General features: G+C 32.9%; 77 protein-coding genes, 2 tRNA genes and 11 pseudogenes (1 of these 90 cut by a window edge). 71 read left to right on the plus strand and 19 right to left on the minus strand.

Translation table 11 applies throughout. The features are described from left to right. Positions 1–96: 96 nt before the first annotated feature. A complete protein-coding gene (locus tag AAHN00_RS11070) occupies positions 97–252 on the plus strand; it encodes a hypothetical protein (protein ID WP_342271296.1) in 156 nt (51 codons plus the stop codon). 2 nt (positions 253–254) lie between these two features. Here AAHN00_RS11070 and rlmB read toward each other — a convergent pair whose 3' ends face one another. After that, entirely contained in the window at positions 255–986 is a 732-nt protein-coding gene (gene rlmB, locus AAHN00_RS11075) for a 23S rRNA (guanosine(2251)-2'-O)-methyltransferase RlmB (RefSeq protein ID WP_342271297.1), read from the minus strand. A 590-nt stretch (positions 987–1576) separates the two neighbouring features. Here rlmB and AAHN00_RS11080 point away from each other — a divergent pair. The 37 genes and pseudogenes from AAHN00_RS11080 to tnpB (AAHN00_RS11260) all read left to right on the plus strand — a co-directional run bounded on the left by AAHN00_RS11080 (position 1577) and on the right by tnpB (AAHN00_RS11260) (position 21638). Then, positions 1577–1662 (plus strand) — tRNA-Tyr (locus tag AAHN00_RS11080). Positions 1663–1682: 20 nt separating this feature from the next. After that, positions 1683–1756 (plus strand) — tRNA-Gly (locus AAHN00_RS11085). Positions 1757–1840: 84 nt separating this feature from the next. After that, the gene (tuf, locus tag AAHN00_RS11090; protein ID WP_342271298.1) at positions 1841–3025 is read left to right on the plus strand and encodes an elongation factor Tu; all 1185 of its coding nucleotides are present in this window, start codon (positions 1841–1843) and stop codon (positions 3023–3025) included. 131 nt (positions 3026–3156) lie between these two features. Beyond that, the gene (gene rpsJ / locus AAHN00_RS11095) at positions 3157–3480 is read left to right on the plus strand and encodes a 30S ribosomal protein S10 (protein WP_341748171.1); all 324 of its coding nucleotides are present in this window, start codon (positions 3157–3159) and stop codon (positions 3478–3480) included. Beyond that, positions 3480–4130, plus strand: a complete 651-nt coding sequence (gene rplC / locus AAHN00_RS11100; protein ID WP_342271299.1) for a 50S ribosomal protein L3 — start codon at positions 3480–3482, stop codon at positions 4128–4130. The genes rpsJ and rplC overlap by 1 nt, the downstream gene beginning before the upstream one ends. A gap of 5 nt (positions 4131–4135) precedes the next feature. After that, entirely contained in the window at positions 4136–4759 is a 624-nt protein-coding gene (gene rplD / locus AAHN00_RS11105; protein WP_342271300.1) for a 50S ribosomal protein L4, read from the plus strand. Beyond that, positions 4756–5055, plus strand: a complete 300-nt coding sequence (gene rplW / locus AAHN00_RS11110) for a 50S ribosomal protein L23 (RefSeq protein ID WP_342271301.1) — start codon at positions 4756–4758, stop codon at positions 5053–5055. The genes rplD and rplW overlap by 4 nt, the downstream gene beginning before the upstream one ends. Next, complete coding sequence (gene rplB, locus AAHN00_RS11115; protein ID WP_341748175.1) at positions 5056–5877, plus strand: 50S ribosomal protein L2; 822 nt, start codon at positions 5056–5058, stop codon at positions 5875–5877. A 13-nt stretch (positions 5878–5890) separates the two neighbouring features. After that, the gene (gene rpsS, locus AAHN00_RS11120) at positions 5891–6169 is read left to right on the plus strand and encodes a 30S ribosomal protein S19 (protein ID WP_341748176.1); all 279 of its coding nucleotides are present in this window, start codon (positions 5891–5893) and stop codon (positions 6167–6169) included. A gap of 2 nt (positions 6170–6171) precedes the next feature. Beyond that, positions 6172–6531 carry a 50S ribosomal protein L22 gene (rplV, locus tag AAHN00_RS11125; RefSeq protein ID WP_341751360.1) on the plus strand — a complete coding sequence of 120 codons (360 nt, stop codon included), beginning with the start codon at positions 6172–6174 and terminating at the stop codon, positions 6529–6531. A 3-nt stretch (positions 6532–6534) separates the two neighbouring features. Next, on the plus strand, positions 6535–7194 hold the full coding sequence (rpsC, locus tag AAHN00_RS11130) for a 30S ribosomal protein S3 (RefSeq protein WP_342271302.1): 660 nt from the start codon (positions 6535–6537) through the stop codon (positions 7192–7194). Between the two features lie 15 nt (positions 7195–7209). Beyond that, positions 7210–7620: a 50S ribosomal protein L16 gene (rplP, locus tag AAHN00_RS11135; protein WP_342271303.1), complete on the plus strand. Its 411-nt coding sequence runs from the start codon at positions 7210–7212 to the stop codon at positions 7618–7620. After that, positions 7613–7825 carry a 50S ribosomal protein L29 gene (rpmC, locus tag AAHN00_RS11140; protein ID WP_341751358.1) on the plus strand — a complete coding sequence of 71 codons (213 nt, stop codon included), beginning with the start codon at positions 7613–7615 and terminating at the stop codon, positions 7823–7825. The genes rplP and rpmC overlap by 8 nt, the downstream gene beginning before the upstream one ends. A gap of 4 nt (positions 7826–7829) precedes the next feature. Beyond that, entirely contained in the window at positions 7830–8075 is a 246-nt protein-coding gene (gene rpsQ / locus AAHN00_RS11145) for a 30S ribosomal protein S17 (protein WP_341751357.1), read from the plus strand. Between the two features lie 102 nt (positions 8076–8177). Next, the gene (gene rplN / locus AAHN00_RS11150) at positions 8178–8546 is read left to right on the plus strand and encodes a 50S ribosomal protein L14 (RefSeq protein ID WP_341748182.1); all 369 of its coding nucleotides are present in this window, start codon (positions 8178–8180) and stop codon (positions 8544–8546) included. Further along, positions 8546–8878 (plus strand): 50S ribosomal protein L24, encoded by a 333-nt coding sequence (gene rplX / locus AAHN00_RS11155; RefSeq protein ID WP_342271304.1) that lies wholly within the window; start codon positions 8546–8548, stop codon positions 8876–8878. Before rplN ends, rplX begins: the two co-directional genes overlap by 1 nt. A 2-nt stretch (positions 8879–8880) precedes the next feature. Then, positions 8881–9420 carry a 50S ribosomal protein L5 gene (gene rplE, locus AAHN00_RS11160; RefSeq protein ID WP_410521449.1) on the plus strand — a complete coding sequence of 180 codons (540 nt, stop codon included), beginning with the start codon at positions 8881–8883 and terminating at the stop codon, positions 9418–9420. An 18-nt stretch (positions 9421–9438) separates the two neighbouring features. Then, positions 9439–9744: a 30S ribosomal protein S14 gene (rpsN, locus tag AAHN00_RS11165; protein ID WP_341748185.1), complete on the plus strand. Its 306-nt coding sequence runs from the start codon at positions 9439–9441 to the stop codon at positions 9742–9744. Positions 9745–10011: 267 nt separating this feature from the next. Next, complete coding sequence (gene rpsH / locus AAHN00_RS11170; RefSeq protein ID WP_341748186.1) at positions 10012–10410, plus strand: 30S ribosomal protein S8; 399 nt, start codon at positions 10012–10014, stop codon at positions 10408–10410. A gap of 9 nt (positions 10411–10419) precedes the next feature. Beyond that, positions 10420–10953, plus strand: a complete 534-nt coding sequence (gene rplF / locus AAHN00_RS11175; RefSeq protein WP_342271306.1) for a 50S ribosomal protein L6 — start codon at positions 10420–10422, stop codon at positions 10951–10953. Positions 10954–10969: 16 nt separating this feature from the next. Further along, complete coding sequence (gene rplR, locus AAHN00_RS11180; RefSeq protein WP_341751354.1) at positions 10970–11326, plus strand: 50S ribosomal protein L18; 357 nt, start codon at positions 10970–10972, stop codon at positions 11324–11326. 15 nt (positions 11327–11341) lie between these two features. After that, a complete protein-coding gene (rpsE, locus tag AAHN00_RS11185) occupies positions 11342–11866 on the plus strand; it encodes a 30S ribosomal protein S5 (RefSeq protein ID WP_342271307.1) in 525 nt (174 codons plus the stop codon). Between the two features lie 360 nt (positions 11867–12226). Then, a complete protein-coding gene (gene rpmD, locus AAHN00_RS11190; RefSeq protein WP_342271308.1) occupies positions 12227–12436 on the plus strand; it encodes a 50S ribosomal protein L30 in 210 nt (69 codons plus the stop codon). Between the two features lie 10 nt (positions 12437–12446). Continuing rightward, complete coding sequence (gene rplO / locus AAHN00_RS11195; RefSeq protein WP_342271309.1) at positions 12447–12902, plus strand: 50S ribosomal protein L15; 456 nt, start codon at positions 12447–12449, stop codon at positions 12900–12902. 3 nt (positions 12903–12905) lie between these two features. Further along, positions 12906–14207 carry a preprotein translocase subunit SecY gene (gene secY / locus AAHN00_RS11200; protein WP_342271310.1) on the plus strand — a complete coding sequence of 434 codons (1302 nt, stop codon included), beginning with the start codon at positions 12906–12908 and terminating at the stop codon, positions 14205–14207. Positions 14208–14303: 96 nt separating this feature from the next. Next, the gene (locus tag AAHN00_RS11205; RefSeq protein ID WP_342272661.1) at positions 14304–14942 is read left to right on the plus strand and encodes an adenylate kinase; all 639 of its coding nucleotides are present in this window, start codon (positions 14304–14306) and stop codon (positions 14940–14942) included. 61 nt (positions 14943–15003) lie between these two features. Beyond that, positions 15004–15381, plus strand: a complete 378-nt coding sequence (gene rpsM / locus AAHN00_RS11210) for a 30S ribosomal protein S13 (protein WP_341748193.1) — start codon at positions 15004–15006, stop codon at positions 15379–15381. Positions 15382–15393: 12 nt separating this feature from the next. Then, positions 15394–15780, plus strand: a complete 387-nt coding sequence (gene rpsK, locus AAHN00_RS11215; protein ID WP_341748194.1) for a 30S ribosomal protein S11 — start codon at positions 15394–15396, stop codon at positions 15778–15780. Positions 15781–15795: 15 nt separating this feature from the next. Beyond that, the gene (locus AAHN00_RS11220) at positions 15796–16815 is read left to right on the plus strand and encodes a DNA-directed RNA polymerase subunit alpha (RefSeq protein WP_342271311.1); all 1020 of its coding nucleotides are present in this window, start codon (positions 15796–15798) and stop codon (positions 16813–16815) included. Between the two features lie 272 nt (positions 16816–17087). Beyond that, positions 17088–17507: a 50S ribosomal protein L17 gene (gene rplQ, locus AAHN00_RS11225; RefSeq protein WP_341755293.1), complete on the plus strand. Its 420-nt coding sequence runs from the start codon at positions 17088–17090 to the stop codon at positions 17505–17507. 24 nt (positions 17508–17531) lie between these two features. Further along, positions 17532–17795, plus strand: coding sequence for a 30S ribosomal protein S20 (rpsT, locus tag AAHN00_RS11230; protein ID WP_341748197.1), 264 nt, complete (start codon positions 17532–17534; stop codon positions 17793–17795). A gap of 126 nt (positions 17796–17921) precedes the next feature. After that, complete coding sequence (locus AAHN00_RS11235; RefSeq protein ID WP_342271312.1) at positions 17922–18206, plus strand: hypothetical protein; 285 nt, start codon at positions 17922–17924, stop codon at positions 18204–18206. A 32-nt stretch (positions 18207–18238) separates the two neighbouring features. Next, positions 18239–18721: pseudogene (locus AAHN00_RS11240) on the plus strand (glycosyltransferase family 2 protein); the annotation flags it as partial. A gap of 312 nt (positions 18722–19033) precedes the next feature. Further along, entirely contained in the window at positions 19034–19267 is a 234-nt protein-coding gene (locus tag AAHN00_RS11245) for a hypothetical protein (RefSeq protein WP_250310741.1), read from the plus strand. Between the two features lie 331 nt (positions 19268–19598). Continuing rightward, a complete protein-coding gene (locus AAHN00_RS11250; RefSeq protein WP_342270912.1) occupies positions 19599–20783 on the plus strand; it encodes an IS3 family transposase in 1185 nt (394 codons plus the stop codon). Between the two features lie 88 nt (positions 20784–20871). Next, positions 20872–21297, plus strand: a complete 426-nt coding sequence (locus AAHN00_RS11255; RefSeq protein WP_342271098.1) for a hypothetical protein — start codon at positions 20872–20874, stop codon at positions 21295–21297. Continuing rightward, complete coding sequence (gene tnpB / locus AAHN00_RS11260; protein WP_341752109.1) at positions 21285–21638, plus strand: IS66 family insertion sequence element accessory protein TnpB; 354 nt, start codon at positions 21285–21287, stop codon at positions 21636–21638. Before AAHN00_RS11255 ends, tnpB (AAHN00_RS11260) begins: the two co-directional genes overlap by 13 nt. On the opposite strand, the gene AAHN00_RS11265 is transcribed toward tnpB (AAHN00_RS11260), so the two are convergent. The 3 genes from AAHN00_RS11265 to AAHN00_RS11275 form a co-directional block, all read right to left on the minus strand. Continuing rightward, on the minus strand, positions 21635–22831 hold the full coding sequence (locus AAHN00_RS11265) for an IS66 family transposase (RefSeq protein ID WP_342270935.1): 1197 nt from the start codon (positions 22829–22831) through the stop codon (positions 21635–21637). The genes tnpB (AAHN00_RS11260) and AAHN00_RS11265 overlap by 4 nt on opposite strands. Before the next feature lie 215 nt (positions 22832–23046). Next, entirely contained in the window at positions 23047–23280 is a 234-nt protein-coding gene (locus AAHN00_RS11270) for a hypothetical protein (RefSeq protein WP_342271086.1), read from the minus strand. A gap of 304 nt (positions 23281–23584) precedes the next feature. Further along, positions 23585–24124 carry a transposase gene (locus AAHN00_RS11275; RefSeq protein ID WP_342271313.1) on the minus strand — a complete coding sequence of 180 codons (540 nt, stop codon included), beginning with the start codon at positions 24122–24124 and terminating at the stop codon, positions 23585–23587. 297 nt (positions 24125–24421) lie between these two features. Here AAHN00_RS11275 and AAHN00_RS11280 point away from each other — a divergent pair, with 297 nt between their 5' ends. The 3 genes from AAHN00_RS11280 (at position 24422) to AAHN00_RS11290 (ending at position 26391) form a co-directional block, all read left to right on the plus strand. After that, positions 24422–24601: a hypothetical protein gene (locus tag AAHN00_RS11280; RefSeq protein WP_342271314.1), complete on the plus strand. Its 180-nt coding sequence runs from the start codon at positions 24422–24424 to the stop codon at positions 24599–24601. Positions 24602–24676: 75 nt separating this feature from the next. Further along, entirely contained in the window at positions 24677–25861 is a 1185-nt protein-coding gene (locus AAHN00_RS11285; RefSeq protein ID WP_342270912.1) for an IS3 family transposase, read from the plus strand. Positions 25862–25896: 35 nt separating this feature from the next. Next, positions 25897–26391 carry an IS66 family transposase gene (locus AAHN00_RS11290; protein WP_342272662.1) on the plus strand — a complete coding sequence of 165 codons (495 nt, stop codon included), beginning with the start codon at positions 25897–25899 and terminating at the stop codon, positions 26389–26391. Positions 26392–26486: 95 nt separating this feature from the next. Here AAHN00_RS11290 and tnpB (AAHN00_RS11295) read toward each other — a convergent pair whose 3' ends face one another. Next, a complete protein-coding gene (gene tnpB / locus AAHN00_RS11295) occupies positions 26487–26840 on the minus strand; it encodes an IS66 family insertion sequence element accessory protein TnpB (protein WP_341752109.1) in 354 nt (117 codons plus the stop codon). After that, a complete protein-coding gene (locus AAHN00_RS11300; protein WP_342271013.1) occupies positions 26828–27253 on the minus strand; it encodes a hypothetical protein in 426 nt (141 codons plus the stop codon). The genes tnpB (AAHN00_RS11295) and AAHN00_RS11300 overlap by 13 nt, the downstream gene beginning before the upstream one ends. 144 nt (positions 27254–27397) lie before the next feature. On the opposite strand from AAHN00_RS11300, the pseudogene AAHN00_RS11305 reads away from it, so the two are divergent. The 3 genes and pseudogenes from AAHN00_RS11305 to tnpB (AAHN00_RS11315) all read left to right on the plus strand — a co-directional run. Beyond that, positions 27398–27535: pseudogene (locus AAHN00_RS11305) on the plus strand (IS6 family transposase); the annotation flags it as partial. Between the two features lie 79 nt (positions 27536–27614). Beyond that, positions 27615–28040 (plus strand): hypothetical protein, encoded by a 426-nt coding sequence (locus AAHN00_RS11310; RefSeq protein WP_342271013.1) that lies wholly within the window; start codon positions 27615–27617, stop codon positions 28038–28040. Beyond that, positions 28028–28381, plus strand: a complete 354-nt coding sequence (gene tnpB / locus AAHN00_RS11315) for an IS66 family insertion sequence element accessory protein TnpB (protein ID WP_341752109.1) — start codon at positions 28028–28030, stop codon at positions 28379–28381. The genes AAHN00_RS11310 and tnpB (AAHN00_RS11315) overlap by 13 nt, the downstream gene beginning before the upstream one ends. On the opposite strand, the gene AAHN00_RS11320 is transcribed toward tnpB (AAHN00_RS11315), so the two are convergent. The 4 genes from AAHN00_RS11320 to AAHN00_RS11335 all read right to left on the minus strand — a co-directional run bounded on the left by AAHN00_RS11320 (position 28378) and on the right by AAHN00_RS11335 (position 32246). Next, on the minus strand, positions 28378–29574 hold the full coding sequence (locus AAHN00_RS11320; protein WP_342270935.1) for an IS66 family transposase: 1197 nt from the start codon (positions 29572–29574) through the stop codon (positions 28378–28380). The genes tnpB (AAHN00_RS11315) and AAHN00_RS11320 overlap by 4 nt on opposite strands. A gap of 215 nt (positions 29575–29789) precedes the next feature. Continuing rightward, positions 29790–30023: a hypothetical protein gene (locus AAHN00_RS11325; protein ID WP_250310741.1), complete on the minus strand. Its 234-nt coding sequence runs from the start codon at positions 30021–30023 to the stop codon at positions 29790–29792. 267 nt (positions 30024–30290) lie between these two features. Then, positions 30291–30734, minus strand: coding sequence for a transposase (locus AAHN00_RS15160; RefSeq protein ID WP_410521384.1), 444 nt, complete (start codon positions 30732–30734; stop codon positions 30291–30293). Positions 30735–31307: 573 nt separating this feature from the next. Beyond that, positions 31308–32246, minus strand: a complete 939-nt coding sequence (locus AAHN00_RS11335; protein ID WP_342271315.1) for a hypothetical protein — start codon at positions 32244–32246, stop codon at positions 31308–31310. A gap of 410 nt (positions 32247–32656) precedes the next feature. Between AAHN00_RS11335 and AAHN00_RS11340 the strand changes: the two are divergent. Continuing rightward, positions 32657–32825: pseudogene (locus AAHN00_RS11340) on the plus strand (IS6 family transposase); the annotation flags it as partial. 69 nt (positions 32826–32894) lie between these two features. Here AAHN00_RS11340 and AAHN00_RS11345 read toward each other — a convergent pair. From AAHN00_RS11345 to AAHN00_RS11360, 4 genes are all read right to left on the minus strand, one after another. Next, positions 32895–34118, minus strand: coding sequence for a mechanosensitive ion channel family protein (locus AAHN00_RS11345; RefSeq protein ID WP_342271316.1), 1224 nt, complete (start codon positions 34116–34118; stop codon positions 32895–32897). A gap of 205 nt (positions 34119–34323) precedes the next feature. Beyond that, positions 34324–34590, minus strand: a complete 267-nt coding sequence (locus AAHN00_RS11350; protein WP_342271317.1) for a hypothetical protein — start codon at positions 34588–34590, stop codon at positions 34324–34326. Positions 34591–34665: 75 nt separating this feature from the next. Next, complete coding sequence (locus AAHN00_RS11355; protein WP_342271318.1) at positions 34666–35400, minus strand: hypothetical protein; 735 nt, start codon at positions 35398–35400, stop codon at positions 34666–34668. A 487-nt stretch (positions 35401–35887) separates the two neighbouring features. Continuing rightward, entirely contained in the window at positions 35888–36058 is a 171-nt protein-coding gene (locus AAHN00_RS11360; protein WP_342271319.1) for a hypothetical protein, read from the minus strand. Positions 36059–36572: 514 nt separating this feature from the next. On the opposite strand from AAHN00_RS11360, the pseudogene AAHN00_RS11365 reads away from it, so the two are divergent. From AAHN00_RS11365 to AAHN00_RS11380, 4 genes and pseudogenes are all read left to right on the plus strand, one after another. Beyond that, positions 36573–36737, plus strand: a pseudogene (locus AAHN00_RS11365) (IS6 family transposase); the annotation flags it as partial. 81 nt (positions 36738–36818) lie between these two features. Next, entirely contained in the window at positions 36819–38003 is a 1185-nt protein-coding gene (locus AAHN00_RS11370) for an IS3 family transposase (RefSeq protein ID WP_342270912.1), read from the plus strand. Positions 38004–38067: 64 nt separating this feature from the next. Continuing rightward, positions 38068–38619 (plus strand): annotated as a pseudogene (locus AAHN00_RS11375) (IS6 family transposase); the annotation flags it as partial. A gap of 165 nt (positions 38620–38784) precedes the next feature. Further along, positions 38785–38856: pseudogene (locus AAHN00_RS11380) on the plus strand (hypothetical protein); the annotation flags it as partial. Between the two features lie 14 nt (positions 38857–38870). On the opposite strand, the gene AAHN00_RS11385 reads toward AAHN00_RS11380, so the two are convergent. Continuing rightward, the gene (locus AAHN00_RS11385) at positions 38871–39032 is read right to left on the minus strand and encodes a hypothetical protein (RefSeq protein ID WP_342271320.1); all 162 of its coding nucleotides are present in this window, start codon (positions 39030–39032) and stop codon (positions 38871–38873) included. A gap of 36 nt (positions 39033–39068) precedes the next feature. Beyond that, positions 39069–39200 (minus strand): hypothetical protein, encoded by a 132-nt coding sequence (locus tag AAHN00_RS11390; RefSeq protein WP_342271321.1) that lies wholly within the window; start codon positions 39198–39200, stop codon positions 39069–39071. Between AAHN00_RS11390 and AAHN00_RS11395 the strand changes: the two genes are divergently transcribed. The 22 genes and pseudogenes from AAHN00_RS11395 to AAHN00_RS11500 all read left to right on the plus strand — a co-directional run bounded on the left by AAHN00_RS11395 (position 39193) and on the right by AAHN00_RS11500 (position 52690). Beyond that, positions 39193–39501, plus strand: a complete 309-nt coding sequence (locus AAHN00_RS11395; protein WP_410521385.1) for a PD-(D/E)XK nuclease family transposase — start codon at positions 39193–39195, stop codon at positions 39499–39501. The genes AAHN00_RS11390 and AAHN00_RS11395 overlap by 8 nt on opposite strands. A 236-nt stretch (positions 39502–39737) precedes the next feature. Then, the gene (locus AAHN00_RS11400; protein ID WP_410521386.1) at positions 39738–40187 is read left to right on the plus strand and encodes an Rpn family recombination-promoting nuclease/putative transposase; all 450 of its coding nucleotides are present in this window, start codon (positions 39738–39740) and stop codon (positions 40185–40187) included. A gap of 409 nt (positions 40188–40596) precedes the next feature. Further along, positions 40597–41232: a hypothetical protein gene (locus AAHN00_RS11405; RefSeq protein WP_342271322.1), complete on the plus strand. Its 636-nt coding sequence runs from the start codon at positions 40597–40599 to the stop codon at positions 41230–41232. Positions 41233–41728: 496 nt separating this feature from the next. Then, positions 41729–41992, plus strand: coding sequence for a hypothetical protein (locus AAHN00_RS11410; protein ID WP_410521387.1), 264 nt, complete (start codon positions 41729–41731; stop codon positions 41990–41992). Between the two features lie 195 nt (positions 41993–42187). Next, a pseudogene (locus AAHN00_RS11415) lies at positions 42188–42355 on the plus strand (IS110 family transposase); the annotation flags it as partial. Between the two features lie 261 nt (positions 42356–42616). Then, positions 42617–42874: a hypothetical protein gene (locus AAHN00_RS11420; RefSeq protein WP_342271323.1), complete on the plus strand. Its 258-nt coding sequence runs from the start codon at positions 42617–42619 to the stop codon at positions 42872–42874. 2 nt (positions 42875–42876) lie between these two features. Continuing rightward, positions 42877–43857, plus strand: a complete 981-nt coding sequence (locus AAHN00_RS11425) for a transposase (protein ID WP_342271324.1) — start codon at positions 42877–42879, stop codon at positions 43855–43857. Between the two features lie 345 nt (positions 43858–44202). Then, positions 44203–44490 (plus strand): annotated as a pseudogene (locus AAHN00_RS11430) (IS6 family transposase); the annotation flags it as partial. A gap of 239 nt (positions 44491–44729) precedes the next feature. Beyond that, a complete protein-coding gene (locus tag AAHN00_RS11435; protein WP_410521382.1) occupies positions 44730–45158 on the plus strand; it encodes an IS6 family transposase in 429 nt (142 codons plus the stop codon). A gap of 62 nt (positions 45159–45220) precedes the next feature. After that, positions 45221–45667, plus strand: a pseudogene (locus AAHN00_RS11440) (DNA adenine methylase); the annotation flags it as partial. A gap of 9 nt (positions 45668–45676) precedes the next feature. Next, positions 45677–46111: an IS200/IS605 family transposase gene (gene tnpA, locus AAHN00_RS11445; RefSeq protein ID WP_342271325.1), complete on the plus strand. Its 435-nt coding sequence runs from the start codon at positions 45677–45679 to the stop codon at positions 46109–46111. A 269-nt stretch (positions 46112–46380) separates the two neighbouring features. Continuing rightward, positions 46381–46734, plus strand: a complete 354-nt coding sequence (locus AAHN00_RS11450; protein ID WP_342271326.1) for a transposase — start codon at positions 46381–46383, stop codon at positions 46732–46734. Further along, a complete protein-coding gene (gene tnpB / locus AAHN00_RS11455) occupies positions 46728–47078 on the plus strand; it encodes an IS66 family insertion sequence element accessory protein TnpB (protein ID WP_342271327.1) in 351 nt (116 codons plus the stop codon). Before AAHN00_RS11450 ends, tnpB (AAHN00_RS11455) begins: the two co-directional genes overlap by 7 nt. 37 nt (positions 47079–47115) lie before the next feature. Next, the gene (tnpC, locus tag AAHN00_RS11460) at positions 47116–48234 is read left to right on the plus strand and encodes an IS66 family transposase (RefSeq protein WP_342271328.1); all 1119 of its coding nucleotides are present in this window, start codon (positions 47116–47118) and stop codon (positions 48232–48234) included. A 2-nt stretch (positions 48235–48236) separates the two neighbouring features. Continuing rightward, positions 48237–49217 carry a transposase gene (locus tag AAHN00_RS11465; RefSeq protein ID WP_342271025.1) on the plus strand — a complete coding sequence of 327 codons (981 nt, stop codon included), beginning with the start codon at positions 48237–48239 and terminating at the stop codon, positions 49215–49217. A gap of 59 nt (positions 49218–49276) precedes the next feature. Continuing rightward, a pseudogene (locus AAHN00_RS15165) lies at positions 49277–49677 on the plus strand (IS66 family transposase); the annotation flags it as partial. A gap of 160 nt (positions 49678–49837) precedes the next feature. Continuing rightward, positions 49838–49999 carry a hypothetical protein gene (locus AAHN00_RS11475; RefSeq protein WP_342271266.1) on the plus strand — a complete coding sequence of 54 codons (162 nt, stop codon included), beginning with the start codon at positions 49838–49840 and terminating at the stop codon, positions 49997–49999. A 170-nt stretch (positions 50000–50169) separates the two neighbouring features. Further along, entirely contained in the window at positions 50170–50358 is a 189-nt protein-coding gene (locus AAHN00_RS15170) for a transposase (RefSeq protein ID WP_410521450.1), read from the plus strand. 228 nt (positions 50359–50586) lie between these two features. Beyond that, a complete protein-coding gene (locus tag AAHN00_RS11485) occupies positions 50587–51075 on the plus strand; it encodes a hypothetical protein (RefSeq protein ID WP_342271331.1) in 489 nt (162 codons plus the stop codon). Continuing rightward, positions 51048–51521: a transposase gene (locus AAHN00_RS11490; protein ID WP_342271332.1), complete on the plus strand. Its 474-nt coding sequence runs from the start codon at positions 51048–51050 to the stop codon at positions 51519–51521. Before AAHN00_RS11485 ends, AAHN00_RS11490 begins: the two co-directional genes overlap by 28 nt. Positions 51522–51688: 167 nt before the next feature. Then, a pseudogene (locus tag AAHN00_RS11495) lies at positions 51689–51976 on the plus strand (IS6 family transposase); the annotation flags it as partial. 336 nt (positions 51977–52312) lie between these two features. After that, positions 52313–52690, plus strand: coding sequence for a DDE-type integrase/transposase/recombinase (locus AAHN00_RS11500; RefSeq protein WP_410521451.1), 378 nt, complete (start codon positions 52313–52315; stop codon positions 52688–52690). Here AAHN00_RS11500 and AAHN00_RS11505 read toward each other — a convergent pair. The 3 genes from AAHN00_RS11505 to AAHN00_RS11515 all read right to left on the minus strand — a co-directional run. Beyond that, positions 52685–53287 carry a hypothetical protein gene (locus tag AAHN00_RS11505; RefSeq protein ID WP_342271333.1) on the minus strand — a complete coding sequence of 201 codons (603 nt, stop codon included), beginning with the start codon at positions 53285–53287 and terminating at the stop codon, positions 52685–52687. The genes AAHN00_RS11500 and AAHN00_RS11505 overlap by 6 nt on opposite strands. A 188-nt stretch (positions 53288–53475) precedes the next feature. Then, positions 53476–53643, minus strand: a complete 168-nt coding sequence (locus tag AAHN00_RS11510) for a hypothetical protein (RefSeq protein WP_342271334.1) — start codon at positions 53641–53643, stop codon at positions 53476–53478. A gap of 20 nt (positions 53644–53663) precedes the next feature. Further along, positions 53664–53785, minus strand: the final stretch of a protein-coding gene (locus tag AAHN00_RS11515) for a type II toxin-antitoxin system VapC family toxin (protein WP_342271335.1). It continues 286 nt past the right edge of the window; only the last 122 of its 408 coding nucleotides appear in the window; its start codon lies off the right edge, out of view; the stop codon is at positions 53664–53666.

A 53785-nucleotide genomic window follows, 5' to 3' on the forward strand; every position in this document is an offset into this window, starting at 1 on the left:
CAAAGACCCATCCTGTTTTGGATAAAGACTACGAATGGATGTCATAAGGTTTAAACCTTGCATATCCTATTATTAATATAAATCATGAGGCTCTATATGACAACAACTTATATTGGTGTGGACATTAGTAAAAAAACTTTAAATAGTCAAATTATAATAGCCCTAGCGGATCATTTTCAAATATCACTAGATGAAATGATTGGTAGAATTCCTCCTACTAAAAATATGGATTCCTTACCGAAGAGGGAATGACATCAAGAGTCTAATGAAATTAAATAAAACGCTATTGCAGCAGCATTTGAGACATTTAAGCTTTCTACTTTACTTGAAATGGGTATTTTAACTAAGTGATCACATGCTTCTTTAACTAGACGTCTGATTCCTGTATCTTCAGAACCAAGTACTATTGCCATTTTATCTGAAAATATTTTTGTACTTAAAGATTGTTTTGCATTGCCATCAAGGCCAATAATCCAAAACCCATGTTTTTTTAGATATTCTATTGACCACCTTAAATTAGTGACTTTAACTATTTGTACTAGTTCTAAAGCTCCAGAAGCTGTTTTTGCTATGGTAGCATTTTCATCAGGTGCATTATCTAGAGGTAATATTATGGTCGTGATGTCAAAAGAAGCTGCACTACGAATAATAGCACCAATATTTTGTGGATCGGTTATTTGATCCAAAATAGCAACTTTACAATTAGGAATAGTTATGTCAATATCTTCAATACGATTAGAGAAGATACTTTTAACGTTAGCGGCTATTCCCTGATGATTATGATTTGAACCAAAAAGACGGGTTAAGTAATCTATGTTGGTAATCTCATATGGGTGGTTAGAGATTAAATTTTTGTGCAAATTGAAAATATCTTCTGTACATAAAACATTTTGAATATAACGTTTTGGGTTGCTTAATGCTGCAAATACTGGATGTTTGCCGTATATATAGTGCAAATCTTTAGAAATTTTAGCTTTATTTCTCATCTTATTAGAACCTAGAGTAATTTATTCTTGACACAAACTACTATTTATTATAGAAAGTTACAACTGATAAACGTTCTGAAGTAATATAAGTTTAATATTAGCTTATTTAGGTTCTGTGAACGTTTCTATCTAATGGTCGATTTCGTCGTTATTTTCGTTCTCGAATCCTCACGTACATTTAGTACGCTAGGGTTCTGCGAGCGAAAATGCCTATAAATCTACTCATTACATAGAAACGTTCACAGAACCTAGGATAGTTCAAGAAAAAAGAGCCGGGGTCATTTGAGTTTCAGCTTTATAACAAAAAATATGTTCTTCCCGTGTAGGCAAGTCCATGATACCTAACAGCCATTTGGGTTGTTTTTTGGATTGCTGCCACGGGAAGGATATCGAGACTCTTAAGTTGATACCCATGCGATGTGCAGGAATAATACTGATGTATTAAAGGGTTGTATCCTTATTTATAAAGGCTTGTAGCCCGAAGTTCAAATGTCCTTGGAAAAGAGCAAAAAAGATTTGTTGGTACTTATACTAAGTTATATATATGCTTTACGTTTAATTAGACCATTTAATACTTGCGTAAATTCTTTGGAGGAATGGCCGAGTGGTCAATGGCAGCAGACTGTAAATCTGCCCGCGTGAGCGTACGAAGGTTCGAATCCTTCTTCCTCCACCACAAGTTGGTTAGGTAGATACGCGGGTGTAGCTCAATGGTAGAGCTCCAGCCTTCCAAGCTGGTCACGTGGGTTCGATTCCCATCACCCGCTCCAAGAGTATTGGTGATAATTGGAAATTGGATAAATTTGTATTTTTATGTTAAATTGTATTAAATCTTAAATTGTGGAGAATGAATTATGGCAAAGGTAAAATTTGAAAGGGATCTACCCCATTGTAATATAGGTACTATAGGACACGTAGATCATGGTAAGACTTCTTTAACAGCTGCAATAACTTTAGTGTTATCAAAAGAAGGTGGAGCACAGGCTACTAATTATGATGACATTGATAAAGCTCCTGAAGAGAGGGAAAGGGGTATAACTATTGCTACTGCTCACGTTGAATATAGAACTAAAAAAAGGCATTATGCTCACATTGATTGTCCTGGTCACGCAGATTATATAAAGAATATGATAAGTGGTGCAGCTCAAATGGATGCTGCTATATTGGTAGTATCTGCTGCTGATGGTCCAATGCCCCAAACAAGGGAACATATATTGCTTGCTAAGCAAGTTGGCGTACCTGCAATAGTTGTATTTTTGAATAAAGTTGATATGGTTGATGATCCAGAATTGCTTGACTTAGTAGAAATGGAAGTCAGAGAACTTTTATCAATGTATGATTTTCCTGGAGATGATATACCAGTTATCAGAGGTTCAGCTTTACAGGTTCTAGAAGGAAAACCTGAAGGTGAAGCTGTGATTAAAGAGTTGATGAATGTTATTGATGAATATATACCTCAACCTGAGAGAGATACAGATAAACCTTTCTTAATGTCGATAGAAGATGTATTTTCTATTTCTGGAAGAGGTACGGTTGTTACTGGTAGAATCGAAAAAGGTATAGTAAAAGTTGGTGAAGAGGTAGAGATTGTTGGTATAAGAGATACTCAAAAAACTACTTGTACTGGTGTGGAAATGTTTAAGAAGCTATTAGATCAAGGTGAAGCCGGTGATAATGTTGGTATATTACTGCGTGGAACTAAAAGGGAAGATGTATGCAGAGGTCAAGTGTTAGCTAAGCCTGGAAGTATAACTCCGCATACTGAGTTTGAAGCTGAAGTTTATGTACTTACCACGAAAGAAGGTGGTCGTCATACAGCATTTACAGATAAATATCGACCACAGTTTTATTTTAGAACAACTGACGTAACTGGAGAAATCACTTTGAAAGATGGTAAAACAATGGTGATGCCTGGTGATAATGCGAATCTGAAAATTGCATTGATCGCTCCGATAGCTATGGAAGAGGGCGTACGTTTTGCTATACGTGAAGGTGGTAGGACAGTAGGAGCTGGTGTAGTATCAAAGATTATAAAATAATAAGAAATAGTCATCCTGAAAAAGTTCAGGATGACTATTTTTTTAGGGTTAGGCAAAATATGTTTAATTAGAGTAAGTCTATTAAAGAATGTGCTTTGACTGGTCTAGCTGTTTATAAAAAGGTTTAGTTAATGAAAAATAATCAAAAAATCAAAATTCGTTTAAAGTCGTTTGATCACCGCTCGCTTGAGCAAGGTACTAGAGAAATAGTAGGGGCTGTTAAAAGAACCGGTGCTGATATAATTGGTCCAATTCCGTTGCCAAGGACAATTGAGAGATTTACCGTTAATAGGTCTCCGCATGTCAATAAAAAATCAAGGGAGCAATTTGAGATTAGAATTCAGAAAAGACTTTTGATAATAAGTTATCCAACTCCTCAGACTGTTGATGCTTTAAAAAAAGTTGATTTGCCTGCTGGTGTTGATGTTGAGATTAAGTTAGAGAGTGTTGAGTGATGAGAACCGGTTTAATTGCTAAAAAAATTGGTATGAGTTCAATTTTTAATGAAAAAGGTGAGAGATCTACCGTTACTTTTCTACAAGTTGAAGATTGCCAAGTAGTAGGAGAAAAGACCCTAGAAAGGGATGGCTATAATGCTTTGGTTATTGGGGTAAAAGATAAAAAATTATCTAAAGTAACAAAACCAATGAAGCAGGTATTTGCTAATGCTCAAGTTACGCCAAAGGAAAAATTGAAGGAATTTAGAATTTCTGAAGCTTGTTTCCTTGATGTAGGTTTTGTATTGCATGTGGATCATTTTGTTATTGGTCAGTTTATAGATGTTGTAGGTACTACTATTGGTAAAGGTTTTGCTGGTAGTATGAAAAGGCATAATTTTAGAGGACTTGAAGCTTCACATGGTGTATCTGTGTCTCACCGTTCGCATGGTTCTACTGGTGGTAGACAAGATCCTGGTAAAGTATTTAAGAATAAGAAAATGGCTGGTCACATGGGAAATACAAGAGTTACTATTCAAAATTTGAAAGTAGTCGATACTGATATGGAAAAAAGCATAATCATAGTTAGTGGAAATATTCCCGGTTCAAAAGGATCTTATGTCTACATTAAGGATGCTATTAAGAAAACCATTACAGCTATAGGATAAACTATATGAAAGCCAAATTATTAAATCTTGAAAATGAAGCTGTTGGTGAGATTGATTTAGATAACGAAGTTTTTGCTGTAGATTTTGTTAGGGAAGATATTATCAAGCTTGTTGTTGATTGGCAGAGAGCTAAAGCTGTGGTTGGTACACATCAAACAAAGACAGTGTCGCAAGTATCTGGTACTACAAAGAAACCTTTTAAGCAAAAAGGTACGGGTAATGCAAGGCAAGGATCTTTAAGATCTGTCCAAATGAGAGGTGGTGGAGTTTCTCACGGTCCAGTAACAAGGAGTCATGCTACAAAATTACCAAAAAAAGTTAGAAAACTTGGTTTAAAACATGCTTTGTCGGAAAAATTAGCTGAGGGAAAACTGCTAATAGTAGATTCTTTAAAATTACATGAATCCAAAACTTCTAATCTTATAAAATTATTAAATAATTTTCATGGTAAAAGTTATTTTATTGTTAGTGGTGATGAAGTTGATATCAATTTTTCTTTGGCAGTACAAAATATTCCAAATACTATTTCAGTACCGCAAATTGGTGCAAATGTTTATGATATAATACGCCATGATTATGTTTTGTTATCACAAGAAGCTGTAGATGCTTTAGAAAAGAGGTTAAAGTGAAGTCTTATAAACATTATGATCTTATTAGGAATCCTGTGATCACTGAGAAGACCAATATTTTATCTGAGCAACAAAATAAGTTTACTTTTCATGTTGCTGGTAGTGCTGAGAAAGCTTCTATCAAGACGGCTGTTGAAAAGATTTTTCAGGTTAAGGTTAAAAAAGTTAACATAATGAATGTAAAAGGTAAGAAAAAAAGATTCAAGGGTGTTAATGGCAGACAATCAGATAAAAAGAAAGCAATTGTGACGTTAGAAAAAGATTATACTATTGATTTTACTGGGGGTATTAAATAAATGGCTTTAAAAACGTTTAATCCAGTTACTCCATCCCTTAGAGAATTAGTACAGGTTGATAAATCTGATCTTTGGAAAGGTAAGCCTCATAAACCTTTAACTAAAGGTTTATCTAAGACTGGTGGTAGAAATAATTTGGGTAGAACCACTTCTTGGCATAGAGGAGGAGGGCATAAAAGACTTTATCGTATAATCGATTTTAAAAGAAATAAACAGGATATATTTGCCACTGTTGAAAGAATAGAATATGATCCTAACAGAACTTCCTTCATTGCTTTAATTAAATTCGATGATGGTGAGTATTCTTATATTTTAGCACCACAAAAGCTTATTGTAGGAGATAGAATAGTATCAAGTGATAAAGCTGACATAAAAGTAGGAAATTGTTTATCTTTGAAATCTATTCCTGTTGGTACTACTTTACATAATGTAGAAATGAAAGTTGGTAAAGGTGGTCAAATTGCAAGATCTGCTGGTACTTCTGTTAATTTAGTAGGTAAGGATTCGGGTTATGCACAGATCAAGCTTCGATCTGGAGAATTTAGATTGATACCGTTAGATTGTAAGGCTACCATAGGTGTTGTTTCAAACCCTGATCAAAAGAATACCAATTTAGGTAAGGCCGGAAGAAATAGATGGCTAGGTTGGAGACCACATGTTCGTGGTGTTGCAATGAATCCATTCGATCACCCACATGGGGGAGGAGAAGGAAAAACTTCTGGTGGTCGCCATCCAGTGACTCCATGGGGTTTCCCAACTAAGGGTAAGAAAACACGTAAGAATAAGCTTACATCAAAATTTATTATTAAGAGAAGAAAGTAATTAGGTAGTAATTATGGCTCGTTCAGTTTGGAAAGGACCTTTTGTAGATGGTTATCTGATAAAAAAAGTACAAAAATTGATTGAATCTGGTAAATCAGAAATGATTCAGACTTGGTCTAGAAGGTCAACAATTTTACCATTTTTTGTTGGAATAACATTTGCTGTACATAATGGAAATAAATTTATACCTGTTACTGTAAGTGAAGAAATGGTTGGTAAAAAATTAGGTGAATTTTCTCCAACTAGGACTTTTCATGGTCATGGCACAGATAAAAAAGTTAAGAGAAAATAGATATGGTGAAGGTGAATAAAGGCTCTACTACAGCAATTGCTAAGTCTCTTAGAGTGAGTCCGAGGAAATTGAATTTGGTTGCAACTTCTATTAGGAATATGAAAGTGTCTGAGGCTCTAATTCAGCTTACCTTTTCCTCTAGAAGAATTGCTCAAGATGTAAAAAAATGTTTACAGTCTGCTGTTGCTAATGCTGAAAATAATTTTGGTTTAGATATTGATACTTTGTTTATTACTTCTGCAACTGTAGGTAAGGCGTTGGTGATGAAAAGAATTATGCCAAGAGCTAAAGGAAGAGCAACAAGGATTAATAAATTTTTTAGTAATTTATATATTACAGTTACTGAAGTTGAGGGGAAATAAGATATGGGGCAGAAAGTTAATCCGCATGGCTTTAGAGTTGGTCCGACATTAATTAAAGGTTGGGACTCGGTGTTATATGCTGATAAGAAGCAGTATAAAGTCCTTCTTATCCAAGATTTAGAGGTTAGAAATCTAGTTAATAAGAACTATGTGCAAGCACAAGTTAGTAGAGTATTAATAGAGAGGTCTTCTAATAAGAATGTTATAATTAATATTTTTGCTAAAAAGCCTGGAGTTATTATAGGTAAAAGTGGTAACGACATTGATAAATTAAAAAAATCTGTCCAAAAAATTACGGGTTTAGAAGAAATATATATTAACATACATGAAGTAAAGAAGCCTAATATAGACTCTAACATTATTGCTCAAACGATTGCTATGCAGCTTGAGAAAAGAGTGTCTTTTAGAAAAGCTATGAAAACCGCTATCCAAGCCTGCTTTAAGCAAGGAGGGTTAGGTATAAAGGTTGCTTGTTCTGGACGTTTAGCTGGAGCTGAAATAGCGAGAACAGAGTGGTATAGAGAAGGTAGAGTACCTTTACATACTTTGAGAGCTGATATTGACTATGCGACTGCTGAAGCTATGACAACTTATGGAGTTATAGGTATAAAGGTTTGGGTCTATAGGGGTGATCATGTGGAAAATAGAAAGAAACATAATTAATTTTGAAGTAAAATAATGTTAGCTCCGAAAAAACAAAAATTTAGAAAAGCACATAAGGGGAGAGTTCCCTCAAAAGCAAAAGCTGGTACTATGCTAGCTTTCGGTTCTTTTGGCTTGAAATCGTTAGATGGTTTAAGGGTTACTGCAAGACAAATAGAGGCAGCAAGAAAGGCTGCAGTTCGTTGTATGAAAAGGCAGGGGCGATTATGGATTAAAATTTTTCCTGATTTGCCTGTGTCAAAGAAGCCTGCGGAAGTTAGAATGGGTAAAGGAAAAGGTTCTACTGAATTTTTTGCAGTGAGAGTATCACCTGGAAGAATTATGTTTGAAGTGGAAGGGGTTACAGATGATATAGCGACGAAAGCACTTGAGCTTGCTAGTGCAAAATTGCCTGTAAGAACAAAGATAGTGAGGCGTTATGAATAATTTAGGGGTATCAGCAAAGGAATTGGTTGGGCAGACTACGGAAGAGCTTCACAAAAAGAGAACTTTGTTTAAAAAAGAGTTTTTTAATCTACGGTTTCAAAGAACATTAGGTGAATTACAAAATACTAGCAGGTTTTCTTTTGTAAAAAAAACAATAGCTCGTATTAATACAGAGTTAACTATAAGATCAAAAACTGGAGAATAGGGAAATGCCGAAAAGAGTGCTACAGGGCGTTGTTGTAAGTTCGAAAACTGATAAGACTATTACAGTTAAAGTAGAGCGTAGGTTTAAGCATCCTATATACAAAAAAATTGTAAAAGTCTCTAAAAAATATGCTGCTCATGATCCAGAAAATACTTATAAGGATGGTGATAAGGTTAGTATAGTTGAAAGTCGTCCTATATCTAAAACTAAGTCTTGGGTGGTGTTAGGGGATGTAAAGGCATCTCTCTAATGATAGGTTTGGTCGTCACAGAATAGTGAGTTTTATCCTTTGACTTTGTTATTTAGATTGTTTATTTTGTTGCGTTATTAAATTCTCAAGTGGAAGTAAGTTATGATTCAGATGCAGAGCATCTTAGATGTTGCGGATAACTCTGGTGCTAAAAAAATTATGTGTATTAAAGTGCTTGGTGGTTCACATCACATGATAGCAAATCTTGGGGATGTCATTGTGGTATCTATAAAAGAAGCTTTGCCAAGCGGAAAAGTAAAAAAAGGTGACGTACATAGGGCTCTGATTGTTAGAACAAAAAAGGGTGTTAGAAGGGCAGATGGTAGTACAATTAAGTTTGATTCTAATGCAGCAGTACTTTTGAATAAGCAAGGAGAACCAATAGGTACAAGAGTTTTCGGTCCTGTAACTAGAGAATTAAGGGCAAAAAAATTCGTTAAGATTATGTCACTTGCAGAAGAGGTGTTGTAATGATTAAGCTAAAAATTAAGAAAGGTGATGAAGTTATTGTTATCACCGGAAAAAATAAGGGAAAAAAGGGTAAGGTCTTAAAGGTTTTGCCTGAGCAAAATAGAGCTATTGTTTCGGGTATAAATATTGTTCGCAAGCATGTTAAGGCGAGTAAAACAAGTGAAGGTGGCATAGTGTCAAAGGAATTATCCATACATATATCCAATATTGCTCACATAGATCCTAAAACAGGTAACCATACAAAAGTTGCTTTTAAATTTCTAGAAGATGGCTCTAAAGTAAGAGTAGCTAAGAAGTCTGGTGAAATTATTAGTAATAAGGAAGGTAAGTAATGTTGCTCAGGTTTAAAGATTTATACACTAAAGAGATTGTACCAAACTTACAGAAAGAGTTTGCGTACAAGAATAAACATCAAATGCCTAAGGTTGTAAAAATTGTTGTTAATATGGGGGTTGGTCAGACGGTTGCAGATTCTAAGGTAATTAATAATGCTCTCAATGATCTAACTCTAATTTCAGGACAAAAGCCTTTAGTAACTGAGGCCAAAAAGTCTATTGCTACTTTTAAGCTTCGTGAAGGTATGAAAGTTGGTTGTAAAGTTACTCTGCGCAAAGATAGAATGTATGATTTTTTAGAGAGATTAGTAATCGTTGCTCTACCGCGTATTAAAGAATTTAGAGGTTTCTCAAGCAAAAGCTTTGATGGTAGAGGTAATTTTACTTTTGGTATAAAAGAACAGATTGTTTTTCCAGAGATTAATTACGACAAGATAGATGTAATTCGTGGTATGGATATCACGATTGTTACAAGTGCTATGAATAATGAAGAAGGTAAATTATTACTTTCTGGCTTTAATTTGCCTTTTTATAATTAATTTTTAGAAGAAAAATAGATGGCTAAAGTAAGTTCTATAAAAAAGAATAATAGAAGAAGAAAGATGGCACAAAGTTTATATAACAAGCGTGCTAAATTAAAGGATAAGATTTACGATAAAACTTTATCTTTGGAAGAAAGATTTTCGTTAGTGATGGTTTTAGCTAAGTTACCTAGAAACTCAGCTATGAATAGAGTTCGAAATCGGTGTGAGCTTACTGGACGTCCAAGAGGAGTGTATAGTAAATTTGGTCTATCGCGAAATAAGCTGAGAGATCTTGGTAGTAAGGGATTAGTTCCTGGTTTGATTAAAGCAAGTTGGTAAAATAGCTTGAATTCGATATAATAAGTTGTATCGAACTCAAGGGTTAACTAGAAACAATCAGGTTTGAAGCGGTTCAGTACCTGATTGTTAAAATGTAATATTCTATTCAATGGGTGGTTTTAATAATTAAAATCACCCATTGAATGATGAAAAAAGTTGAAATGTACTCGTAAAAGTCGCTCCAAGGGTACACTTTTTCTTATAACAAAGCCAATTCGATATAAAAATTCTTATATCGAATTGAGGTTAAAATAGTAGGTTTATCGTATGTCAATGACAGATAATATAGCGGATATGTTGACTAGAATTAGAAATGGTCAAAAAAGTAAATTGATGAATATATCTCTACCTTGTTCAAAAATAAAATGTGCTATTTTGGATGTTTTAAAAAAAGAAGGTTATATAAAAGAGTATGTAGTTGTCAAGGATGGTAATATAAGTCATATTGAAGTGGATCTAAAATATTCTGTTAATGGAAAACCTGCTATATGTGAAATAAGTAGAGTTTCAAAACCAGGTAAGAGGATTTATTCTTCTATTGATAAATTAAAAGGATATTATAACAATATGGGTATTTATATTCTTTCTACTTCTAGAGGAGTTTTATCAGATAGAGAAGCACATAGCCAAAAAATTGGCGGTGAAGTAATTTGTAAAGTGTTTTAAGGTATAAAGATGTCACGTATTGGAAAATTACCAGTCCCTGTGCCTGAAGGGGTGAAAGTTGAACTTGATGGGTTGAAAGTTAATGTTGTTGGTCCCAAGGGAGAATTAACAAAAACTTTCGCAGGAAATATAGCAATTTTATTGCAAGATAATCAGCTTTTTGTGAAACCATTAACAGAGACTAAAAGTGCTAGATCTATGTGGGGTACGGCACGAAGTATAATAAATAGTATGATAAAAGGTGTTAAAGAAGGTTTTACAGAAGAGCTTGAAGTCAACGGTGTTGGTTATAAGGCTTTGGTGAAGGATAAATATTTAAACTTAATGCTTGCTAAAAGTCATAATACTAAAGTAGAAATACCTAAAAATATTAAAGTTACCGCTCCTAAACAAAATCAGATTATATTGGAAAGTGTTGATAAAGAAAAATTAGGTCAGTTTATATCAATTATTATAAAGCAGAGACCACCTGAACCATATAAAGGTAAAGGTATTAAACGCAAAGGTCAATATGTTCAGAGAAAAGAAGGTAAGAAAAATTAAAATTTAAGAGTTAAATATGCGTAGTTCAAAGTTAAAGTTTGATATAAGAAAGGCTAGAGTAAGGTCTAAGATATCAAAGGTATCAAACAGACTCAGGCTGTCTATTTTTAAGTCTGGAAAGCACATATATGCACAAGTCATAGATGACAAACAATCAATAACTATTGCATCTGCTTCGACTTTAGATAAAGAAATTAGACAGTTAAAAAAATCCAACTGTAATATTGGTACAGCCACGAAAGTAGGTGATTTAATAGGCGAAAGAGCATCGCTTAAAGGGGTACAAGAAGTTGTATTCGATAAGGGTGGTTATAAATATCATGGTGTTGTTAAGGCTTTAGCTGATGCAGCAAGAAAAAAAATGAAATTTTAATTTTAGGTTTAAGAAATGGCTAAAGCTAAAAAAAATACAAGTGAAGCACTAACAGAAACTTTGGTGGATGTAAATAGAGTTACTAAAGTAGTAAAAGGGGGTAGAAAATTCTCTTTTTCTGCTTGTATTGTTGCTGGTGATAAAGCTGGTAAGGTTGGTTATGGTCATGGCAAAGCGAAAGAGGTAACAGAAGCTAGAGCTAAGGCTACTCAAGAAGCAAGGAAAGATATGATTAAAATTCCTCTTTATCAAAATAGAACTATTCATCATGATGTCATTGGTAAAAGTGGAGCAGCTAAAGTCATTTTAAGAAGAGCCAAGGCAGGTACTGGTGTTATTGCTGGTGGTGCTATGAGGGCAATCTTTGATTCTTTAGGAGTTCATGATATTGTTGCCAAATCTTTGGGTTCTAGTAATGTATATGCGATGATTGCTGCAACTTTTGATGCGTTATCTCAACTATCTTCTCCAAAGAATATTGCTGAAAGGAGAGGAAAAAGAATAAATGAGGTATCAACTAAATCTACAAAAGGGCAATAAATAATATCAGAACCAAGTGTGCAAGTTTAAATAGTGTAATAGTCCTTCCAGCGTAGGCTCATGAGTGTCAACTTAAGAAGTTTTGATTTTGGTAGGTAGCAGAATCTAAAAAATAAAGAAAAAATGCATTCTTAAAGTGATTTTGTGAATGCATTTTAAACCTTAAGCTAAAAACATGATTTTAAAAGATTAAAATCATGTTTTTAGCAAAATATTAATTTAACAATCAGATGCAGAGTCGTCTCAAATCTGATTGTTTCGATAATTTCACCGAATTTGCGTGTGAATGGGGCTTTGAAGCAATGGGCTATAGTGAGTCTTTATATTTAAAGTAAAGTAATAATTGGGTTGTAGGAATTTATGAGTAGTAATCAAGAAAAAGTGAATGAGACAAAGGTTAAAGTTACCCAAATTGGTAGTAGTATAGGTCGTAAATATGATCAGAAAAAAACCTTGGTAGGTTTAGGTCTAAATAAAATGCATAAATCTGTTATTTTGAAAGATACAAACTCTGTTAGAGGGATGATCAAGAAGGTAAAACATTTGTTAAAAGTAGAAAATATAAATTAGAGTTTAGAAAATGAAATTAAATGAGTTATCTAACAATTTTGGTGCCAAGAGAGATAAAAAAAGAGTAGGTCGCGGTATTGGCAGTGGTAAAGGTAAAACATGTGGCAGAGGTGTTAAGGGGCAGAAATCTAGATCTGGTGTAGCTATCAAAGGTTTTGAAGGGGGGCAGATGCCTATGATTAAAAGATTGCCAAAGAGAGGCTTTAACTGTCCTAGTTCTAAGAAATATAGTGTAGTAAATATTGCTGATATAGAATTTTTAATAGCAGAAAATCGTTTGAACTCAACAGAAGTTGTAACAAAGGATAGATTAGTTGAAGTCGGGTTAATTAAGAATACTAATTTATTGGTTAAGTTATTATCTGTTAGCAGTGGTGATTTTAATAGTCCCTTATCATTTCAATTAGATGCTTATTCTAGCTCTGCTAAGAAGTTAATAGAACAAGTTGGTGGTCAAATATTGTAATTTATGAGTTTAAATTCCACACAAAAATCTAATAAAGACTTAGCTAATAGGATTATTTTTACTATTTTGGCTCTTATAGTATGTAGATTTGGGTCATTTATTCCTATAGCGGGTATTGATTCGGTTGCGTTAAGCAGTGTGGCTGAACAAAATCAATCTGGTATACTTGGTATGTTTAATATGCTATCTGGGGGGTCTCTAGCTAGAATGTCTATTTTTGCTTTAGCAATTATGCCATATATAACTGCTTCAATTATCATTCAATTAATGTCAATAGCCTACAAGCCTTTAGAGAATTTAAAAAAAGAAGGTGAGGTTGGTAAAAGGAAAATCAATCAATTATCTAGGTATTTAACTGTTTTATTAGCTTCTTTTCAGGCATATGGTGTTGCAATAAGTTTAGAACATGTTGTGACTAATGTAGGTCCAGTAGTTACTATACCTGGGCTTTTTTTCAAGGTTACTACCGTTATTACTTTAGTGGTAGGTACTATGTTCTTAATGTGGCTTGGTGAACAGATTACTGGTAGAGGTATTGGTAATGGATCGTCCTTAATTATATTTATAGGTATAGTGTCGGGTGTACCAAGTGCTATTATAAGCATGTTTGAATTGTCAAGAAGTGGTGGTTTGTCTCCAATAGTAGTTATGGCTATTTGTTTAGGAGTTATTGTAATTATAGCTATAATAATTTTCTTTGAGAAGGCACAGAGAAAAGTTTTGGTACAATATCCAAAGAGACAAGTTGGCAATAAAATTTATGGTGGTGATTCGACTCATATGCCTCTTAAACTTAATACTTCTGGGGTAATTCCGCCAATATTTGCTAGTTCGATTTTATTGTTTCCTGTGACAATAGCTAATTTTTCTAGCAATAATTCAGAAATTATGAGTTTATTAACTTTCCATCTAGGGCATGGGAAGCCTTTATATATTTTGTTGTATGTTGCGTTGATAATGTTTTTTAGTTTTTTTTATACAGCAGTAGTTTTTAATTCAGAAGAAACAGCAAATAACTTAAGAAAATATGGGGCATATATTCCTGGCAAAAGACCTGGTAAGAATACTGCGGAATATTTTGATTATTTGTTAACTAGGTTAACTGTAATAGGTGGTATATATCTTAGTTTTATATGTATAGTTCCTGAAATGTTAATGAATAAATATGCCGTATCTTTTGCCTTAGGGGGTACAAGTTTTTTAATTGTTGTTAATGTTGTTCTAGATACATTTGTACAAATTCAAAGTCATTTATTTAGCAGTAAGTATGAGGGATTAATTAAAAAAATGAAGTTAAAAAACTAACTTATATTATAAAAAAACAATTCTTTAAAGCAAAAAATTATACATTTTAACTTAGTGGAGGGTATATATTATGTTATGTTTAAAGAAGAGTTTCAAATGATTATAGTGCTTATAGGGTCTCCTGGTTCAGGGAAGGGAACTCAAGGGCAGTTATTGGCAAGAAAGTTAAATTTACCTCATGTGTCTACTGGCGATATATTCAGGCAAATGGTAAAGGTTAATAACAAGGATGGTTTGTTAATTAAAGAGTATATGGTACAAGGAAAACTTGTCCCTCCTAAATTGGTGAATAATGTAGTTAAGGAGTTTTTAACTCAGGATATATATAAAAACGGTTATGTTCTAGATGGGTATCCTCGTAATTTAGAGCAAGCTAATTTTCTAAGAATGTTGGCTAATCAAAAGATTAAAGTTGTGTTTTTCGACATAGACGATCAAGTGATTATCAAGAGGATTCTAGGTAGGTTTAATTGTGAAAATTGTGGACAAATTTATAATAGTTATTTCATTAAACCTAAGGTTGACAATGTCTGTGATGTTTGTGGATCAGATAAATTTATGCACAGACAAGATGATGATGAACAGACTATTAAGCAAAGAATAGAAGAATATAAAATAGAGACTTATCCGTTACTTAACTATTATAGAGATAATAGTGAATTCTATGTTGTTGATGCAAATAAGGATAAAGAAGAAGTAGAGCTTGTTTTATATAAAGTATTAAAAATGATTTGACTTTAAGGGATATTTTTATATTATTCCCTTTTGGTTATTATCGAAATTTTGGAGATTATTTGTGGCAAGAATAGCGAGTGTTAATATTCCAGCAAACAAAAGATTAGTAGTGAGCTTAACATATATTTATGGGCTTGGTTTTTCTGCTGCAGAAGAGATTTGTCGAAAAACTGGAATATCTGAAAGTAAAAGGGTCAAAGACTTAACAGATCAAGAGCTTATTATTTTACGTAATATTATTGAAAAAGAATATAAAGTAGAAGGTGATTTAAGAAGAGAGGTGAATCTTAATATCAAGAAGAAAAAGGATATTAGAAGTTACCAAGGTCTTAGACATATAAGAAAGTTGCCTGTTCGAGGTCAGAATACTCATTCTAATGCTCGAACAAGAAAAGGTAAAGCTGTTGCGATTGCCGGTAAGAAAAAAGTTACAAAGTAATATGGTATAATGATGAGTCAGGCTAATACTAAGGTCAAGAAAAAAAGAAAAAATATCACTCTTGGTGTTGTTCATATAAAGACAACTTTTAATAATACTATTGTTACTTTTACGGACGTGCAAGGTAATGCTATAGCTTTTTCAACAGCAGGTACACATGGTTTTAAGGGGGCTAGAAAAGCTACGCCTTATGCTGCTCAAATAACTGTTGATAAAGCCTCAGAAGTTGCAAAAGAACACGGTCTGAAAACTGTTTCGATTAGAGTGCAAGGTGCAGGGGCTCAAAGGGAATCGGCTATGCGTGCGGTATTTAGTCAAAATTTTATAGTTACGTCAGTTTTAGATGTTTCGTCTGTTGCACATAACGGTGTTAGAGCACCAAAAAGAAGAAGAGTATAGGGGCATAGGTAAATAATGTTATCATTAAATAAAAACTGGAGTGCATTAATAAAACCTTCTAAGATAGTTTATGACAGTCCTGATAAGAGTAGTAATATAGTAAAAATTGTGGTTGAACCTTTAGAGAGAGGCTTTGGTTTAACAATAGGTAATGCTATGAGGAGAATTCTACTCTCATCTCTTCAGGGTGCTGCAATAACATCAATAAAGATACTAGGGGTGGTGCATGAATTTTCTGCTATACCTGGGGTTAAGGAAGATTTAGTTGATGTAGTTTTGAATCTTAAGTCTGTGGTCGTTAAGATGCATTCTTCGGAAAGAAAGATTGTCAGATTAAGTGCTACTGGTCCTTGCGTTGTAACTGCTGGGATGATTGGAACAGGGCATGATGTGGAGGTACTAACCCCTAACCATGTGATTTGTACTTTGGCAAAAGGGGCTCAGCTTGAAATGGAATTAGTGTGTGAGACGGGAAAAGGGTATGTTCCCGCTGCAAGCAGCGTTGATTCGGAATTATCTATTGGCGTTATCCCAATAGATGCGTTATTCAGTCCTGTAAGAAAGGTTACCTATAAAGTTGATAATACACGTGTTGGTCAAGTTACAGATTATGACAAATTGATTATGACCGTTGAAACTAATGGTAGTATTTCTCCGGAGATGTCTATAGCACTTGCTGCTAGAATTCTGCAAGATCAGTTACAATTATTTATTACATTTGAAGAACAAACAGAAGATAAACAGGATAAGTTAGAAGAATTAGCATTTAATCCAGCGTTGTTGAAGAAAGTTGAGGAATTAGAATTATCTGTTAGATCTCAGAATTGTTTAAAAAATGAAAATATAATTTATATAGGCGATCTTGTTATCAAAACAGAAGCAGAAATGCTTAGAACTCAAAACTTTGGTAGAAAATCTCTTAATGAGATTAAGGATATATTATCAGGCTTTGGTTTAAAATTTGGTATGGACATACCAGGATGGCCTCCAGAAAATATTCAGGAACTATCTAAGCGTTATGAAGATCCATATTAATAAAACCTGAATTAGATGTAACAGGTTATATCTAATTCAGGGATACATATAGAAACAATCAGGTTTGAAGGAGTTCGTCACCTGGTTGTTAAATATTAATTTGCTAATAATCTTAATTTTTATATGATATAAAAATAAGATTATTAGTGGTAATAGATTAAAATGCATTCGTAAAAGCCGCTTCAAGAATGCATTTTTCCTTATAACAAGCCAATTCGATATAAGAATTAACAATTCTTATATCGAATTGAGGTTAATACAAAGGTAATAACATGCGACATAAAATTAAGGGTAGAAAGCTTAATAGAACAAGTAGTCATAGACAGGCGATGTTTGCTAATATGGCTGCTGCACTTGTGATGAATGAGCAAATAAAAACAACTTTACCTAAGGCTAAAGAGCTTAGACCATATATTGAAGTACTAATAACTAAGGCCAAGAAATCTGATTTAGCGACTAGAAGAATGTTGCTTGCTAAAATTAAAGATAAAGTGGCAACTGAAAAGCTTATTAGTGTTTTAGGAAAAAGATATAGTGAACGTCCAGGTGGTTATACTAGGATAATAAAGGCTGGTTTTCGTTATGGAGATATGGCATCAGTAGCTTATATTGAGTTCGTTGATAGAGACGTAAATAGTAAAGGCTGTATGACCCCAAAAGTAGAAAGTCATAGCCATGAAGAACAAAACTAATAAATCTGTAGGAAAATAATAAATATGGCTAATCATTCATCAGCAAAAAAGGCAATAAGACAAACAATAAAAAAAACTTTAATAAATAAGAATAGGTCAAGTAGAATTAAAACATATATAAAAAAAGTTTTGCAAGAAGTTATTAGTGGCTCAAAAGAATCAGCTAAATTAGCTTTGACTGTTGCACAATCTGAAATAATGAAAGGTGTAACAAAAAACATTATCAAATTAAATACAGCCTCACGTAAAATCAGTAGATTATCTCAAAAAATTAAAAATATGAATTAGCTTCTAGCTTCTTGTGTATGCCTTTTATGTAATACCAATCTCGATGAAAGATAGTTTAATAGCCTAGGGTGTATTATCCCTGCCTTATTACTATTACCCACATTCTAGATTTGTGGGGCGTCGTATATGACGTCAGTAGGTTCAAATATACGACTTTTAAAAGATGTAGGTAATAGTAGGTATGCAAGTGAGGATTCGAGAACAAAAAGGAGTGTTCACGAATTGATTCCTTTTGGTAATTTTGTTGTCAAAATTTACTTTCGTTCCTCATGGACATATTATGTACTGTTTGTGGTTACTTGGCTACTCTTTTACTCAGAAATTCCTCAAAAATTATTCAATTTGTGGGTACTTCCTAAAAATAATGAACATATAGACTATAGAAATGAAACCTTTACAGAAGCTAGATAGAAAATGTATGCAAGGACCTAGTTGAGAGGGATATGCTAAAGATTTCAGCCTTTATTATCACAAAAAATGAAGCTACTAGGATTGCAAGAGCTATCAACAGTGTTAAGGACATTGTCGAGGAGCTTATTGTTGTTGATAGTGGGAGTACTGATGATACAGTACAAATTGCTAGAAATTTAGGAATCAAAGTGATTTTTAACGAATGGAATGGTTATGTTAAACAAAAGACTTTTGGCGAAAATTTATGTCAGAATGACTGGATATTAAATATTGATGCTGATGAAGAACTATCAAAAGAATTACAAGATGAAATAGAGTTTATATTTGCTTCAAATAATCAAGCTAATTATTTAGCTTACCGTACTAAAATTGTTATATTGTACCGTAATGATCAGAAGGTTCGTCATTTTGCTCCTTATAATAAATGTATCAGATTATATAATCGTAAATATAGTAGTTTTTCTAATAATAACACTACTACTCATGATTCGGTATTGTTTAATCCAAATATTAATTCACAGTATACTTGCAGCAAAACTGCGTAACACTATCTAATTTTTTTGCTAGTATGAATTTATTGTATAAATTTGGGTTTCTACTATGCAAATATCACCGATTAATCAAAACTTACGCTATGTTTTATGATAAGTGGCTTTGTACTGAGATATTATTAAAATTCTTTACTATGAAAAAATGGCTTTCAGCCAAGGTTTTTAGTCATACTTGAGATAACATAGCGTAAGTTTTGTAATAAAAACTAGTTGAAAAAGTACCAATTATATTATATTATAACATTTGAAATATTAATAATAATGATAATTAATCAAATGAAAAAACCAAAAGTAGCGACCTTAAGTGCTGAAGAACGAGAAGAACTAATACAACATGTCAAGGAAAGTTCATTAACGGGAGATGAACAGCAAACGATAGTAGAACTTGTGAAATTTTGTAATGAGCTAATAGACAAGCTAGCATCATCAAATATCAGTATAAATAAGCTTAAGGAAATGCTGATTGGTTTTAAGGCAGATAACAAAAAAAAGATAGTTCAGATTCATTAAAAGAACCGCCAAGTGAATCTGATAACGGGAATGGTGGTAATGAAGAAGAGTGCGATAAGCCCAAAAAGATAGATCGTAGTAATTGGCAAGGTAAATATGGGTTTGATGATTATAAGGATGCGAATACCAGCTATTTAACTCCTGAGAATTTTTGTAGTGGTGATAGCTGTCCTCACTGTTGTAATGGCAAACTATATAATAGTGAAGCTAGAAAATTGCTACAATTTACAGGTAATGCTCCAATATAATGGACTGAAAAAATTAGACAAAGAAGCAGGTATTTTTGTTTCTCAATAAGTATAGAATAATAAATAAAATTAAAGAGAAACAAATGGGTAAAAAACAAATTAAAAATTTTAGTGCAGAAGCAAAAACTAAAATAGTATTAGAGATGTTAAAAGAAGAATCAACAATAGGTCAGTTATCGGTCAAATATGAAGTAACGGCTAAAACTATGCAAAACTGGAAACGACAATTTTTAGATAATGCGTCATTGGCATTTGAGCCAGCAAAAGCTGTTAGTGAGTACAAAGGGCAGATTAGTGAACTTAAGAATCAAAACGATGAACTTGCAAAAGCATTAGGTAAGGCTACAGTCGAGAGGGACTGGGCGGTGGGAAAGCTAAACAGCTTGGACTTATCAAATAAGAAAAGTCTTGTCGACCCCAAGCTGAGTACGTTAGCAAAGACAAGGCAATGTGAACTATTAAAGATAAGCAGATCTGGAGTATATTATAAAGCTAAAGTAATGAGCTTATATAATCTTGATATTTTAAATAGAATAGATGAAATATATACGGATAACCCTGAGTATGGTTATCGTTATATATACAAACAATTATTGGAAGACGGCTTTAATGTGGGCAGAGATAGGGTGCTTAAATATATGGGAATAATGGGTATAGAAGCTATTCATCCTCATAAAAAGCAATCTACTTCTGTGAAGGATGGTCAACATAAAATTTATAGCTATTTGCTTGAGCCGTACTGGCACAAATCAGGAACGAATAGAACTATTCATGTACCTTATGTTAATCAAGTGTGGAGTGGTGACATTACTTATATTAGAACTAACGGAGGATTTATGTATCTTGTGGCGATTATAGATTGGCATAGTAAGGCAATACTAAGTTATAAAGTATCTAATTCTATGGATGCATCACTTGTAACCGATGTATTAAAAGATGCACTGAATAAATACCCTGCACCACAAATATTCAATAGTGATCAGGGTAGTCAATATACTGGACATGAGCATACGGGAATTCTAAAAGAGAATAATATACAAATCTCAATGAACGGTAAGGGTAGAAGCATTGATAATATTGTGATTGAAAGATTTTTTAGAACTTTAAAATATAATTGTATATTTATAAATGATTTTAAAAATATCGCAGAACTTAAAGATGGTATTGATAAATACATGGATAAATATAACAATCAAAGATTCCATTCAAGTATTGGTTATAAAAAACCGATGAACGTGTATCTTGATTACTTACAAAATGCAGCTTAAAAATTATGTGTATACCTGCAGCAAAACTGCATAACTTTATCTAATGTTTTTGCTAGTATGAATTTTTTATACATTTGGGTTTCATACTATGCAAATACCATCAATTACTATTGAGCAAGTAGCTCAGCAATTTAAAGCCTGGCGTCAAACTAAAACTAATAAGTTTGATCCTATACCAAACCATCTAAAGGAATTAGTTTACCAATTACTCCATCATTATTCTTACCAAGAGATAGCTAAACATCTTAATATTAATAAAGCAACAATCAGTTCAATTAAAAAAGCCCATGAGCCTACCCTCAAAACTTCTCCTGTCTCAACTTCAAATCAAGCTCTACAACAAAATATTAATTTTCTCCCATTTCAACTATTAAATTCTATAGATACCGATCCTGTAGCTGCCCCCAAACAAAATCACTATATTTGTCACATTATTAAACCAAATGGTACCAAACTTATTATCCAAACACTAGAACCAAAAACCATAATTCAGACATTTTTATGCTGCAACTAACCCCGGCGTCAGTTATTTTTGTTGCCACTATTGCCATCGATTTTCGCAAGGGTATCGATGGCTTAATCGCTGTTTGTAGACAAAAACTTTCTTCTGACCCTCTTAATGGTTCCTTGTTTTTATTCTATAATAAAAACAGAACTGCCATTAAAATTTTGTCCTTTGACGGTCAAGGCTTTTGGCTATGCTCTAAACGCCTATCCAAAGGTAAATTTACCGCAAAACTTTTCCCATCTGATAATTCATCTTATCAAATTTGTTATAGAACCTTACACATTCTTATTCATAATGGTGATCCTAGTTCTGCCAAATTCTCTAATGATTGGCTTCCTGTCGTTTAAGCTGCTGTCTCGATTAATTCCGTATTATTCATATATCTTGCATAGGCAAAAGGCGTATAATTCGCAGGACGCTTCTTTGCTTTGCTACTCTGCTCTTGTAGCCAATTTAAATATTTAAAGGCATTGATCTCGTTCTCACTACAAGTCTTTACTATACTATACAAACCACTATGTATCTCAGCACTATTGATTGTTTTAAAGAATAATGAATTCTTCCTTTGTAAAATAATGGTACGCAGTGATCTCTCAGCCCAATTATTATCAAGATTGCTAACTGGGATTTTTAAAAATTGGGTCAAACCTTCTTTATTATTTATCCAATATTTCATAGCTTGTCCAAGCCTACTATTAGGCTCAACTTTCTTGTCGTTAAATAATTCGTCTATTTTGTTATATATGTTTTCTATATATTTACTGCTATGTTCCTGATGATACCCAAGTTTTTCTTCAGGACTCATCTCTTTACATTGATGTTCATTGTGGTAAATCCCTCGTGTTTGTTTGAGAAAATATCCGCATTCTTCAGGGTAATATAGTTCATTCTCTGTAAATTTTCTCTGACCATGTGACAAACAATTGATCATCACTATTATTGCCAGTAATTCTTGATCTGCTTCTGATAATACCGGGTTATTATTGTTACTTGCGTCAGTCATTAATTGGATAGAATCTGTTCTATTCTTACGATTCTTTAGTACGTTACCTATATTTTCTCCACCATGCCTATTACCGGTAAAATATAAAACTATCACCTCATTATTTGCAGTCTTAGCACATATTGTAGTAGTATAACAGCTGCGTCCTTTCTTATTTTGAGTACGTAATTTCTTATTGGCTATAGTAATTTCTAAAATCCTAGCTCTAGTATCATCAAGGTTCAGTGAACTACATTCGGCAGCCATTTCCAATAATACCCCGTAAATTTCAGCTCCACCACCTTCTTGCCAAACATCTAAATATTGTTGCCAGAGCGAGCTATATGCCACAGGAACACCACTTAAACTTTGCAGCCTAGATAAACGGTAGAAAGGAGTACCATAGGTCTTTTGTAACACTATTGCACTTCTGCTACTATTTGTCCATTTGTTGATATTTTTATTGTTCATAACTATATAATCACAAGCATTACAACGTAGCGTTTTCTTTACATATCTGTTGACTGTAATTGGAGCATTACCTGTAAATTGTAGCAATTTTCTAGCTTCACTATTATATAGTTTGCCATTACAACAGTGAGGACAGCTATCACCACTACAAAAATTCTCAGGAGTTAAATAGCTGGTATTCGCATCCTTATAATCATCAAACCCATATTTACCTTGCCAATTACTACGATCTATCTTTTTGGGCTTATCGCACTCTTCTTCATTACCACCATTCCCCTTATCAGATTCACTTGGCGGTTCTTTTAATGAATCTGAACTATCTTTTTTTTGTTATCTGCCTTAAAACCAATCAGCATTTCCTTAAGCTTATTTATACTGATATTTGATGATGCTAGCTTGTCTATTAGCTCATTACAAAATTTCACAAGTTCTACTATCGTTTGCTGTTCATCTCCCGTTAATGAACTGTCCTTGACATGTTGTATTAGTTCTTCTCGTTCTTCAGCACTTAAGGTCGCTACTTTTGGTTTTTTCATTTGATTAATTATCATTATTATTAATATTTCAAATGTTATAATATAATTGGTACTTTTTCAACTAGTTTTTATTACAAAACTTACGCTATGTTATCTCAAGTATGACTAAAAACCTTGGCTGAAAGCCATTTTTTCATAGTAAAGAATTTTAATAATATCTCAGTACAAAGCCACTTATCATAAAACATAGCGTAAGTTTTGATTAATCGGTGATATTTGCATAGTAGAAACCCAAATTTATACAATAAATTCATACTAGCAAAAAAATTAGATAGTGTTACGCAGTTTTGCTGCAAGTATACAATTATGTAAAATGGGAAACAAAATTAGTGAAAAATTTGTCTTGAAAAATCAGTCCAGTTTCCTCAGGGTTATCCGTATATATTTCATCTATTCTATTTAAAATATCAAGATTATATAAGCTCATTACTTTAGCTTTATAATATACTCCAGATCTGCTTATCTTTAATAGTTCACATTGCCTTGTCTTTGCTAACGTACTCAGCTTGGGGTCGACAAGACTTTTCTTATTTGATAAGTCCAAGCTGTTTAGCTTTCCCACCGCCCAGTCCCTCTCGACTGTAGCCTTACCTAATGCTTTTGCAAGTTCATCGTTTTGATTCTTAAGTTCACTAATCTGCCCTTTGTACTCACTAACAGCTTTTGCTGGCTCAAATGCCAATGACGCATTATCTAAAAATTGTCGTTTCCAGTTTTGCATAGTTTTAGCCGTTACTTCATATTTGACCGATAACTGACCTATTGTTGATTCTTCTTTTAACATCTCTAATACTATTTTAGTTTTTGCTTCTGCACTAAAATTTTTAATTTGTTTTTTACCCATTTGTTTCTCTTTAATTTTATTTATTATTCTATACTTATTGAGAAACAAAAATACCTGCTTCTTTGTCTAATTTTTTCAGTCCATTATACGCCAAGTGAATCTGATAACGGGAATGGTGGTAATGAAGAAGAGTGCGATAAGCCCAAAAAGATAGATCGTAGTAATTGGCAAGGTAAATATGGGTTTGATGATTATAAGGATGCGAATACCAGCTATTTAACTCCTGAGAATTTTTGTAGTGGTGATAGCTGTCCTCACTGTTGTAATGGCAAACTATATAATAGTGAAGCTAGAAAATTGCTACAATTTACAGGTAATGCTCCAATTACAGTCAACAGATATGTAAAGAAAACGCTACGTTGTAATGCTTGTGATTATATAGTTATGAACAATAAAAATATCAACAAATGGACAAATAGTAGCAGAAGTGCAATAGTGTTACAAAAGACCTATGGTACTCCTTTTATAATGGACTGAAAAAATTAGACAAAGAAGCAGGTATTTTTGTTTCTCAATAAGTATAGAATAATAAATAAAATTAAAGAGAAACAAATGGGTAAAAAACAAATTAAAAATTTTAGTGCAGAAGCAAAAACTAAAATAGTATTAGAGATGTTAAAAGAAGAATCAACAATAGGTCAGTTATCGGTCAAATATGAAGTAACGGCTAAAACTATGCAAAACTGGAAACGACAATTTTTAGATAATGCGTCATTGGCATTTGAGCCAGCAAAAGCTGTTAGTGAGTACAAAGGGCAGATTAGTGAACTTAAGAATCAAAACGATGAACTTGCAAAAGCATTAGGTAAGGCTACAGTCGAGAGGGACTGGGCGGTGGGAAAGCTAAACAGCTTGGACTTATCAAATAAGAAAAGTCTTGTCGACCCCAAGCTGAGTACGTTAGCAAAGACAAGGCAATGTGAACTATTAAAGATAAGCAGATCTGGAGTATATTATAAAGCTAAAGTAATGAGCTTATATAATCTTGATATTTTAAATAGAATAGATGAAATATATACGGATAACCCTGAGTATGGTTATCGTTATATATACAAACAATTATTGGAAGACGGCTTTAATGTGGGCAGAGATAGGGTGCTTAAATATATGGGAATAATGGGTATAGAAGCTATTCATCCTCATAAAAAGCAATCTACTTCTGTGAAGGATGGTCAACATAAAATTTATAGCTATTTGCTTGAGCCGTACTGGCACAAATCAGGAACGAATAGAACTATTCATGTACCTTATGTTAATCAAGTGTGGAGTGGTGACATTACTTATATTAGAACTAACGGAGGATTTATGTATCTTGTGGCGATTATAGATTGGCATAGTAAGGCAATACTAAGTTATAAAGTATCTAATTCTATGGATGCATCACTTGTAACCGATGTATTAAAAGATGCACTGAATAAATACCCTGCACCACAAATATTCAATAGTGATCAGGGTAGTCAATATACTGGACATGAGCATACGGGAATTCTAAAAGAGAATAATATACAAATCTCAATGAACGGTAAGGGTAGAAGCATTGATAATATTGTGATTGAAAGATTTTTTAGAACTTTAAAATATAATTGTATATTTATAAATGATTTTAAAAATATCGCAGAACTTAAAGATGGTATTGATAAATACATGGATAAATATAACAATCAAAGATTCCATTCAAGTATTGGTTATAAAAAACCGATGAACGTGTATCTTGATTACTTACAAAATGCAGCTTAAAAATTATGTAAAATGGGAAACAAAATTAGTGAAAAATTTGTCTTGAAAAATCAGTCCAGTTTCGTCAGAGAAAATTTACAGAGAATGAACTATATTACCCTGAAGAATGCGGATATTTTCTCAAACAAACACGAGGGATTTACCACAATGAACATCAATGTAAAGAGATGAGTCCTGAAGAAAAACTTGGGTATCATCAGGAACATAGCAGTAAATATATAGAAAACATATATAACAAAATAGACGAATTATTTAACGACAAGAAAGTTGAGCCTAATAGTAGGCTTGGACAAGCTATGAAATATTGGATAAATAATAAAGAAGGTTTGACCCAATTTTTAAAAATCCCAGTTAGCAATCTTGATAATAATTGGGCTGAGAGATCACTGCGTACCATTATTTTACAAAGGAAGAATTCATTATTCTTTAAAACAATCAATAGTGCTGAGATACATAGTGGTCTGTATAGTATAGTAAAGACTTGTAGTGAGAACGAGATCAATGCCTTTAAATATTTAAATTGGCTATAAGAGCAGAGTAGCAAAGCAAAGAAGCGTCCTGCGAATTATACGCCTTTTGCCTATGCAAGATATATGAATAATACGGAATTAATCGAGACAGCAGCTTAAACGACAGGAAGCCAATCATTAGAGAATTTGGCAGAACTAGGATCACCATTATGAATAAGAATGTGTAAGGTTCTATAACAAATTTGATAAGATGAATTATCAGATGGGAAAAGTTTTGCGGTAAATTTACCTTTGGATAGGCGTTTAGAGCATAGCCAAAAGCCTTGACCGTCAAAGGACAAAATTTTAATGGCAGTTCTGTTTTTATTATAGAATAAAAACAAGGAACCATTAAGAGGGTCAGAAGAAAGTTTTTGTCTACAAACAGCGATTAAGCCATCGATACCCTTGCGAAAATCGATGGCAATAGTGGCAACAAAAATAACTGACGCCGGGGTTAGTTGCAGCATAAAAATGTCTGAATTATGGTTTTTGGTTCTAGTGTTTGGATAATAAGTTTGGTACCATTTGGTTTAATAATGTGACAAGTATAGTGATTTTGTTTGGGGGCAGCTACAGGATCGGTATCTATAGAATTTAATAGTTGAAATGGGAGAAAATTAATATTTTGTTGTAGAGCTTGATTTGAAGTTGAGACAGGAGAAGTTTTGAGGGTAGGCTCATGGGCTTTTTTAATTGAACTGATTGTTGCTTTATTAATATTAAGATGTTTAGCTATCTCTTGGTAAGAATAATGATGGAGTAATTGGTAAACTAATTCCTTTAGATGGTTTGGTATAGGATCAAACTTATTAGTTTTAGTTTGACGCCAGGCTTTAAATTGCTGAGCTACTTGCTCAATAGTAATTGATGGTATTTGCATAGTATGAAACCCAAATGTATAAAAAATTCATACTAGCAAAAACATTAGATAAAGTTATGCAGTTTTGCTGCAGGTATACGGTTCTGTCGCATATGTTGGACAATAGAAAAAAGATTGATATAATGATCTAAAAAAGATGTTAAGATGTTTCGTATTACTGCAAGATTATTATCATATTTCAAAGGATTTTGTTCTTCACCAGAAATAATAATGTTATTTGTCTATATGAAATGCCGATTTTCTTTAAGTTATCGAGATTTGGAAGAAATGATGAGTATAAGGGTATACCTGCAGCAAAACTGCATAACTTTATCTAATGTTTTTGCTAGTATGAATTTTTTATACATTTGGGTTTCATACTATGCAAATACCATCAATTACTATTGAGCAAGTAGCTCAGCAATTTAAAGCCTGGCGTCAAACTAAAACTAATAAGTTTGATCCTATACCAAACCATCTAAAGGAATTAGTTTACCAATTACTCCATCATTATTCTTACCAAGAGATAGCTAAACATCTTAATATTAATAAAGCAACAATCAGTTCAATTAAAAAAGCCCATGAGCCTACCCTCAAAACTTCTCCTGTCTCAACTTCAAATCAAGCTCTACAACAAAATATTAATTTTCTCCCATTTCAACTATTAAATTCTATAGATACCGATCCTGTAGCTGCCCCCAAACAAAATCACTATACTTGTCACATTATTAAACCAAATGGTACCAAACTTATTATCCAAACACTAGAACCAAAAACCATAATTCAGACATTTTTATGCTGCAACTAACCCCGGCGTCAGTTATTTTTGTTGCCACTATTGCCATCGATTTTCGCAAGGGTATCGATGGCTTAATCGCTGTTTGTAGACAAAAACTTTCTTCTGACCCTCTTAATGGTTCCTTGTTTTTATTCTATAATAAAAACAGAACTGCCATTAAAATTTTGTCCTTTGACGGTCAAGGCTTTTGGCTATGCTCTAAACGCCTATCCAAAGGTAAATTTACCGCAAAACTTTTCCCATCTGATAATTCATCTTATCAAATTTGTTATAGAACCTTACACATTCTTATTCATAATGGTGATCCTAGTTCTGCCAAATTCTCTAATGATTGGCTTCCTGTCGTTTAAGCTGCTGTCTCGATTAATTCCGTATTATTCATATATCTTGCATAGGCAAAAGGCGTATAATTCGCAGGACGCTTCTTTGCTTTGCTACTCTGCTCTTGTAGCCAATTTAAATATTTAAAGGCATTGATCTCGTTCTCACTACAAGTCTTTACTATACTATACAGACCACTATGTATCTCAGCACTATTGATTGTTTTAAAGAATAATGAATTCTTCCTTTGTAAAATAATGGTACGCAGTGATCTCTCAGCCCAATTATTATCAAGATTGCTAACTGGGATTTTTAAAAATTGGGTCAAACCTTCTTTATTATTTATCCAATATTTCATAGCTTGTCCAAGCCTACTATTAGGCTCAACTTTCTTGTCGTTAAATAATTCGTCTATTTTGTTATATATGTTTTCTATATATTTACTGCTATGTTCCTGATGATACCCAAGTTTTTCTTCAGGACTCATCTCTTTACATTGATGTTCATTGTGGTAAATCCCTCGTGTTTGTTTGAGAAAATATCCGCATTCTTCAGGGTAATATAGTTCATTCTCTGTAAATTTTCTCTGACCATGTGACAAACAATTGATCATCACTATTATTGCCAGTAATTCTTGATCTGCTTCTGATAATACCGGGTTATTATTGTTACTTGCGTCAGTCATTAATTGGATAGAATCTGTTCTATTCTTACGATTCTTTAGTACGTTACCTATATTTTCTCCACCATGCCTATTACCGGTAAAATATAAAACTATCACCTCATTATTTGCAGTCTTAGCACATATTGTAGTAGTATAACAGCTGCGTCCTTTCTTATTTTGAGTACGTAATTTCTTATTGGCTATAGTAATTTCTAAAATCCTAGCTCTAGTATCATCAAGGTTCAGTGAACTACATTCGGCAGCCATTTCCAATAATACCCCGTAAATTTCAGCTCCACCACCTTCTTGCCAAACATCTAAATATTGTTGCCAGAGCGAGCTATATGCCACAGGAACACCACTTAAACTTTGCAGCCTAGATAAACGGTAGAAAGGAGTACCATAGGTCTTTTGTAACACTATTGCACTTCTGCTACTATTTGTCCATTTGTTGATATTTTTATTGTTCATAACTATATAATCACAAGCATTACAACGTAGCGTTTTCTTTACATATCTGTTGACTGTAATTGGAGCATTACCTGTAAATTGTAGCAATTTTCTAGCTTCACTATTATATAGTTTGCCATTACAACAGTGAGGACAGCTATCACCACTACAAAAATTCTCAGGAGTTAAATAGCTGGTATTCGCATCCTTATAATCATCAAACCCATATTTACCTTGCCAATTACTACGATCTATCTTTTTGGGCTTATCGCACTCTTCTTCATTACCACCATTCCCGTTATCAGATTCACTTGGCGGTTCTTTTAATGAATCTGAACTATCTTTTTTTTGTTATCTGCCTTAAAACCAATCAGCATTTCCTTAAGCTTATTTATACTGATATTTGATGATGCTAGCTTGTCTATTAGCTCATTACAAAATTTCACAAGTTCTACTATCGTTTGCTGTTCATCTCCCGTTAATGAACTTTCCTTGACATGTTGTATTAGTTCTTCTCGTTCTTCAGCACTTAAGGTCGCTACTTTTGGTTTTTTCATTTGATTAATTATCATTATTATTAATATTTCAAATGTTATAATATAATTGGTACTTTTTCAACTAGTTTTTATTACAAAACTTACGCTATGTTATCTCAAGTATGACTAAAAACCTTGGCTGAAAGCCATTTTTTCATAGTAAAGAATTTTAATAATATCTCAGTACAAAGCCACTTATCATAAAACATAGCGTAAGTTTTGATTAATCGGTGATATTTGCATAGTAGAAACCCAAATTTATACAATAAATTCATACTAGCAAAAAAATTAGATAGTGTTACGCAGTTTTGCTGCAAGTATACAATTTAACAACAAATTTTGCTTAATATAACCTTTATCAGCTGCTATAATTCCAGTTAACCTTTTTGTTAACTCCGGTACTGGAATCCTATCATCTACATTGCCTTTGGTCACTTTTAATGCCATAAACTCCCCTTTATTATTGATTATTACATGTAATTTAAAACCATAAAAATACCCCATAGAGGATTTACTATGTTTGGCTAATCCTTTAAAAACTTTATTGCTATAACGCCTTTTATTGTGACAAGCTTTAATCGTTGTAGAGTCAATAAAATAAATACCTGTTTCTTCACTAAACAACAAATGAATCAACATATTTAATGGTAATAACTTTCTCTGTTCATACTCCAAATAAATTTTACAAAAATCATCTATAAAACTATATAATTCTGTGATATCTTTTTTCATGCCTGTGTTTATAGTCACCTTTTTGGTTAAAACCCCCAGCTTCAGCTGGGAAAGACTTCAGTCCTTGTTCTAATATTTCAATTCACTATAACTTGAATATATGATATTTTAATATACATAAGAGCAAGCTCTTCATGTATATTAAAATATCATATATGACAGATTATAACAAGACTAGCCATACTGTATTTTACCATCGCTTTCATGTTGTTTGGATCACTAAATATCGCTACAAAGTATTGCAGGGTAACTTATAAGAATTAGGATCAGAGAGATAGCACAGGCATTAGTAATATCTCTTTAGAGTAATAGCGACTTCCAGTCTAGATATCAACCCACCAGCTTCAGATGGTTGTTATTGAGAGATGCGACAGAACCGAAATATAAAGAACTCGTACATACTATTATCTTCTATAGAAGCAGTACACAAAAGTTATGTTGCTTCAAAAGAAACTTTTGCTATACAGAATTACAAGTATGACCAAGAATTTAAATCTGCTATTAAACAAAAAAATATATTAAGTACTAAAAGATAAGTCGTAATTTTATCTTACATCTCTGTTGTAACAAGGTCTATAAATCACACATTCTGTCTAAACCAAGTAATGCATTTCCAACATCCTGATGGAGATTACCTTCTGAAGAATAATAAGGTTCAGCATATTTTATAATTTGTATTGCATCATGAGGTTCTAATTTATTCATTATCAAATTTAATATATCTTGTGGCAAGTTATATTCAGGTGTCTCTATATCGTAATAGAGAAAATTTGACTTCTGTACGACTTGTAAAACGAACTCTAATAATGGTTCTGGTATTGTATTTATTGTTCTAGCTATTTCTTTAGGTACTTCACATGCATTTATTTCTTTCTCTGTACCAAAAATTTTATTTAAATTTATTAGTGATGCAAAATACGCATATTCAACCTGCATAATGTTTTGTGCAGCCCGATTCATAACTTCAACAGAGATATCAGACATCTTTTCACCTAAACCTGTTATTAACTCTTCTATTAACTCTGGCTCTAGGCAAATTATGGCTGATAGAAAGGTTTTTTCTGACAAGTCAAGAAAACCTTTTTGACTATAATCTATACATTCTAATAGCCATCCATTTGAATCATCTCCATTAAAAATCCAACTGCGATGTAATATTGCATCGAAAATGTAATTCTTAAAGATGTTACATTGAGTACGATTATCAATACCTAATCTAATATCTGGAGCATTCATTAGTTGTTCAAACGAGATACCAATCATGTTTAGCTCTTCAAATTTTGCAGATTGGTTATTCTCATAAGAATGATTTAAATGAAATTTTATTGCGGCATATATTAACAATTTTTGTCCATTAGAAGCACCTTCTAATTCTATTTCTAGATTAGCATTTTGTAATACATCTAAATTTTCTACTTCAAAACTTCCTCTTCCAATCAAAAATTTCAAAAGTACCGGATAACTATCAAGACCTGCTTTTTGAGGTGGGATTGCTTTTATATTCCAAACCATTGTATTAACCTTAAATTTATGAATTAATCAACCCGAGTTGCCAATTAATTATACTGGCAAAAGCTATATTTAAAGCTGATTCCATGTGAGATTCGATACTAAAACATTTTCAATACAAACATATTTCTAAAAAATATAGTTTTTATTGAGTGTTTTAATGTTACAAATTAACCTCAAACGTTTATAAAACCTAGCTCTGCTCTTATAAATTAATTGGCAACTCGGGTTAATCATAGTTTCTAATATGTAATGTGTCAAGATTCAATGACCATTGATTATTTTTATCATATTTTTTTAAATTGCAATCAAAACTTACAAAGCTTACGCTATGAGTAAAAAAGAGGGGTTCTGTCGCATATGTTGGACAATAGAAAAAAAGATTGATATAATGACCTAAAAAAGATGTCAAGATGTTTCGTATTACTGCAAGATTATTACCATATTTCAAAGGATTTTGTTCTTTACCAGAAATAATAATGTTATTTGTTTATATGAAATGCCGATTTTCTTTAAGTTATCGAGATTTGGAAGAAATGATGAGTATAAAGGGAACAAATTGATCATTCTACATTACAAAGGTGACTATAAATATTTAAATATTACTACTAAAAATTGTGATTTTTCTACCCTTCCGAACAAAGCCAGTACTTACCATCCTTCTATGCCATATTTGGAATCGCTGTTACATACTCCTTGAAACACCTTGAGACCAAAAATCGGTAACACTCCGAGTAAATGCTCTAATATATTTGATTGTATTGTTTCATAGTGTATCCAATTAGTATCTTTAGAAAACACATACAGTTCAATAGGTAAACCGATAGGATTAGGCTCTAAATACCTAACTAAAAATGTGTAATCTTGCTGATGTATATCACTATGTGATTGTAAATATTGAGCAATATAATGTCGAAAGAGAGTAATATTAATTATTACTTTCCTTGTATTAATTATTACTTTCCTTGTATTAAATAGTTCTTTATTTTGTAATGCTAATGCTTGCATACTAGGCAAACACTTAATTGTATTTAAACGATCTTGATCACAGGTACTGATAGTGTGCATATCAATATTAATAGATTTCTTTATCCTCCTAGCACCATTCTCAAACATTCCTCTCCAATTCTTAACGCCAGTAGTTAAAAATACTGATGTCGGTACTGTTGTATATGTATGATCAAAATTACGAATTACAACAATAGAGACGGTAATTTTTTCAATTACTCCATCAGCATTGTAGCTTGGTAGTGTTACCCAATCTCCTACTCTTGCTATATCTTGTAGAATAAGCTGTAAGCTAGATACTAATCCTAAAAAGGTATCTTTAAATATAAAGGTTAGTAACGCGGTTGCTGCACCTAAACTTGTCAATACTGATGAAATCGCAACTCCTAATACAGAGGATATGATAGTTAACCCACAGCCGATTGCAATGATTATTTTTAAAATTTGTGCATGTAAGTTAATAGACGCATGTTCTGGTAATGATTCTATTTTGTATATGGCAACACCTATACTAACAATGGTCATTAACAAAGCTGTTATTGTGATAACGGTATAACTTGAAATAATTAGCCCTATAATTCTTGCTACTATATTTGCATTGAACTCAGATTTGTCCAGAATATCCCACCAGAATATTAAGTACAAAGCAACTAGCAGATACTGTATCTTACAACATAAACTATGCTTTATAAAAAGCTTTTTATATTTCTCTCCTAAAAGCTCTACAACTTTATTTATAGCAATATTTATACCTTTACGTGTAATATACAAGAAAGGATATAAGGTAGTTAGTGCAATACAGGTCGTTGTTAATATATTATTACTATATGCTTTATACATGTTTAAAAGAGCAGCAAGATCTATCATGGGGCTATAATATAGCGATTTCGAAAAGGTATAATATTTGGTTCTGTCACATCTGTAAATCGAGTGTGATCTGTCAACAGCAATTATCTTTTTTGATTAACAATAAATAAGCGTTTTTGTTGAATAAGCTTATGACAAATTTCAAGTAATTTATGCTTCCTATCTATAATATCATGTTTGGAATTGCTGCCTTCGCAATCAGTAATTAGTCAATATTATTAGTAGAAGAATTACCTATAGTAACTAAATCCAAAACAGTTTGATCTATATGTTCAATTAAAGGTTGATGCAAAAAGATACCTTCCTTTGAAGTGGTGAGTAGAGTATAACACTCTTTGAGATTTTTCCAAATATTACATGTAACTGTTGTAGTTATATTTTTGGCAACAATAACAGGGGCAATTATAACAGCTCCAGCAATAGCAACGGTAGCTGTAGCGTAAGTAGCAACATCTTCAGAGTCGAGAGTCATAACATTTACTATGTTTTATTATAATATTTAAGATATAATTATGCATTAGGTCTTAGCTTAATTCAACATAAAAAGTTAGTTTATGAATACAAAATCACTCTCTTCTGCTCCTGACAATAATACGTTATTATTATTGTAATCATGTGTACGCTGTACATCATCAAAGCTATAAGCTGTTATAACAACAAAATCATCATCAAGCCTTGAGGTTATAATATCATTACCAGTCGAAGTAACATGCTTTAGTCCCTTAAAATCTTTTACAACTAAGATACCATCTTCTTTCTTCCAATATTCTGTAGTAATAACAGGCTTTTCACATAAATCAGCAAAATTCTTAAGGGGATGACCTATGAGATTTTCTAATTCAGTTAAAGTTCTTGTTATTCCTAAATAGTCTGAGCAGGTTTTAACAACATGAGTGCTAACTTTACTAACTAAATAACTAGCATATCCTATAATTCCTGATGGCTCAGTTGTATATGATGCTACGTCTGTTACCACTTTTTTAACAGGCAGAACTAGATTGGGTGCAGTAATATGTGGACTGTTTATAACAGGATTGTAATTAATAATATTATGCTTAGAATTATATACCACACAATGTTTTGCTAAATCTTCTATAGTAACATAGTGACCGGTAACATCAAATTTATAGTTACTAACACCAGAGGCAAGTAGCTCAGAGATATGATTAAGCATAGCTTTAATTTGTACAACTTTACTAGGGTAGCTGCCAGTTACAACATAAAAGTCATCTTTTAAATCATTTATATCTGTTGATACTGTACCTGCTACAGCTATAAGCACTTCTTTAGATCCATATTTATCTTTAACAAATACAACGGTCTTATAGCCATTTTGGTTAGTGTCAGCGAATTGAGAAGAATTGCATAGAACTTTCCATCCGTCATTTTTTATACTTTCTATAGTTGCGGATTCGAATTTTTTATAGTCACCTTTTTGGTTAAAACCCCCAGCTTCAGCTGGGAAAGACTTCAGTCCTTGTTCTAATATTTCAATTCACTATAACTTGAATATATGATATTTTAATATACATAAGAGCAAGCTCTTCATGTATATTAAAATATCATATATGACAGATTATAACAAGACTAGCCACACTGTATTTTACCATCGCTTTCATGTTGTTTGGATCACTAAATATCGCTACAAAAGTATTGCAGGGTAACTTATAAGAATTAGGATCAGAGAGATAGCACAGGCATTAGTAATATCTCTTTAGAGTAATAGCGACTTCCAGTCTAGATATCAACCCACCAGCTTCAGCTGGTTGTTATTGAGATGCTTCACCACCTTTAGCAAGTTTATAGGCAAGATCTGTTGCTAAATGAGCCACCTTTGTCTCTAACTTATTGGCAAATTTCTCAACCTTGGCAACAGTTTTCTTCACTGATGTGCTAAGACTTTTAGTGTGTGTCCCAAACCAATTACTAAAATAATCCATTCTCCCTCTCAATAGTTTTTTGTTTCAACACAAACCGGAACAGATAGTTCATTATTTGATGCATTATATACTTGCTTTTATAAAGCACAATAGTTTTGTGGGGCTTTGTTCGGAAGGGTACGATCTTTCTTAATTTAGACAGAATTATCCCATTTTCACAGAAACACAGCTACCACATGAATTCCAGCAATTCCAAATATGAGCTATAGTGCTGTAATTTAAGAGGGATAACAGCTAAATCGAATGCCATTGTTGTGCTTTGAACCCCCATATTTAGTAAATAACGAAGATATTTTGGTAAATTATGGAGAGAAGAAGGTTAACAATCTTCCTTTCAGCAGTAATATTGCCGAGTATACTGTAGAGAACTTAGTGAATAGTAGATACAGACAAACCGGTAAAATGCAATGGAAAAGAGAAGGGGCTCATGCTTTGTTACAACCAAAATTGGTTCTGTCGCATATGATGGACAATAGAAAAAAGATTGATATAATGACCTAAAAAAGATGTCAAGATGTTTCGTATTACTGCAAGATTATTACCATATTTCAAAGGATTTTGTTCTTCACCAGAAATAATAATGTTATTTGTCTATATGAAATGCCGATTTTCTTTAAGTTATCGAGATTTGGAAGAAATGATGAGTATAAGGGGAGCAAAAATTGATCATTCTATAATGGACTGAAAAAATTAGACAAAGAAGCAGGTATTTTTGTTTCTCAATAAGTATAGAATAATAAATAAAATTAAAGAGAAACAAATGGGTAAAAAACAAATTAAAAATTTTAGTGCAGAAGCAAAAACTAAAATAGTATTAGAGATGTTAAAAGAAGAATCAACAATAGGTCAGTTATCGGTCAAATATGAAGTAACGGCTAAAACTATGCAAAACTGGAAACGACAATTTTTAGATAATGCGTCATTGGCATTTGAGCCAGCAAAAGCTGTTAGTGAGTACAAAGGGCAGATTAGTGAACTTAAGAATCAAAACGATGAACTTGCAAAAGCATTAGGTAAGGCTACAGTCGAGAGGGACTGGGCGGTGGGAAAGCTAAACAGCTTGGACTTATCAAATAAGAAAAGTCTTGTCGACCCCAAGCTGAGTACGTTAGCAAAGACAAGGCAATGTGAACTATTAAAGATAAGCAGATCTGGAGTATATTATAAAGCTAAAGTAATGAGCTTATATAATCTTGATATTTTAAATAGAATAGATGAAATATATACGGATAACCCTGAGTATGGTTATCGTTATATATACAAACAATTATTGGAAGACGGCTTTAATGTGGGCAGAGATAGGGTGCTTAAATATATGGGAATAATGGGTATAGAAGCTATTCATCCTCATAAAAAGCAATCTACTTCTGTGAAGGATGGTCAACATAAAATTTATAGCTATTTGCTTGAGCCGTACTGGCACAAATCAGGAACGAATAGAACTATTCATGTACCTTATGTTAATCAAGTGTGGAGTGGTGACATTACTTATATTAGAACTAACGGAGGATTTATGTATCTTGTGGCGATTATAGATTGGCATAGTAAGGCAATACTAAGTTATAAAGTATCTAATTCTATGGATGCATCACTTGTAACCGATGTATTAAAAGATGCACTGAATAAATACCCTGCACCACAAATATTCAATAGTGATCAGGGTAGTCAATATACTGGACATGAGCATACGGGAATTCTAAAAGAGAATAATATACAAATCTCAATGAACGGTAAGGGTAGAAGCATTGATAATATTGTGATTGAAAGATTTTTTAGAACTTTAAAATATAATTGTATATTTATAAATGATTTTAAAAATATCGCAGAACTTAAAGATGGTATTGATAAATACATGGATAAATATAACAATCAAAGATTCCATTCAAGTATTGGTTATAAAAAACCGATGAACGTGTATCTTGATTACTTACAAAATGCAGCTTAAAAATTATGTAAAATGGGAAACAAAATTAGTGAAAAATTTGTCTTGAAAAATCAGTCCAGTTTCTTCTACATTACAAAGATGGGTTATAAGATTTGTACCATTGATGGATCAGATGGTTAGAAAAAGCAAGAAGCCAGTTGGTAGTAGTTGGAGAATGGATGAGACTTATATTAAATTAAACGGTAAATGGGTTTATTTATATAGAGTACTAGATAGTCTTGATAATACTGTAGATTTTCTGCTACGTAAGCATAGAGACAAGCCTGCAGCACTTGCATTTTTTCGTAAAGCTTTCAGAGAGAATAATGTTCCTGAGAAAGTAGTAATTGATAAAAGCGGTAGTAATACGGCTGCTCTTAATGATTTGAATACAGAAGTTCCTGAAAATTATAAAATTAAGGTTATTCAGACCAAATACCTAAATAATCTTGTAGAAGAAGATCATAGGTTTATCAAAAAACGTACAAAGCCAATGCTTGGTTTTAAGAGTTTTCATTCTGCAGAAATGACTATTACCGGTATAGAAAATGTTCGTATGATTCAAAAAAAACAAATAATTGGAGCTAATGATAATCTTTCTGCTTTTGAGAATTTTGCTATGCTAATAGCAGCATAATGTCCAAAATCTCAGTTTTAACAATCTTGCTGTAGCATGATTTATAGATGCGACAGAACCTTTGGAATTGATGGCTGTTAAGTGTAATATTCTAGTAATTTGGCTAGCTTTATGTTATAATAACTAATGTGTAGGAACTGTAACAACTCTTAATAATTACTATTTATGGCTATTACTAAATTTTTAGATCCTAAAAATGATGTTGCCTTTCGCCGTATATTTGGTTCGGAGAAGAATAAAGACATTCTGATTCATTTTATTGTCCCACTTTGGGAGAAAAACCCCGCACTTGCAGTGCGTCGTTTCAACATAAATTTTAAATATCTTATCAAGAAAAGATAAGAATGAATCATACAGATATTTTTTAACAAAATCTTACACTTCACAGATATATTCTTTTTGTGTTGTGACACTTTCTAAATGAGCCATATACAAATAGTTTCTAACTTTTAAGTTAGTACATACATTAGGCATTCATGCCGTAATATTAAGCTCTGCACTTGCAGTGCAGAGTGGTTAACTAATGATGTATTTGAGCTTAAAAGTGGTGATAGAATTAAGGAAGTAACATTTTTGCCCACTATCCAAATACCGGAGATTGCTGCTAAAAAGCAGAGTGTAGTTGATGTTTTATGTAAAGATGAAAATGGCGTACAGCTAATTATTGAGATGCAGGTATCTCCACAAGAAGGTTTTGAGAAGAGAGCTCAGTATTATGCGGCTAAAGCCTACTCAAGGCAGTTAAATAAAGGCAAGGAAGAAGGAGCTAGATATATAGATTTAAAGTCGGTAATATTTATTGTCCCACTTTGGGAGAAAAACCCCGCACTTGCAGTGCGTCGTTTCAACATAAATTTTAAATATCTTATCAAGAAAAGATAAGATAAGATAAGATATTTTTTAACAAAATCTTACACTTCACAGATATATTCTTTTTGTGTTGTGACACTTTCTAAATGAGCCATACACAAATAGTTTCTAACTTTTAAGTTAGTACATACATGAGGCATTCATGCCGTAATATTAAGCTCTGCACTTGCAGTGCAGAGTGGTTAACTGCTATCAGTGATAATATTATTTTTAAAGACAAAGTGTTTTATAAGTCTGATCATATTATTTTGGATAAAGATAGCTATGCCCATGATTTAAAGGATTTTTCTTTTACTTTTATAGAGCTACCAAAGTTTAAAATCACAGATATAAATTTACTGACCAACATAATTGAGAAATGGTGTTTCTTTTTTAAGCATGCGGATAAAACTAGTGAAGCCGACTTACGTAAGATCATAGGATCGGATCAAGTAATCGAGAGAGCATACGATGAGCTAAACCAGTTTAATTGGACAGAAGAAGAGTTGCTGACATATGAGCAAGAGACTAAACGTATTATGGATAATAAGGCATCCGAGGATTACCTGATAAAAACTGCTAAAGCTGAAGGTATCCAAATAGGTAAATCTGAACGAAATATTGAAGTAGCTAAAAACCTTAAGAAAGCAGGAGTGTCTACTGAAATAATCTTTCAGTCTACTGGTTTAACCAAAGAAGAAATCAAGAAGCTTGAATAGCAGCAATTCCAGTCTAGATATCAACCCACCAGCTTCAGCTGGTTTTTATTGAGATCAATTTGAGTGTAAAATATAGAATATGTGCATAGTTATAAAGTGCAAATAAGTTTCATTGTTGATCAATTTAACAAATTAGGTATTTTTTTCCTAATAATCTCTCGGTGGTCCTAACTTAACGAAATTAAATTTTTATAGTCACCTTATCATTTATCTTGTTTCAACAACTAACAAAAAGTATAATACTAACCAATACCACTAAATAGTCATTTAAGATTGAATAAATGATAAGATTATAAGGAAGCAAATGTCTAAAAGAAGTAATAAAGCCTTTAATGCCCAATCATTAAAGGAATTAGAATCTAGAGTTGTAAAACTTACAGAAAAATCTGAAAAAGATATATAGAATGAGATGAATAACTTTGACCAAATCAATGACCAATTTAATTCAAGGTTGGATAAATTATGGGGTAAAGATTTGCATTCTGATGATGAAGTAGACAAATTACTAGCACAAATACAATCTGAAGTTAAACTAGAGAAAAAAAGTATAGAATTAGGAAATCAGAAAGATCAAGCACTACGTGATAGACTAGACAGATTAAAAGCTGATAGTCCTATAAGACACAATACATCAGCAACAAGCTTATCATATATCTCTAATATTACTTCTAATGAAGTTATTAAAAAAACACCTGTAAGATTCTCCTTTGATGATACTCAATCAATTATGACAGCTAACCTTGATGCTCAAGCAGGTATAGCTGAAACATTTGCTGATCAGTTTGAGAATATACAAGATAAGAAATCGTTAACTAGCTTAGCTAATAAACTTAAAGAAATGAGTAATATAATTGCTGGTATCTCCCCTGTAGCTCAAGAATATGAAGTCAAAGTATCGAACATTATTACTAATGGCTTACAAAAAATTTACGGAGGAATAAAAGAAGTAGTATCACCTGCAATAGATATAATTAAAGAAATAGGTAATAGTTTTATAGTCACCTTTTTGGTTAAAACCCCCAGCTTCAGCTGGGAAAGACTTTAGTCCTTGTTCTAATATTTCAATTCACTATAACTTGAACATATGATATTTTAACAAGACTAGCCACACTGTATTTTACCATCGCTTTAATGTTGTTTGAATCACTAAATATCGCTATAAAATACTGCAGGGTAACCTAAGAGTTAGGATCAGAGAGATAATGCACAGGCGTTAGTAATATCTCTTTAGAGTAATAGCGACTTCCAGTCTAGATATCAACCCACCAGCTTCAGCTGGTTGTTATTGAGTAATTCTATTAAGTCAATTTTTAAGGAATCTCCTGAAAAACAAATAACAGCAACTAAAGCAAATTTAAAGGGGTTATACAAAACATATGCTGAGCTAAAAGGCATAGATAATATGTATGATTCATAGAGATTGTTTCAATTTTAGGATGTGCTAAAATAATGGTATGGACCTACCCTATATACAGAATGAGAAGCGTATGCTAATCTTCTAGGATAGGAAATGAATCCTAAACAACAATAAGGAGGTTCATATGGAAGTTACCACAATTGGTATAGATATTGCAAAAAGAATTTTTCAAATTCACGGTGTAGATAAAAATGGCAAGACAATATTAAAGAAGAAATTAATGAGAGAACAGGTTTTAACTTTTATGGCTAACGTACCAAAATGTCTAGTAGGCATGGAAGCTTGCGGTGGAGCTAGCTATTGGGCAAGAGAATTAGTTAACCACTCTGCACTGCAAGTGCAGAGCTTAATATTACGGCATGAATGCCTAATGTATGTACTAACTTAAAAGTTAGAAACTATTTGTATATGGCTCATTTAGAAAGTGTCACAACACAAAAAGAATATATCTGTGAAGTGTAAGATTTTGTTAAAAAATATCTGTATGATTCATTCTTATCTTTTCTTGATAAGATATTTAAAATTTATGTTGAAACGACGCACTGCAAGTGCGGGGTTTTTCTCCCAAAGTGGGACAATAAAATTAGGTCATAATGTAAAACTAATGGCACCACAGTTTGTTAAGCCTTATGTCAAAAGCAATAAAAATGATCAAGCTGATGCAGAAGGAATATGTGAGGCAGTAGCAAGACCTAGTATGAGGTTTGTACCCATTAAAACTGTAGAGCAACAAGATATTTTATTGTCCCACTTTGGGAGAAAAACCCCGCACTTGCAGTGCGTCGTTTCAACATAAATTTTAAATATCTTATCAAGAAAAGATAGGATATTTTTTAACAAAATCTTACACTTCACAGATATATTTTTTTGTGTTGTGACACTTTCTAAATGAGCCATACACAAATAGTTTCTAACTTTTAAGTTAGTACATACATGAGGCATTCATGCCGTAATATTAAGCTCTGCACTTGCAGTGCAGAGTGGTTAACTTATTCATAGGGTAAGACAGAGATTGGTAAAAAATCGTACTGCACTTGCTAATGAGATTAGAGGGCTATTATATGAATTTGGTTTTACTATTCCGCAAGGAATCAATAAGATTATAACAAAATTAACTGAGATTTTAGACGAAGGGGATTTAAGTCAGCTAAGCTACCAAACATTTAGTGAGTTAAAAGAAGAATTTGTAGAAAATGATAAAAAAATAAAAGACAGGAGTTTCGCACTTAGCAAAAAATATGTTAATCTAGCAAGAAAGAGTTTTAGTTAAGCATGGCAAGATCAAAATGTAGCAAAGACTTATATAAATCATTTTTACAAGCAAGTAGCGTAAGATATAGTGGTAAAGCATTATCTGAAGTAAGTCCAATAAACCTATCTCATGATAGTGCAAGTCGATGGTTAAATAGTAAGGATTTCCGCCCTAGCGGGATCTACAGAGAAGTGTCAAAATATATTGATAGGGAAGCTTCTTGTTTATTAGTGGGAGATGACACGTTATTGTCAAAGCAATACAGTAAGAAAATTGAGCTTGTACATTATCAATATTCTGGAGCTGTACATGATGTTATACCTGGTATAGGGATGGTTAACTTACTGCATTACAATGCTAAAACTGATCAATCTACCCCTGTAGATTATAGAATATATGATAAAGAAACTGATGGAAAAACAAAGAATGAGCATTTTTGTGATATGCTTACTTTAGCTAAGGAAAGAGGGATCAATCCTGATGCAGTAGTAATGGATGCGTGGTATAGCGGTTTGGAGAATTTGAAACATATACGTAATTTAGGTTGGACATGGGTTAGTAACCTAAGAAAAAATAGAAAAGTTAATCATAATGTTAGCTTAGAAAGTTTAGAGATTCCTGATGAGGGACTAAAAATTCACCTACGTGGATACGGTTGGGTTACGGTATTTAAGTTTGTGGCAAAAAATGGTCGCATTGATTACATAACAACTAACTTAGAAAATCCAACACGTGAACAAATAGAGAAAATTGTTAAGGCACGGTGGTCTATAGAAGTTTATCATCGAGAATTAAAACAAACTTGTGGTATTGAACGCTGTCAGGCACGCACGGGTCGAGCTCAGAAAAATCATATTTGCCTTGCCGTATTTGCTTGGCTCGATATGAACAAAAGGAGGATAAATGAAAAAATTACTTTATATCAACAAACTTGGGAAGTTATAAAAACATCAATTCAGAACAACATTAGATGCCTTTTAGCTGATTCGCAATTTTGCTAACTGCGAAACTCCTGTAGTACTTTCACTAAAATAATAGTTTTTTGTACAATGTACCTTTTTGATATAAAAAAGATATTTATATAATGGTCATTATAAGCATTATTAATACAATGTATAATTAACTATAAGTTAGTATACATCAAGTAGATATCTAAAAATAATTAGTACCACTTAGACCTAACTCATGTAAATAAACTACTTCTAGTAAACAACTCTATACTATAGAGAAGGACCTTCGAACTCCTTGAATATTACTCTTTGTTGGGCAGCAAATTTATCTGGTTCTGTCGCATATGTTGGACAATAGAAAAAAGATTGATATAATGATCTAAAAAAGATGTTAAGATGTTTCGTATTACTGCAAGATTATTATCATATTTCAAAGGATTTTGTTCTTCACCAGAAATAATAATGTTATTTGTCTATATGAAATGCCGATTTTCTTTAAGTTATCGAGATTTGGAAGAAATGATGAGTATAAGGGGAGCAAAAATTGATCACTCTACATTACAAAGATGGGTTATAAAATTTGTACCATTGATAGATCAGGTGGTTAGAAAAAGAAAGAAGCCAGTTGGTAGTAGTTGGAGAATGGATGAGACTTATATTAAATTAAACGGTAAATGGGTTTATTGTCCCACTTTGGGAGAAAAACCCCGCACTTGCAGTGCGTCGTTTCAACATAAATTTTAAATATCTTATCAAGAAAAGATAAGATATTTTTTTAACAAAATCTTACACTTCACAGATATATTCTTTTTGTGTTGTGACACTTTCTAAATGAGTCATACACAAATAGTTTCTAACTTTTAAGTTAGTACATACATGAGGCATTCATGCCGTAATATTAAGCTCTGCACTTGCAGTGCAGAGTGGTTAACTTATATAGAGCACTAGATAGTCTTGGTAATACTGTAGACTTTCTGCTACGTAAGCATAGAGACAAGCCTGCAGCACTTGCATTTTTTCGTAAAGCCTTTAGAGAGAATAATTTTCCTGAGAAAGTAGTAATTGATAAAAGCGGTAGTAATACGGCTGCTCTTAATGATTTGAATACAGAAGTTCCTAAAGATTATAAAATTAAGGTTATTCAGACCAAATACCTGAATAATCTTGTAGAACAAGATCATAGGTTTATCAAAAAACGTACAAAGCCAATGCTTGGTTTTAAGAGTTTTCATTCTGCAGAAATGACTATTACCGGTATAGAAAATATTCGTATGATGCAAAAAAGACAAATAATTGGAGCTAATGATAATCTTTCTACTTTTGAGAATTTTGCTATGTTAATGGCATCATAATGTCCAAAACCTTAGTTTTAACAATCTTGATGTAGTATGATTTATAGATGCGACAAAACCGTGATAATAATAGTAACAATCCTAATGAAATTACTGCAAGATTTATCTATCTTAATAGATATTCCTTTAAAGGAATATATCGTATCAATATCAATGGTGATCCAGTTCAAAGCTTCTCTGGTAGAAACTACCATAAATCTGATATTACTAGTAGATTGCAACAATGTAGTAGTTTATTATCTAGTACATCTATTTGTGCTATAGATTTTTCTTTTATTGAGCCTCAGAAAAATGACTTTGTCTATTTCGATCCACCTTATCACAAATCTGGTGAGACATTTTATACTAGATTGCCATTTGATGAACAAGAACAAATGAGACTAAGAGATTTTGCTAAGGAACTAGATAATAAAGCTGTTAAGTTTATGATTTCTAATAGTGATACTCCTTTTATTGTCCCACTTTGGGAGAAAAACCCTGCACTTGCAGTGCATCGTTTTAACATATAATATGTAGAAATGCAGTATTATAAGAAAACAAGTCATACAATATACGACTGTACCTATCATATAGTTTGGGTAACGAAGTATAGATATAAAGTATTAATAGGAGATATTGGGAGACGCACCAAAGATCTAGTACAGGAGATATGTAAAGATAATGGAGTTGAAATAATAAGAGGCAAGGTTGCCGCTAATCACGTGCATATATATGTATCAATACCTCCATATCAAAGTGTTAGCAAGCTGGTACAATATTTGAAGGGTAAGAGTTCTAGAAAGATTCAGCAAGAATTTCCGGAATTAAAAAAGAGATATTGGGGTAAACATTTATGGGCTACAGGATATTTTGTAAGAACTACAGGTAATGTCACAGATCAGATGATCAAAGCCTACATAGAAAAGCATGAAGGTAAAGATGATGCTGTGGGAGACTTTCAAGTTGAAAATTAGCTGAGGCTAAAGGCATTTATGCCGTAATATTAAGCTCTGCACTTGCAGTGCAGAGTGGTTAACTAAACTCTATTATTACTTTATCAGCTTGGTTGGCTAGAATAAGTAGTTTTCCATATAATCTTATTGATCGTAAAAAGTTTCTAGTATTACGAGATTCTTTAAATAAAACTATTGCTTCTTGAACGTAACCGTCTAGTGAAGGTGGTCTATAAAAGCAAGAAGATATAAGTATTATTCTGTAGTAGAAACTACAAGGGAATAATAGTATGAATAAGAGTAGGAGAGATATTACAGCTGAACAAAGGAAGCAAATAATTTCAGAGTCATATGTGTCTGGGTGTGTTATATCACAAGTTGCTCAGTCTTATGGAATTTCGAAAGAGACATTATATGGATGGCGTAGTAGGGAAAGGAGGAAAAGAAGGGAAGAGGCAAAGGCAAATAATTCAGGCAACAAATTTATAGAATTATCAATACAGAAAACAACGGTACAAGAAACAAAATGCATAATATTAAAAAAAGCAGAATTAAAATTTAATGATTTTTCTTTATCAATTGAAGGTAGTGTTAGTAGTAGCAAGTTGTTGGAGATAGTCAAAATATTGGATAGATCATGCTAGATATAGGACATGATAGCAAAATCTATCTTTGTACCGCTTATACTGACATGCGTAAGGGCATTAATGGTTTATCAATACTGACCCAATCAATATTACTTGATCAATATGATAAGAGTATCTTATTTGTATTTAGGGGTAAAAAGGCTGATCGGATAAAAATATTGTGGTGGGATGGTCAAGGTTTTTGTTTATATTATAAATGTCTTGATGGCGGAAAATTTGTATGGCCTAAGGTTAATGAGAAACAATCTATTGGAATTACTAAAGCCCAGTTAGCAATGTTGATAGAAGCTATTGACTGGCGTAATCCGAAGTGGTTTAATAGACCTCAATATGCTGGATGAAGATTTAGCGTGATAGTGTGTATTATTTATAACAGTTATGATTTTAAATTTAAATAACTTACCTACTGACATAGCAGTGTTGCATAGAATGCTTGCGGCATTAAACAATAATATACAGTCACTAACTATAGAAAACCAGTCATTAACCAGTGAGAATCAATCATTAAAAGAACAGCTGGCATTACTAAAAGCCAAGCGTTATGGCAAATCATCAGAGAAACTAGATAAGCAAATAGAGGAACTTGAGCTTAAAATAGAAGAAAACGAGCTAATTTTAGGATTTAAAACTGAGCCAAATAATGCTAATTCCGATAAGAGTATAGTCACTTCAAATGATAGTAAACAGAAGGCAAAGCGTCAGAAATTACCGGATCATTTACCAAGAGAAGATGTGGTATTAAAGCCTATTGACCAGTGTCACGCATGTGGTGGAGTAGAGTTTCGTAAGATAAGTGATGATATTGCAGAAACATTAGAATATGTTCCTGCATCATTTAAGGTAATACGACATATAAGACCACGCTGTGCTTGTATTAATTGTGAGCAGATAGTACAGGCTTATCCTCCATCAAAAGCCATTGATAAAGGTAAGCCGGGGGCTGGTTTACTGGCACATATATTAATTCAGAAATATTGCAATCATCTGCCGCTATATCGTCAATCGCAAATTTACGAGAGAGAAGGAGTAGAGATTTCGAGGACAACAATGGCAAGCTGGGCTGGTCAATGTGCTAGATTGCTAGAGCCAATAGCCAAAGCAATTCAACAATGTATCTTTTCGAGTAAGCAGATACATGGTGATGATACACCTGTGAGGGTTCTAGCTCCTGGGATTGGTAAAACCAAGACTGGTAGAATATGGACTTATGTATCAGATGGTAGACCTCATGGGGATAAGTCTCCAGTTGCAGTTTGCTATTTTTATAGCCCTGATCGGAAAGGGACAAGACCGCTTGAGCATCTCAAAGATTTTACAGGAGTGCTGCATGCTGACGCTTATGCTGGTTATAACCAATTATATATCGATGATGAAAAATCAGCTACTAAGATAGAGGAAGCAGCATGTTGGGCTCATGTACGCCGTAAGTTTTACGAAGTCAGGAGTTTCGCACTTAGCAAAAAATATGTTAATCTAGCAAGAAAGAGTTTTAGTTAAGCATGGCAAGATCAAAATGTAGCAAAGACTTATATAAATCATTTTTACAAGCAAGTAGCGTAAGATATAGTGGTAAAGCATTATCTGAAGTAAGTCCAATAAACCTATCTCATGATAGTGCAAGTCGATGGTTAAATAGTAAGGATTTCCGCCCTAGCGGGATCTACAGAGAAGTGTCAAAATATATTGATAGGGAAGCTTCTTGTTTATTAGTGGGAGATGACACGTTATTGTCAAAGCAATACAGTAAGAAAATTGAGCTTGTACATTATCAATATTCTGGAGCTGTACATGATGTTATACCTGGTATAGGGATGGTCAACTTACTGCATTACAATGCTAAAACTGATCAATCTACCCCTGTAGATTATAGAATATATGATAAAGAAACTGATGGAAAAACAAAGAATGAGCATTTTTGTGATATGCTTACTTTAGCTAAGGAAAGAGGGATCAATCCTGATGCAGTAGTAATGGATGCGTGGTATAGCGGTTTGGAGAATTTGAAACATATACGTAATTTAGGTTGGACATGGGTTAGTAACCTAAGAAAAAATAGAAAAGTTAATCATAATGTTAGCTTAGAAAGTTTAGAGATTCCTGATGAGGGACTAAAAATTCACCTACGTGGATACGGTTGGGTTACGGTATTTAAGTTTGTGGCAAAAAATGGTCGCATTGATTACATAACAACTAACTTAGAAAATCCAACACGTGAACAAATAGAGAAAATTGTTAAGGCACGGTGGTCTATAGAAGTTTATCATCGAGAATTAAAACAAACTTGTGGTATTGAACGCTGTCAGGCACGCACGGGTCGAGCTCAGAGAAATCATATTTGCCTTGCCGTATTTGCTTGGCTCGATATGAACAAAAGGAGGATAAATGAAAAAATTACTTTATATCAACAAACTTGGGAAGTTATAAAAACATCAATTCAGAACAACATTAGATGCCTTTTAGCTGATTCGCAATTTTGCTAACTGCGAAACTCCTGGAAGTAACAATAGCAAATGATAAAGCCAATATTGCTATCGCCATATTGGAGCAGATTGGTGAAATTTATGGCATCGAAGCTAACATAAGAGGATTAGAACCTGATAAGAGGCTAGAGGAACGCACGAAAAAATCTAAAGTACTGGTGGAAAAATTGTTTACAGGTTTTAGGAAAGCATATGATCAACTGCCTAAAAAAGCAGTACGGCAAAAGCTATTTCTTATGCTTTGAACAATCAGAACGCACTGATGAAATTTTTGGATAATGGTAAAATAGAAATTGACAATAACGCTGCAGAGCGTGCAATGAGATCAATTGCCATAGGGCGAAAAAATTGGCTTTTTGCTGGATCAGACAATGGTGGTCATACTGCTGCTATTATCTATTCCATTATCGAAACTGCTAAATTAAATAATGTCAATCCTTGGAAATATTTGCAAAAAGTACTTGCAACAATTCAGGATTATAAAGCCAATAAAATTGTAGACCTCCTCCCTTGGAATATTATACTAGAGTTAACCACTCTGCACTGCAAGTGCAGAGCTTAATATTACGGCATGAATGCCTCATGTATGTACTAACTTAAAAGTTAGAAACTATTTGTGTATGGCTCATTTAGAAAGTGTCACAACACAAAAAAATATATCTGTGAAGTGTAAGATTTTGTTAAAAAATATCCTATCTTTTCTTGATAAGATATTTAAAATTTATGTTGAAACGACGCACTGCAAGTGCGGGGTTTTTCTCCCAAAGTGGGACAATAAATAATAATTCTAGACCGCCTTTACTAGACGGTTACTAATAAGCTATATAAATTAAGAGAATTAATAAATTGGTCTGGTCTAGAAGAATGGTTATCAAAAAATGTTTCTATTAAGAGATTTGGTAGAAATAGAAAATGTCATAGAGTGATGCTTGGTGTAACGATGCTACAAGCAATGTATAATTTTTCAGATTCATTAGCAGAGGAAGAACTAAAAGAAAACATGTATTGGCAATATTTCTGTGGGTGGGAATATATAGAAACAGATATAGCGATGTCGGAAACTAGCATAAGAAGATTTCGTAATTTATTGTCCCACTTTGGGAGAAAAACCCCGCACTTGCAGTGCGTCGTTTCAACATAAATTTTAAATATCTTATCAAGAAAAGATAGGATATTTTTTAACAAAATCTTACACTTCACAGATATATTTTTTTGTGTTGTGACACTTTCTAAATGAGCCATACACAAATAGTTTCTAACTTTTAAGTTAGTACATACATTAGGCATTCATGCCGTAATATTAAGCTCTGCACTTGCAGTGCAGAGTGGTTAACTAGGTGAATCTGGATATAACGAGATATTAGCAGAGTTGATAAGAGTTGGAATAAGAACTAACACAATTAAAAAAAAAGATTTGGAATTGATAATTGCTGATACAACGGTACAAATTAAGAATATCAAGCACCCACATGATGTTTATTTAATGGATAAAGCTAGGCTTAGTATTGTGAAGCTTTGCCAAAGTTTGGGTATAAGTTTAAACGAAACCTACGCTAGAACCTATAAGCGAGATATAATAAAGCTCTGGAAGTATAAAGAGCATAGCAAAGCCAAGAAGCGTTGGAAAATAATGAAGCATTTAAAAACGTTACTTGGTCGTTTGGTTAGAATATGTGAGCGTGAGATAAAAAATCAGAAATTAAACTTATCTATCAGAGATCAAGAAGTATTGAAAAAAGTAAAACAAATACATAGCCAATCTGTTTTAAAAAGAGAAGAGAAAAAGCAATACAAAGAACAGAACAGAACAGAACAGAACAGAATAAAATATTGTATAGTTTTCATGCCCCTGAGGTAGAGTGTATAGGGAAGGGAAAACGAAACAAGCCATATGAGTTTGGCAATAAAGTTGCGGTAGTAGTCAGTGGTCGTAGAAATTTTGTACTGTCAGCAAAATCGTTTCATAATAATCCTTATGATGGTCATACATTGCAGCAGAGTTTTGAAGCGGTAGAAAATGTAACTGGAATAAAGATAAAAAAATCGTTTGTTGATCTTGGTTATACTGGCAGCAATGTTAAAGAGAAGAGTAAGGTATATACCCCAAAAACTCGGAAAAAGTTATTGAAAGAAGACAAGTGTATGATCAGGAGACGCAGTGCTATAGAACCAATAATAGGGCATTTGAAACAATATGGCAGGATGGGCAGAAACTTCTTGAAGGGTGTGATAGGAGATGTGATCAATCCAATAATCTCTGCTATAGGTTTGAATTTACGATGTATTGCGAGCCTTTCTAATTAAGTGTGTAAATTTTTCATAGGGCTTAAATTCTACCTTCAAATTTTATCAAAAAGTGAGCCATAGCTGCGTTCCAGTTTGGAATCGGCATAATCCATTTCTTGGGGTTCTGTCGCATATGTTGGACAATAGAAAAAAGATTGATATAATGATCTAAAAAAGATGTTAAGATGTTTCGTATTACTGCAAGATTATTATCATATTTCAAAGGATTTTGTTCTTCACCAGAAATAATAATGTTATTTGTCTATATGAAATGCCGATTTTCTTTAAGTTATCGAGATTTGGAAGAAATGATGAGTATAAGGGGAGCAAAAATTGATCACTCTACATTACAAAGATGGGTTATAAAATTTGTACCATTGATAGATCAGGTGGTTAGAAAAAGAAAGAAGCCAGTTGGTAGTAGTTGGAGAATGGATGAGACTTATATTAAATTAAACGGTAAATGGGTTTATAGTCACCTTTTTGGTTAAAACCCCCAGCTTCAGCTGGGAAAGACTTTAGTCCTTGTTCTAATATTTCAATTCACTATAACTTGAACATATGATATTTTAACAAGACTAGCCACACTGTATTTTACCATCGCTTTAATGTTGTTTGAATCACTAAATATCGCTATAAAATACTGCAGGGTAACCTAAGAGTTAGGATCAGAGAGATAATGCACAGGCGTTAGTAATATCTCTTTAGAGTAATAGCGACTTCCAGTCTAGATATCAACCCACCAGCTTCAGCTGGTTGTTATTGAGTTATATAGAGCACTAGATAGTCTTGGTAATACTGTAGACTTTCTGCTACGTAAGCATAGAGACAAGCCTGCAGCACTTGCATTTTTTCGTAAAGCCTTTAGAGAGAATAATTTTCCTGAGAAAGTAGTAATTGATAAAAGCGGTAGTAATACGGCTGCTCTTAATGATTTGAATACAGAAGTTCCTAAAGATTATAAAATTAAGGTTATTCAGACCAAATACCTGAATAATCTTGTAGAACAAGATCATAGGTTTATCAAAAAACGTACAAAGCCAATGCTTGGTTTTAAGAGTTTTCATTCTGCAGAAATGACTATTACCGGTATAGAAAATATTCGTATGATGCAAAAAAGACAAATAATTGGAGCTAATGATAATCTTTCTACTTTTGAGAATTTTGCTATGTTAATGGCATCATAATGTCCAAAACCTTAGTTTTAACAATCTTGATGTAGTATGATTTATAGATGCGACAAAACCTGTTTGCTTAGCAATATTTGTAACAGTATGATCAAAAAAATGTTGTAATAATTCGGATTTATCATAACAATTATTATTAACATAACAACATACCTCCGGCATCTGTTTAGCTAATTGCCTTACATCAGGATGATATGTAGTCCAAATTGGTTCATCGTTCTGATCAATGCTAGGTATATATAATTCATACTCTAGGATTTCAGAGATTATATCGGTTAGTTGCTGCCAATACATGAAATCTTGTGCCAAGCGTAAAGTATCTGAAGGTAATATATTTTTAATTTCCGAAACATTAATATAGAGACAATTGACTTGATGATATTGCCAACCTATCTTATCCGGAATTTCTAAGTTGTATTCTCTTTCTATTAAAGGTGAGGCAACTGGCATTGTATCGTATGTAGGAAGTAAAATATCAACTTTTCCTCGTTTACCGAAAACTAGTTGCTGATCCGGAGTGTATATTTTGTTCTTTGTTTCGAGCCAAAGACATATTTGATTTTCGGCAGGATGCCATATTCCGTGTAATACTTCCATAATATTAAGACTTACTGTACATATTTAAATAATTATACCATTAACTCTTCTATTTCTTTTTTGGATAAACCAGTAGACGCAGAAATCTAGATACCTGCTTTCGCAGGTATAACGCAAAATTTGTATCACCTAATTCAATAGGTTTCACTATATGATTCTAATAACTGAATTCTTTTTGAAGTTTTTTATCAAAGGTTTTTATTGTCCCACTTTGGGAGAAAAACCCCGCACTTGCAGTGCGTCGTTTCAACATAAATTTTAAATATCTTATCAAGAAAAGATAGGATATTTTTTAACAAAATCTTACACTTCACAGATATATTTTTTTGTGTTGTGACACTTTCTAAATGAGCCATACACAAATAGTTTCTAACTTTTAAGTTAGTACATACATTAGGCATTCATGCCGTAATATTAAGCTCTGCACTTGCAGTGCAGAGTGGTTAACTTTGTGACTTCTGTTTTTTTCACCTTCTACTAAAATCATATAATCTCCAA

The organism is Candidatus Tisiphia endosymbiont of Parasteatoda lunata (assembly GCF_964030955.1).
GTDB lineage: Bacteria > Pseudomonadota > Alphaproteobacteria > Rickettsiales > Rickettsiaceae > Tisiphia.

What these genes read in the sequence shown, in the direction of transcription:
- rplF (WP_342271306.1), top strand. Translation starts at nt 10,420, where the DNA reads ATGTCACGTATTGGAAAATTACCAGTCCCTGTGCCTGAAGGGGTGAAA.
- AAHN00_RS11345 (WP_342271316.1), bottom strand. Translation starts at nt 34,118, where the DNA reads ATGATAGATCTTGCTGCTCTTTTAAACATGTATAAAGCATATAGTAAT.
- tuf (WP_342271298.1), top strand. Translation starts at nt 1,841, where the DNA reads ATGGCAAAGGTAAAATTTGAAAGGGATCTACCCCATTGTAATATAGGT.
- tnpA (WP_342271325.1), top strand. Translation starts at nt 45,677, where the DNA reads ATGCAGTATTATAAGAAAACAAGTCATACAATATACGACTGTACCTAT.
- rlmB (WP_342271297.1), bottom strand. Translation starts at nt 986, where the DNA reads ATGAGAAATAAAGCTAAAATTTCTAAAGATTTGCACTATATATACGGC.
- rpsQ (WP_341751357.1), top strand. Translation starts at nt 7,830, where the DNA reads ATGCCGAAAAGAGTGCTACAGGGCGTTGTTGTAAGTTCGAAAACTGAT.
- AAHN00_RS11255 (WP_342271098.1), top strand. Translation starts at nt 20,872, where the DNA reads ATGCAAATACCATCAATTACTATTGAGCAAGTAGCTCAGCAATTTAAA.
- rplR (WP_341751354.1), top strand. Translation starts at nt 10,970, where the DNA reads ATGCGTAGTTCAAAGTTAAAGTTTGATATAAGAAAGGCTAGAGTAAGG.
- AAHN00_RS11070 (WP_342271296.1), top strand. Translation starts at nt 97, where the DNA reads ATGACAACAACTTATATTGGTGTGGACATTAGTAAAAAAACTTTAAAT.
- secY (WP_342271310.1), top strand. Translation starts at nt 12,906, where the DNA reads ATGAGTTTAAATTCCACACAAAAATCTAATAAAGACTTAGCTAATAGG.
- AAHN00_RS11475 (WP_342271266.1), top strand. Translation starts at nt 49,838, where the DNA reads ATGGCTCATTTAGAAAGTGTCACAACACAAAAAAATATATCTGTGAAG.
- AAHN00_RS11410 (WP_410521387.1), top strand. Translation starts at nt 41,729, where the DNA reads ATGGAAGTTACCACAATTGGTATAGATATTGCAAAAAGAATTTTTCAA.
- AAHN00_RS11360 (WP_342271319.1), bottom strand. Translation starts at nt 36,058, where the DNA reads ATGGATTATTTTAGTAATTGGTTTGGGACACACACTAAAAGTCTTAGC.
- tnpB (WP_341752109.1), bottom strand. Translation starts at nt 26,840, where the DNA reads ATGCTGCAACTAACCCCGGCGTCAGTTATTTTTGTTGCCACTATTGCC.
- rpsT (WP_341748197.1), top strand. Translation starts at nt 17,532, where the DNA reads ATGGCTAATCATTCATCAGCAAAAAAGGCAATAAGACAAACAATAAAA.
- AAHN00_RS11465 (WP_342271025.1), top strand. Translation starts at nt 48,237, where the DNA reads ATGGCAAGATCAAAATGTAGCAAAGACTTATATAAATCATTTTTACAA.
- AAHN00_RS11450 (WP_342271326.1), top strand. Translation starts at nt 46,381, where the DNA reads ATGAATAAGAGTAGGAGAGATATTACAGCTGAACAAAGGAAGCAAATA.
- rpsE (WP_342271307.1), top strand. Translation starts at nt 11,342, where the DNA reads ATGGCTAAAGCTAAAAAAAATACAAGTGAAGCACTAACAGAAACTTTG.
- rplN (WP_341748182.1), top strand. Translation starts at nt 8,178, where the DNA reads ATGATTCAGATGCAGAGCATCTTAGATGTTGCGGATAACTCTGGTGCT.
- rpsS (WP_341748176.1), top strand. Translation starts at nt 5,891, where the DNA reads ATGGCTCGTTCAGTTTGGAAAGGACCTTTTGTAGATGGTTATCTGATA.
- AAHN00_RS11505 (WP_342271333.1), bottom strand. Translation starts at nt 53,287, where the DNA reads ATGGAAGTATTACACGGAATATGGCATCCTGCCGAAAATCAAATATGT.
- AAHN00_RS11350 (WP_342271317.1), bottom strand. Translation starts at nt 34,590, where the DNA reads ATGACTCTCGACTCTGAAGATGTTGCTACTTACGCTACAGCTACCGTT.
- AAHN00_RS11510 (WP_342271334.1), bottom strand. Translation starts at nt 53,643, where the DNA reads ATGGCTCATTTAGAAAGTGTCACAACACAAAAAAATATATCTGTGAAG.
- rplQ (WP_341755293.1), top strand. Translation starts at nt 17,088, where the DNA reads ATGCGACATAAAATTAAGGGTAGAAAGCTTAATAGAACAAGTAGTCAT.
- rpsC (WP_342271302.1), top strand. Translation starts at nt 6,535, where the DNA reads ATGGGGCAGAAAGTTAATCCGCATGGCTTTAGAGTTGGTCCGACATTA.
- rpsH (WP_341748186.1), top strand. Translation starts at nt 10,012, where the DNA reads ATGTCAATGACAGATAATATAGCGGATATGTTGACTAGAATTAGAAAT.
- AAHN00_RS11425 (WP_342271324.1), top strand. Translation starts at nt 42,877, where the DNA reads ATGGCAAGATCAAAATGTAGCAAAGACTTATATAAATCATTTTTACAA.
- AAHN00_RS11245 (WP_250310741.1), top strand. Translation starts at nt 19,034, where the DNA reads ATGAAAAAACCAAAAGTAGCGACCTTAAGTGCTGAAGAACGAGAAGAA.
- AAHN00_RS11310 (WP_342271013.1), top strand. Translation starts at nt 27,615, where the DNA reads ATGCAAATACCATCAATTACTATTGAGCAAGTAGCTCAGCAATTTAAA.
- rplO (WP_342271309.1), top strand. Translation starts at nt 12,447, where the DNA reads ATGAAATTAAATGAGTTATCTAACAATTTTGGTGCCAAGAGAGATAAA.
- AAHN00_RS11250 (WP_342270912.1), top strand. Translation starts at nt 19,599, where the DNA reads ATGGGTAAAAAACAAATTAAAAATTTTAGTGCAGAAGCAAAAACTAAA.
- rpsJ (WP_341748171.1), top strand. Translation starts at nt 3,157, where the DNA reads ATGAAAAATAATCAAAAAATCAAAATTCGTTTAAAGTCGTTTGATCAC.
- rpsK (WP_341748194.1), top strand. Translation starts at nt 15,394, where the DNA reads ATGAGTCAGGCTAATACTAAGGTCAAGAAAAAAAGAAAAAATATCACT.
- AAHN00_RS15160 (WP_410521384.1), bottom strand. Translation starts at nt 30,734, where the DNA reads ATGAAAAAAGATATCACAGAATTATATAGTTTTATAGATGATTTTTGT.
- rplB (WP_341748175.1), top strand. Translation starts at nt 5,056, where the DNA reads ATGGCTTTAAAAACGTTTAATCCAGTTACTCCATCCCTTAGAGAATTA.
- tnpB (WP_341752109.1), top strand. Translation starts at nt 21,285, where the DNA reads ATGCTGCAACTAACCCCGGCGTCAGTTATTTTTGTTGCCACTATTGCC.
- AAHN00_RS11275 (WP_342271313.1), bottom strand. Translation starts at nt 24,124, where the DNA reads ATGGGTAAAAAACAAATTAAAAATTTTAGTGCAGAAGCAAAAACTAAA.
- AAHN00_RS11370 (WP_342270912.1), top strand. Translation starts at nt 36,819, where the DNA reads ATGGGTAAAAAACAAATTAAAAATTTTAGTGCAGAAGCAAAAACTAAA.
- AAHN00_RS11220 (WP_342271311.1), top strand. Translation starts at nt 15,796, where the DNA reads ATGTTATCATTAAATAAAAACTGGAGTGCATTAATAAAACCTTCTAAG.
- AAHN00_RS11405 (WP_342271322.1), top strand. Translation starts at nt 40,597, where the DNA reads ATGAATAACTTTGACCAAATCAATGACCAATTTAATTCAAGGTTGGAT.
- rplD (WP_342271300.1), top strand. Translation starts at nt 4,136, where the DNA reads ATGAAAGCCAAATTATTAAATCTTGAAAATGAAGCTGTTGGTGAGATT.
- AAHN00_RS15170 (WP_410521450.1), top strand. Translation starts at nt 50,170, where the DNA reads ATGTATAATTTTTCAGATTCATTAGCAGAGGAAGAACTAAAAGAAAAC.
- rpsN (WP_341748185.1), top strand. Translation starts at nt 9,439, where the DNA reads ATGGCTAAAGTAAGTTCTATAAAAAAGAATAATAGAAGAAGAAAGATG.
- rplX (WP_342271304.1), top strand. Translation starts at nt 8,546, where the DNA reads ATGATTAAGCTAAAAATTAAGAAAGGTGATGAAGTTATTGTTATCACC.
- AAHN00_RS11205 (WP_342272661.1), top strand. Translation starts at nt 14,304, where the DNA reads ATGATTATAGTGCTTATAGGGTCTCCTGGTTCAGGGAAGGGAACTCAA.
- tnpC (WP_342271328.1), top strand. Translation starts at nt 47,116, where the DNA reads ATGATTTTAAATTTAAATAACTTACCTACTGACATAGCAGTGTTGCAT.
- rpmC (WP_341751358.1), top strand. Translation starts at nt 7,613, where the DNA reads ATGAATAATTTAGGGGTATCAGCAAAGGAATTGGTTGGGCAGACTACG.
- AAHN00_RS11300 (WP_342271013.1), bottom strand. Translation starts at nt 27,253, where the DNA reads ATGCAAATACCATCAATTACTATTGAGCAAGTAGCTCAGCAATTTAAA.
- tnpB (WP_342271327.1), top strand. Translation starts at nt 46,728, where the DNA reads ATGCTAGATATAGGACATGATAGCAAAATCTATCTTTGTACCGCTTAT.
- rplC (WP_342271299.1), top strand. Translation starts at nt 3,480, where the DNA reads ATGAGAACCGGTTTAATTGCTAAAAAAATTGGTATGAGTTCAATTTTT.
- AAHN00_RS11270 (WP_342271086.1), bottom strand. Translation starts at nt 23,280, where the DNA reads ATGAAAAAACCAAAAGTAGCGACCTTAAGTGCTGAAGAACGAGAAGAA.
- AAHN00_RS11235 (WP_342271312.1), top strand. Translation starts at nt 17,922, where the DNA reads ATGACGTCAGTAGGTTCAAATATACGACTTTTAAAAGATGTAGGTAAT.
- AAHN00_RS11335 (WP_342271315.1), bottom strand. Translation starts at nt 32,246, where the DNA reads ATGGTTTGGAATATAAAAGCAATCCCACCTCAAAAAGCAGGTCTTGAT.
- AAHN00_RS11325 (WP_250310741.1), bottom strand. Translation starts at nt 30,023, where the DNA reads ATGAAAAAACCAAAAGTAGCGACCTTAAGTGCTGAAGAACGAGAAGAA.
- tnpB (WP_341752109.1), top strand. Translation starts at nt 28,028, where the DNA reads ATGCTGCAACTAACCCCGGCGTCAGTTATTTTTGTTGCCACTATTGCC.
- AAHN00_RS11285 (WP_342270912.1), top strand. Translation starts at nt 24,677, where the DNA reads ATGGGTAAAAAACAAATTAAAAATTTTAGTGCAGAAGCAAAAACTAAA.
- rplP (WP_342271303.1), top strand. Translation starts at nt 7,210, where the DNA reads ATGTTAGCTCCGAAAAAACAAAAATTTAGAAAAGCACATAAGGGGAGA.
- rpmD (WP_342271308.1), top strand. Translation starts at nt 12,227, where the DNA reads ATGAGTAGTAATCAAGAAAAAGTGAATGAGACAAAGGTTAAAGTTACC.
- rplV (WP_341751360.1), top strand. Translation starts at nt 6,172, where the DNA reads ATGGTGAAGGTGAATAAAGGCTCTACTACAGCAATTGCTAAGTCTCTT.